Origin of the sequence: Streptomyces sp. NPDC002328 (genome assembly GCF_042890065.1) — a bacterium.
Classification (GTDB): domain Bacteria; phylum Actinomycetota; class Actinomycetes; order Streptomycetales; family Streptomycetaceae; genus Streptomyces.
Window position 1 is genome coordinate 1 of sequence record NZ_JBIARQ010000018.1, and the last position, 57,671, is coordinate 57,671.

27 protein-coding genes and 1 pseudogene (1 of these 28 running past the window's edge) are annotated in these 57,671 nt (G+C 73.1%); 10 read left to right on the forward strand and 18 right to left on the reverse strand.

What is annotated here, in order from left to right:
- Positions 1-119: 119 nt before the first annotated feature.
- From ACFYX4_RS32670 to ACFYX4_RS32680, 3 genes are all read right to left on the reverse strand, one after another.
- The gene (locus ACFYX4_RS32670) at positions 120-1,130 is read right to left on the reverse strand and encodes an ABC transporter ATP-binding protein (RefSeq protein WP_389340921.1); all 1,011 of its coding nucleotides are present in this window, start codon (positions 1,128-1,130) and stop codon (positions 120-122) included.
- A 74-nt stretch (positions 1,131-1,204) separates the two neighbouring features.
- Entirely contained in the window at positions 1,205-4,027 is a 2,823-nt protein-coding gene (locus ACFYX4_RS32675; RefSeq protein ID WP_389340924.1) for an ABC transporter permease, read from the reverse strand.
- A 50-nt stretch (positions 4,028-4,077) separates the two neighbouring features.
- Positions 4,078-7,311, reverse strand: a complete 3,234-nt coding sequence (locus ACFYX4_RS32680) for an ABC transporter permease (RefSeq protein ID WP_389340927.1) — start codon at positions 7,309-7,311, stop codon at positions 4,078-4,080.
- Between the two features lie 363 nt (positions 7,312-7,674).
- Here ACFYX4_RS32680 and ACFYX4_RS32685 point away from each other — a divergent pair, with 363 nt between their 5' ends.
- A complete protein-coding gene (locus tag ACFYX4_RS32685) occupies positions 7,675-8,106 on the forward strand; it encodes a DUF4240 domain-containing protein (protein WP_389340930.1) in 432 nt (143 codons plus the stop codon).
- A gap of 132 nt (positions 8,107-8,238) precedes the next feature.
- Here ACFYX4_RS32685 and ACFYX4_RS32690 read toward each other — a convergent pair.
- Both ACFYX4_RS32690 and ACFYX4_RS32695 read right to left on the reverse strand, forming a co-directional pair.
- Positions 8,239-8,418 (reverse strand): annotated as a pseudogene (locus ACFYX4_RS32690) (IS5/IS1182 family transposase); the annotation flags it as partial.
- Between the two features lie 175 nt (positions 8,419-8,593).
- Positions 8,594-9,109, reverse strand: a complete 516-nt coding sequence (locus tag ACFYX4_RS32695; protein WP_389340933.1) for a hypothetical protein — start codon at positions 9,107-9,109, stop codon at positions 8,594-8,596.
- An 855-nt stretch (positions 9,110-9,964) separates the two neighbouring features.
- Here ACFYX4_RS32695 and ACFYX4_RS32700 point away from each other — a divergent pair.
- Positions 9,965-10,879 carry a MerR family transcriptional regulator gene (locus ACFYX4_RS32700; protein WP_389340936.1) on the forward strand — a complete coding sequence of 305 codons (915 nt, stop codon included), beginning with the start codon at positions 9,965-9,967 and terminating at the stop codon, positions 10,877-10,879.
- Here the strand turns inward: ACFYX4_RS32700 and ACFYX4_RS32705 are convergent.
- The 5 genes from ACFYX4_RS32705 to ACFYX4_RS32725 form a co-directional block, all read right to left on the reverse strand.
- Positions 10,876-11,838, reverse strand: coding sequence for a hypothetical protein (locus tag ACFYX4_RS32705; protein WP_389340939.1), 963 nt, complete (start codon positions 11,836-11,838; stop codon positions 10,876-10,878). The two genes, ACFYX4_RS32700 and ACFYX4_RS32705, sit on opposite strands and share 4 nt — an antisense overlap.
- A gap of 433 nt (positions 11,839-12,271) precedes the next feature.
- The gene (locus tag ACFYX4_RS32710; protein WP_389340942.1) at positions 12,272-13,438 is read right to left on the reverse strand and encodes an alpha/beta fold hydrolase; all 1,167 of its coding nucleotides are present in this window, start codon (positions 13,436-13,438) and stop codon (positions 12,272-12,274) included.
- 145 nt (positions 13,439-13,583) lie between these two features.
- Positions 13,584-14,351, reverse strand: coding sequence for a thioesterase II family protein (locus ACFYX4_RS32715; protein WP_389340946.1), 768 nt, complete (start codon positions 14,349-14,351; stop codon positions 13,584-13,586).
- 130 nt (positions 14,352-14,481) lie between these two features.
- On the reverse strand, positions 14,482-14,859 hold the full coding sequence (locus tag ACFYX4_RS32720) for a DUF5132 domain-containing protein (protein WP_389340949.1): 378 nt from the start codon (positions 14,857-14,859) through the stop codon (positions 14,482-14,484).
- A 133-nt stretch (positions 14,860-14,992) separates the two neighbouring features.
- Entirely contained in the window at positions 14,993-16,750 is a 1,758-nt protein-coding gene (locus tag ACFYX4_RS32725) for a DUF885 domain-containing protein (RefSeq protein WP_389340952.1), read from the reverse strand.
- A gap of 186 nt (positions 16,751-16,936) precedes the next feature.
- On the opposite strand from ACFYX4_RS32725, the gene ACFYX4_RS32730 reads away from it, so the two are divergent.
- From ACFYX4_RS32730 to ACFYX4_RS32750, 5 genes are all read left to right on the forward strand, one after another.
- Complete coding sequence (locus tag ACFYX4_RS32730; RefSeq protein WP_389340955.1) at positions 16,937-18,538, forward strand: ABC transporter substrate-binding protein; 1,602 nt, start codon at positions 16,937-16,939, stop codon at positions 18,536-18,538.
- A gap of 86 nt (positions 18,539-18,624) precedes the next feature.
- Complete coding sequence (locus ACFYX4_RS32735) at positions 18,625-19,611, forward strand: ABC transporter permease (RefSeq protein WP_389340958.1); 987 nt, start codon at positions 18,625-18,627, stop codon at positions 19,609-19,611.
- Positions 19,612-20,258: 647 nt separating this feature from the next.
- Complete coding sequence (locus ACFYX4_RS32740) at positions 20,259-20,459, forward strand: oligopeptide/dipeptide ABC transporter ATP-binding protein (RefSeq protein ID WP_389341303.1); 201 nt, start codon at positions 20,259-20,261, stop codon at positions 20,457-20,459.
- A gap of 80 nt (positions 20,460-20,539) precedes the next feature.
- Positions 20,540-21,436 carry an oligopeptide/dipeptide ABC transporter ATP-binding protein gene (locus ACFYX4_RS32745; RefSeq protein ID WP_389341306.1) on the forward strand — a complete coding sequence of 299 codons (897 nt, stop codon included), beginning with the start codon at positions 20,540-20,542 and terminating at the stop codon, positions 21,434-21,436.
- Between the two features lie 17 nt (positions 21,437-21,453).
- The gene (locus ACFYX4_RS32750; protein WP_389340961.1) at positions 21,454-22,845 is read left to right on the forward strand and encodes an NAD(P)/FAD-dependent oxidoreductase; all 1,392 of its coding nucleotides are present in this window, start codon (positions 21,454-21,456) and stop codon (positions 22,843-22,845) included.
- A gap of 6 nt (positions 22,846-22,851) precedes the next feature.
- Here the strand turns inward: ACFYX4_RS32750 and ACFYX4_RS32755 are convergent, their stop codons facing one another.
- The 7 genes from ACFYX4_RS32755 to ACFYX4_RS32785 form a co-directional block, all read right to left on the reverse strand.
- A complete protein-coding gene (locus ACFYX4_RS32755) occupies positions 22,852-23,040 on the reverse strand; it encodes a hypothetical protein (RefSeq protein ID WP_389340964.1) in 189 nt (62 codons plus the stop codon).
- 31 nt (positions 23,041-23,071) lie between these two features.
- Entirely contained in the window at positions 23,072-23,815 is a 744-nt protein-coding gene (locus tag ACFYX4_RS32760; RefSeq protein ID WP_389340967.1) for an SRPBCC family protein, read from the reverse strand.
- 30 nt (positions 23,816-23,845) lie between these two features.
- Entirely contained in the window at positions 23,846-25,093 is a 1,248-nt protein-coding gene (locus ACFYX4_RS32765; RefSeq protein ID WP_389340970.1) for a cytochrome P450, read from the reverse strand.
- An 11-nt stretch (positions 25,094-25,104) separates the two neighbouring features.
- Positions 25,105-25,320, reverse strand: a complete 216-nt coding sequence (locus ACFYX4_RS32770) for an MbtH family protein (protein WP_389340973.1) — start codon at positions 25,318-25,320, stop codon at positions 25,105-25,107.
- A gap of 3 nt (positions 25,321-25,323) precedes the next feature.
- The gene (locus tag ACFYX4_RS32775) at positions 25,324-49,344 is read right to left on the reverse strand and encodes a non-ribosomal peptide synthase/polyketide synthase (protein WP_389340976.1); all 24,021 of its coding nucleotides are present in this window, start codon (positions 49,342-49,344) and stop codon (positions 25,324-25,326) included.
- A 101-nt stretch (positions 49,345-49,445) separates the two neighbouring features.
- The gene (locus tag ACFYX4_RS32780) at positions 49,446-51,785 is read right to left on the reverse strand and encodes an ATP-binding cassette domain-containing protein (RefSeq protein WP_389340979.1); all 2,340 of its coding nucleotides are present in this window, start codon (positions 51,783-51,785) and stop codon (positions 49,446-49,448) included.
- Positions 51,786-52,155: 370 nt separating this feature from the next.
- Positions 52,156-52,467: a DUF5132 domain-containing protein gene (locus tag ACFYX4_RS32785; RefSeq protein ID WP_389340982.1), complete on the reverse strand. Its 312-nt coding sequence runs from the start codon at positions 52,465-52,467 to the stop codon at positions 52,156-52,158.
- Between the two features lie 620 nt (positions 52,468-53,087).
- Here ACFYX4_RS32785 and ACFYX4_RS32790 point away from each other — a divergent pair.
- Both ACFYX4_RS32790 and ACFYX4_RS32795 read left to right on the forward strand, forming a co-directional pair.
- Positions 53,088-54,257 carry an acyl-CoA dehydrogenase family protein gene (locus ACFYX4_RS32790; RefSeq protein WP_389340985.1) on the forward strand — a complete coding sequence of 390 codons (1,170 nt, stop codon included), beginning with the start codon at positions 53,088-53,090 and terminating at the stop codon, positions 54,255-54,257.
- Between the two features lie 79 nt (positions 54,258-54,336).
- The gene (locus ACFYX4_RS32795; RefSeq protein ID WP_389340988.1) at positions 54,337-55,557 is read left to right on the forward strand and encodes a metallophosphoesterase; all 1,221 of its coding nucleotides are present in this window, start codon (positions 54,337-54,339) and stop codon (positions 55,555-55,557) included.
- 386 nt (positions 55,558-55,943) lie between these two features.
- Here the strand turns inward: ACFYX4_RS32795 and ACFYX4_RS32800 are convergent, their stop codons facing one another.
- Entirely contained in the window at positions 55,944-56,711 is a 768-nt protein-coding gene (locus ACFYX4_RS32800) for a glucose 1-dehydrogenase (RefSeq protein WP_389341309.1), read from the reverse strand.
- Between the two features lie 602 nt (positions 56,712-57,313).
- Here ACFYX4_RS32800 and ACFYX4_RS32805 point away from each other — a divergent pair.
- On the forward strand, positions 57,314-57,671 hold the start of the coding sequence (locus ACFYX4_RS32805) for a helix-turn-helix transcriptional regulator (RefSeq protein ID WP_389340991.1). Its footprint extends 545 nt past the window's final position; the window shows 358 of its 903 coding nt (coding positions 1-358); the start codon lies at positions 57,314-57,316; its stop codon lies beyond the right edge, outside the window.

Sequence of the window (57,671 nt, forward strand, 5' to 3'; positions counted from 1 at the left end):
CCGAGGCCATCTCCTCAGGTGTCACACCAACTCAACGACACCGACGACAAAGCAGACACGCCACTCACGAGTGAAGATGACCAAGCCCTACTAGGCTCCGGATCTCGCCTCGGTCCGTCTCAGCGCCCCGGCTGTTCCTCCGTCGGGCCCTGGCCGGGACGGTCGTCGCGGGCGTCGTCCGGGCGGACGGCGATGTGGTCGGGTTCCAGTTCCAGGGCGACGCGGTCCCGCATCCCGAGGGCCCGGGTGTACTCGGCGGGGAGTTGGAGGCGGCCGGCCCGGTCGAGCATGGCGTATTCGCGGGCGACCAGGTTCTCCTGGCCGGTGGCGGAGTCGACTTCGCTGTGCCGCAGGACTTCCGTCGCCGTGCGGCCGTCCCGGATGGCGACCGTACGCCGGACCTCACCGGCGACGGACTGATCGTGGGTGACGATCACGATGGTGGTCCCCAACTCCTCGTTGGCGGTGCGGAACGCGGCGAAGACCTGTTCCGCGGTGTGGGAGTCGAGTTCGCCGGTGGGCTCGTCGGCGAGCAGGACCGCGGGATCGTTGACGAGGGCGACGGCGAGGGCGACGCGCTGCTGCTGGCCGCCGGACATCTGGTGCGGCCGACGGTCACGGCATTCGGCGACGCCCAGGAGGTCGAGGAGTTCCATGGCGCGGTCGGCCCGGGTCCGGCGCCGCCCTCGGACACGAGCCAATTGCAGAGGCAGGGCGACATTCTGAGCAGCCGTCAGATAAGGCAGGAGATTGTGGGAGGTCTGCTGCCGGACGAAGCCCACGGTCTTGCGGCGGTAGGCGAGCCGTTCCTTGGAGGACATCGTCACCAGGTCGTGGTCGGCGACGCGGGCCGCGCCGGCGGTGGGCTTGTCCAGCCCGGCCATGATGTTCATGAGGGTGGACTTGCCGCTGCCGGAGGCCCCGACGAGGGCCATCAACTCCCCCTTGCGAACGAGGAGATCGAGGCCTTGCAGCGCCTGGACCTCCACACCGTCGGCGGAGAAGATCCGTACCAGCCGGTCGCAGGTGATCAGGGCGTCGTGACCGTAGACGGCGGCGTCGCGCGCGGTGAGGGCACGGTCCGCGAGTTCGTGGAAGGTCGGCTCGTGGAAGGTCGGCCTGCTGGTCATCGGCTGCTCCTGGGCGGTGGGAGGGGCACGGGCCGGTGCCGGCCGGGACTCGGTCTCGAGGTTCTGCTCACTGTCTAGTCGTCACCCAGCCTCAGTTCGCGCACCGAGCCGCGTCGGCTGGTCCACCAGGCCTGGCCCGCGGGCACGCCGACGGCCAGGAGCAGCACGGCGAGCGCCGGAACCGTCAGCGAGAGCGGATCGGTGCGCAGCACGGCCTCTTCGAGAGCGGACGGGGAGGCCAGGGCGACGGTCGCGAGGTCGACGCCGGGCGACAGCAGGTGAATGGCGGCCCAGCCGGTCAGCATGCCGCCGGTCGCGGCGAGGATCGCCTGCGGGAGGGCGGTGAGGATCAGCAGTCGGCGGCCCTGGGACCGGGTCATGCCCATGGTGCGCAACCGGGCGAGCAGGGCGCCGCGTTCGGGCGCGGTGCGCAGCACGGTCAGCACGAGCGCAAGAAGCGCGTACCCGGCGCCCGCGGCGACCGCGACGCCGTACAGGCGTTCCGTGCCGGACTGCATCGGTGAGTCGACGTGCCGCGTGTGTTCCTCGGTGCGCAGCCGGACGGTCACCGCCGTGCCGTCCGCCGACGTGCCTTCCGCCGCCGAGCGCAGCGCCCGGCCGTCGAGGGCGTCACCGGTCAGCAGCAGGGTCGTCGTACGCGCCGCGCCGGGAGGAAGTCCGGCGCGGTCCACGATGAGGAAGTCGTCGCCGAACACGGCCGGGGTGCGGTCCCGGACCGCGACGATCCGGACGGTCACGGCGGTGCCGTCCGGGAGCAGGACCGCGTAGGGGCCGGTGCCGTACTCGTCGGCCACGCGGGGTGAGGCCAGCGCGGGCAGGGGCCTGTCGACGCCGCCCGTCGTAACGGCGTCCGGCCCCGCGTCCGCCTCCGCCCCCGCGCCCGCCCCTGCCTTCGCGTCCGCCCCTGCCTCCGCGCCCGACCCCGCCCCCGTCTGCCGGAGGCTCGCCGCGTCGAACGCCCCCAGTCCCACGTCGTGCGACAGCCGCGCGTAGGCGTCGGGATCCACACCCGCCAACGGCACCGGCCGACCGCCCTGTTGGGGCGTCGCGTCGTTGGTGACGCTCGCTTCCGCCATGCCCTGGACACCGGGCAGCCGGCGTACGCGGTCGGACAGGGTACGAGGGAGTTCACCGGTGATGGTCTCGACGCGGCCGTCGGCGCCGACGTAACGGAGCGCGGCCTGGTCGCGGGCCGCCGTGACCCCGGCCAGGACCGAGCCGCCGAACGCGGCCGTGGTCAGGGCGCTGAGCAGGGCGAGCAGGGGCAGCACGGCGAAGCCGGGGGCGCGGGCCGCATGGGCCAGCGACAGGGGGATCACCAGGCCGCGCATGCGCGTGGTCGCCTTGCTCAGCGCACGCAGCGGCAGGGGGTGGAGGCGGGCCAGCAGCAGAGCCGCGACCACGCCCGTCAGCAGCGGGGCGGCGGCCACCAGACCGGTGCTGCCGGATCCCTGTCGGCGCAGTGCGACGACGGCCCCCGACGCGATCACCAGGACGGTCAGTTCCGCCACCGTTCGGCGTCGCGACGGCCGGGCGGCGGTGAGGTCCTCCCGCCCGTCGTGCGTCCGTACCGCGCGGTGGGCCGCCACGGCGCGCAGGGGAAGCGCGCCGCACGCGATCAGGGTGACGGCGAGGGCGGCGGCGACCGCGGGCGCGGTGCGCGCGCCCGGCAGGACGAGCAGTGCGGCGGTCAGTCCGAGGGCGCCGGCCGGCACGGCCACCGCCGCCGTCTCCGCGAGCAGCCGAACGGCCAGGCCGGTCAGTGACGCGCCGCGGGCCCGCAGCAGGGCCAGCTCCGCACGTCGGCGATCGGCCGCAACACCGCCGGCCATGGCCAGGACGATCACGGCGAGGCTGCCGGTCCCGACGGCGGCGAGGAGCAGCAGCGGGTCGACCCCCGACCGCAGCCGGGCATGGTCCGCGAGGACCTCGTCGAGATTCGTCTGTGCTTCCAGGCTCTCGTCCACCGCCTCCCGCATGCGCTGCACTCCCGGCCCCGACTCGAAGGCGGCGACGGCGGACGCCAGGCGGTCGAGGTCGTGGCCGTGCAGGGCGGCGACGTCGGGGGCCACGTTCCAGTACCGGTGCGGGCGGCCGGGGGTGCCCAGGAGGGCCGGGCCGGCGTCGGGGGCGAGCAGCAGGCCGCCGAGCCAGTGGACGTCCGTCGGCAGGAGTCCGGGCCGGCGGCTCAGCGCGGGGGTGCGCAGCACCGGCAGCGCCGACCAGTAGGCGTCCTCGGGGGCGCGCGGGACGACGATTCCCGTGACACGGACGGCGAGCGGGCCGCGTGCGAAACCCGGCACGTGGATCACCGAGCCCACCGTGATGCCGAGCGTGCGGGCGGTGTCCACGGTGACGGCGGCCTCGACCTGCGCGGTCGCCGCGGTCACCGGAGCGCCCGTGGTGCGCGGCAGCCGGCCCGCGCTGAGCCGGGAGTGGGAGGCCAGGTCCTGCTGGGCGGCGAGCACGAATTGGGCGAGCAGCCCGGCGGGCCGGGGAAGCCAGAGGTCGAACGCGTCGAGGGCTTCGGACGTGCGCACCCCGTACGACGACTGCGCGAGGTCGGGGACGAGCGGCTCCTCCGCGGTGGCGAGCACCTCGGTCCGCGCCGCGGTCAGCGGACCGACGCGCAGCGCGGCCTCCATCTCCGCGACCGTGTACATCATGGAGAGCGGGACCTGCACCTGCACGGTCGTCTGGTCGGGCAGTGCCTGCTCGACCGCCCGGCGCACCCCCGCGTCCCCGTACCGGTCGACGGCACGCGGGTAGGCGGCTGCCAGCGCCGCGGTCACGGCCACCAGGAGCGCGAGCGCGACGGACGTGCCGGCGAAGGCCCGCAGCCGGGTCCGCAGCCCGGCCCGTACGTGCGGTGGCACCGCCTTCCGCCCTCCGCTCCCCCCGTCCTGAGGTGGCACCGGCTGCTCGGTCACTGCGTCACCTCGTCCCGGAGAGCGGTCACGGGTCTCGCCCGTCGAAGGGCGAGGGCCGCGGTCACGAGGGCGGGGCCCGCCGCGAGGGCCGCGAGCAGGGCGGCCAGGCGTGGGAGCGGGAGTTCGACCAGGACCGGTGGGAGCGGCCGGGTGGCCTGCCCGGTCAGGACGACGAGGGGAACCAGCGTGTGCGTCAGCACCGTGCCCAGGGCCGTGCCGACCAGCAGCGCCAGGACCACCAGCACGCCGTGCTCGACGGCGACCAGCCGGGCCAGCCGTCGGCGCGGTGTCCCCAGGGCGCGCAGTACGGCGAACTCGGCGTCGCGGGTCCGCATCGCCCCGGCCGCGCTCACGGCGAAGCCGAGCGAGGCGAAGAGCACCGTCACCGCCGCCGCCGCGATCAACGCCGCTTCGGGGGCCGCCCCGAACGGGTCGTCGCGCAGTTGCGCCGCTGTCGCGTCGCGCACCGTCACCTGCTCCGGTTCGACGTCGGGCAGGGCGCGCACGGCCGCCGCGGTGGCATCGGGCGCGGCCGTGCCCAGCCACCACTCGGTGGGCGCCAGGCTGGTTCCGTAGCGGGCCTGGAGCACCCGGTTGACGGCCCGTAGATCGATGAGCAGGGCTCCGCCGTCCTGCGCGGTGGCTTCCGTCGTGGGCAGGGCGGTCGCGGTGCGGACGATGCGCACGGGCAGGGAGCGGCCGTCGAGCGTCACCTCCACGCGCTGACCCCGGCGCGCGCCGGACGCGGTGAGGAAGCGGTCGGTGGCGACCGCGACGATCTCGGGCGCCGCGGGCTGGGCGACCTTGAGCCGGACTTCCATCGGCAGGGCGAGCAGCGAGTCCTCGGGCAGCTGGTATCCGGTGCCGTACGTCATGGTGACGGGCGCGGTCGACGTGAGCCGGGGGCGGGTCGGCCGGGCGTCGTCGTCGGGCGGGGCGGCCGTGTCGGCCTCGACGTCGGTCGTCCATCTCGTCGGCAAGGCCAACTGCCGGACGGTGCCGTCGCCCGCCGTCGCGGTGAGCGCGCCGAGGACCAGGCGGTGCCGATGGGGGCGGCTGGTCGGCTGCGGCATGCTCAGTTCGAGCCCGGTAAGCGCCAGCGGGCCCCGGGCGCCGTTCAGATCCGGGGTCAGCGGGTGCGGGCGGCCGTCGGCGGCGAGGCGGCCGGAGGGCAGCTCGTAGGACGTTCCGTGGCGGTCCCGCACGGTGAGCGTGACGTCCGCCTCGGGCCCCGGCCCGCTGCTGTGCAGGGCGGCGGTCAGCGTGAGCCGGGTGGTGCCCTGCGGCACCTCGATGCCCGCCGGTGCTCCGCGCGGCGCGAGCCCGGCGAGCAGCGGGCCGTCCGTCAGGTCGCGGCGCGTCAGCATCGTCGCGGCGGCCTCCTGCGTGTTGAGGGCCAGGACGGTCGCGGTGCGGCTGCCGGAGAGCGACACGGTGCCGCGGACGGCGGGGGCGATGGCGTCGACGTGCGGGAGGTCCGCGTAGACGTCCGTACGGCCCACGCCGCCGCCCCCGGAGGCCTGGACGCGCACCTGGGCGCCCGCGCGGAAGTCGGCCTGGTCGGACTGGGAGCGGTGCCAGGACGCGTCCTGCCCGATCGCCACCACGCCCAGCGCCACGGAGATGACCAGGAGCAGCACCGGGCCCGCCCCCCGCATCGGTCGGCGGGCGAACTGCCAGCCGACCATGGCCGCGGTCAGTCCCGGCCCGCGGGCCAGGAGGCGTTCGCCGACGCGGGCCAGCAGGGGCAGCAGCCGCAGCACCAGAACCGTTCCGGCGAGCAGCACCAGAGCGGGCGCGACCACCAGCAGCGGGTCGACGCCGAGGACCCCGTCGCGGTCGGCGGTGACGGCACCGGAGTGCTGGCTGTGGAGCAGCCAGAGGGCGACTCCGGCCACGGCGAGCAACCCGACGTCCGCCCCGGCGCGCAGCGGGGCGGACAGCGACCCCGTCCGCCCCGCGACGGTGTCCGCGAAGGACGCCCGCCACGCGGGGACGGCCACCGCGAGCGCGCACAGGGCGGCGACGCCCGCGGCGACCGCCCACACCTCGGGCCGGCCCCCGGCCGGCACGTCGACGCGCACCCCGGTGCGGCCGAGCGCGCCCTGCGCGGCCAGCAGCCTCGTCAACGGCCCCGACAGCAGCGGCGCGACCACCACCGCCGGCGCGGAGATCAGCAGGGCCTCCAGCGCGGCCAGGCCCGCCAGTCGTGTCCGGGTCGCGCCGCGCGCCCGCAACAGCCGGGTCTCGGCCGTGCGTTCGGAGGTGAGTGAGCGTGCGACGAGCAACAGGGCGCAGGCCGCGAGGAGTCCGAGCTGACCGGCGACGATCAGCATGCTGGAACGCGTGACGATCAGGGAGCGTTCGATGCGGTCGAGCACCTCGGGTAACGCGGTGTTCGCCGCGGTGGCGCTGCTGAGTTCGGGGCGCTTGCGCAGTTCGGCGCTGCCCGCGCGGGCGGCCTCGCGCAGCGCGCCGATGCGCTCGGTGGTCAGCGAGGAGTAGTCGGCCGAGACCAGCCAGCCCGACGCGCCGACGCTGACCCGGCCCGACGCCGGCACGCCCGCGGCGGTGAGCAGGGGACCGTACGTCGTGAAGCTCGACGCCTGCACGCCTCGGCCGCCCAGGTCGTCCAACTGCCAGTAGGGCGCCCGGAAGTCCACCGCCCGGTAGACGCCGGTGATCAGCACGCGCACCGGCGGGCCGCCCAGTTGGTCGGTGACGGTCAGCCGGGCGCCGGGCGCCACCCGGAGCCGCTGGGCGGCGCTCTGCGGCAGTGCGGCCTCGATGACCCCGGCGGTCACCGCCTCACCGGGGAGCCGCCCGGCGACGGTGCGCACCTGGGTGCGATCCAGGGCCGCGAAGTAGGTGAGATCCGGGTTCTCTCCCCGCTCGGAGGCCGGCCGCAGCGCGAGCGGCAGGGCGTAGGGCCCGGACCGCAGCAGGGTGCGCACCCGCACGGGCAGCCCGGCGAAGATCGTGCGGGCCCCCGCCCGCACGGCGTCGTCGGCCGCCTGCCGCTCGTCGGCCGACACGTCGGCCTTGAGCACCAACGCGGCCTGGGCGGCGGTGCGTTGCTCCGCGAGCGACCGCCGCAGCGCCGCGTCACCTATCGCACCCGAGTAGGCGGTGAGCGCGGCCAGCACGGCGGTGGTCAGCAGCACGGTCAGCAACACGGCGCCGAGAAGCGCGCGGTACACCCACGCGCGCAGCACGATGAAGCGCAACACGCCCGCAGGCACGACTCGTTGCCCCACCAGACCCCCCGTTTCCAACCACACGAACCGAACCGCGATGCGGCTTCGACAGCGTGCGACTGCAAGAGTGCATTGTAGGACCGACCTTGGTCGCCTTGTGTTCGAAAATCAGGCTTCCGCTACCGGTCCCGACCCCCAAGCGGATCACTGAACCGTCCGCACGCTTCCCCTGGCCATGGACCATCGCGACATGGGTTCCCGGCGAACCAACCGACCGCGCCCCCAGCAGCAACGTAAGCGCGAGCGACACCTTGGCGGGCTTCCCCGCGGCACTCCATGCGAAGGCACCCGCAGATGCAGGCGTCCACTGTCACAGCGGTCCGGCATGCTCTGCGCATGAACGAGAACGCCTTCTGGCAGCTCATCGACGAGTGCACACCGTCCACACCCGACCCGGACGCCGAGCATCTCTCCGCAGGGCTGACAGAACATCTCTCCGCTGGGCCGTTGGCGACGGTCATCGGGTTCGCTGAACAACTGGCATGGGCGCTCTACCAGCTTGACCGCAAGGAGTACGGGTACGGCCTGTCGAGCGACAGCTTCCTCTACACCCGCGCAGCCGTCGTGGCCGCCGGCCGGGAAGCCCATGAAGCAACGCTCCGCGATCCGCGGTTGTTTGCTCGCTACGCCCGAGACCTCACCTGGGCCGAGGGCCTGCTCTACGTGCCGGACGAGGCTTACCGACGCATCACAGGTGAGGAGTGGGATCGCAGCACCCAGTACTCCTACGAGTCCTACTCGAACACCGCAGGGTGGGCCAACGCCTAAGGGCTGTCCCGTGAATGATCTCCAGTGCGGTTTCGACTGTGGTCCTCCGCCGTGCGGGCTACTCTCCTACCCGGCGAGGGCGAGGTGGTACGTCCGCGCGCCGCCGAGCATGGCGTGGTGGACCCCGTCTCCGTTCGTGCGCCAGTACGCCGCGACCAGCAGCGCCCGGCCCTCCAGGGGAAGGCTCCACGGCCGGCCCTTGCGCACCGCATCCGCGCCTTCCCGCCGCAGGACGGTCAACAGCTTGCCGAAGTTGCGCGGGCTCAGCCCGGTGAACGGGGCTATCCAGGACGGCTCCGACGCTGTGATCACACCAGCGACACCGAGATCATCTCATGTGACTGAGCGTCCGAGTTGGCATCGCGCGCAAACTGAGCTGCTCAGTTGCCCTTTGCACGCACGCGTGCCGCATGCCGTCGTCCGACGCCGCGGCTGTACGCCGCAGGGCTGGCCCCGTGGCCAGATCGCGGCCGTTGTCGCTCGGTTCTCAGGGCTCCACGCCACAGCGTCGCGCAACTGCCTTGAGGCGTTCGAGTTCTCGTCGCGCTGCTGTCAGGTGGGCGAGATCAAGGGCCATCCCGGCGCGGGCCGATATGTAGAGGATGTCCTGGCGGGTGGCGGCGTCGAGGTTGCGGGCGGTTTGGAGGCGGCGGCCCGTGACGCTCAGGTAGATCGCGATGCTATCGAGATCCTCGCGCAGGTGCACAGGAAGCACCTGCCGCAGTTCGTCCTTGGCATAGTCGCGCGCCTGCCGGTCCGCCGCGCAGGGGCCAGGCGGCACGGGAGCCCAGGGAAGGCCAGCTTCTCGGGCGTCGTCGTACATCTCCGCCACCAAGGCGCGCGCAGACACGGGATCGCCCTTGGCGGCTGCCGCGCGGGCCGACTGCAACATGGAGCGCAGTCGTCCACGGACCTGAGGATCCTCGCCAGTCCGGGCGTTCAGATAGCTAGACCACACGTCGAACGCCTTACTCAACTCGGCATCCAACATGATCTTGTACACGTCCGGCACTCCGACGCCCCTCCGCCACGCCCGTCCCGGCATGGACGGGCGCGGACAGGATAGGGCGGGCGCTGATCGAGACGCCTGCGAATTACCTGGGCAGCGCGCAGGAGCACCCGCAACAGCTGAGATGCGTACTGCTGCCGACCCAAGGGCGCAGGTGCCAACTGAGCTGCTCAGTCTCATCTCACCCGTGACCAACAGTTACGGGACAGCCCGTATACCGTGTTTTAGGTTCGCCGTTCGAGTGCGGCCGTGGCAGACGGTGTACGGACTGTTCGGGAGGTCAATGTCGACTCCACCGTCCGCCGGGCACACCAGCATGCTGCCGGTGCCCGCCGGCGCAGTGCTGTGCAGAAGTAACCGCCAGGCGGAGTCAGCACCGGACCTGAAGACCATGGACTGGGCAGGTCGCGAGGCGGGATCACCACGAGGATTCATCTGCCATGTGAGCAGGGACAGAAGCCGTTGTCGCTGCTGATCACCGCCGGGCAGCGCGGCGGCAGTCCGCAGCTCGCGAGCTGGCCCTGAACGCGATCGGGGTACCCCGGCCTGGAGTCGGTCGGCCGCGAAGCCGCCCGCTGCGGGTGCGGGGCGCCGAGGCGTACTCTTCACGGGTGAATCGCGCCTACCTGCGCAGACGTGGCATCAGGTGCGCGATTCCTGAGCCGGCCCATCAGGTCCGCAACCCCAGGCGCCGCGGACGTGGCGGTGGCCGTCCGCCCTTCTTCGACCACGAGGGCTACAAGGCCCGGCACGCGGTCGAATGCGGGATCAGTATGGGGTTGCATCTTCCGTAGCGGCATGTGGTCCGGTGGGCTTACGTCCCGATGCCTCCAGGAAGGGTCCCTGCTCATGCCTTCGTCTTTCGTGCCACCCCGTCAGGTCAAGATCGGTGACGCGGCGGCCTTCGTCGGCAGCACGCCGCGGGCGATTCGCCATTACCACGAGATCGGCCTGCTCCCCGAGCCTGAGCGGGGCGGCGACGACCGCCGCCGCTACGGGTACGAGGACATGATCCGCCTGCTGTGGATTCGCAAGATGGCCGACGCCGGGATCGCCCTGGACGACATCCGTGACGCCTTCACCACCGGCACGGCTTCCGCCGGTGCGGACAGCGGAGAAGGTATCGCGGGCATCCTGGAGCGGTTGGAGGAAACCCTCGCCGAGCAGGAGGCGGAATTGCGGCGGCAACGGACCGCCGTGCAGCGGATGCGCACCGAGGGCAGCCGGATGGGCCTGCTCTCCGACTTCGTCACCCAACGTCTCAAGCGCCTGCCCGAGGGCTCCCTGCGTCAGGCGGATCTGGACAGTCTGCTGGTCACCGAGCGGATCTTCGGCCCGCTCGGCGCGGCCGTCCAGGCCACCCGCTTCGTCGTCCTGGCCACGCATCCCACTCTGCGGGAGGATGCCGACCGCATCGATGCCGCCGAGGAGGCACTCGATGACAGTGTCGCCGTCGATGATCCACGAGTGGCTCAAGTGGCCGTCGAGCGACACGTCTTCGAGAGCGCACTGCAAGCCGTCATCGAGGAGTCCGGCCTGGGTAAGGAGGACGATGCCCTCTTCGACGCCTGGGACACTTTGCACCCCGCCACCGCCGATGACGGCGAGGGCGAGGCCGACGACCCTGGCTCCGGCAGGCGGGAGGCTGACTCCATGAGCGTGTTCGAAGCCACCGGCAAGATGCCCTACGACTTCTCCCCCGCCCGCCTGCGCTGCATGGAACTGGCGGAAGAACTGTCCGCCCAAGACTCACCCGCTACCTAAAATGTTCTGGGGATGTTCGCCGTGAGCATTTCGTCGATGCAGCTGCGCAGCCCAGCCCCCGTGGGGTCGACCCAGGTGAGCCATGGCACCGGCTGGAGCAGGCCGTCGTAGTGACGAGTGCCGGGGTCGGTGAGGAGGGTGTGGAGTTCGTCGGGGGCGGGGTCGGTGACCAGGCACAGCCAGGCCAGGCCGGCACCGATGCGGACTTCGGGCGGTCGCCCGGGATCCGACCAGAGGTCCCGGGCCCACCTGGGAGCGTCGTCATCCTGGTGTTCGCGGGCGAGTTGGGCGACCGCCAGGATCAGGCTCACCCGGACCACCGCATCGTCTTCCTTCGCCAGCCTGAACTGTAGAGCCGAGGAGACGTGCGAAAGCTCGCCGACAGCGGCCGCCAGGACGTAGGCGGTCACGGAGCGGACCTCGGGATCGGGTCCGGAGAGAAGCGGGAGCAGAAGGTGCAGGTCGTCCGTGATGGCCAGACGGGCGGCCTGGATCGTCCAGTCCACCGGGCACCCCGTGCTGCCCTCGATCATCAACGGCTCCTCGGCGACATGGAGCAGGCCTTCCCGCGACCCGTCCCCCATGTGCTGACACCGGCCGATCTCGGCGACCAGGCGAAGGGTTCGGGCACGGAGTCCGGGGTGCCCGGTCGTTGCGATCCGCAGCAGGAACGGCACCGCCAGTGCTCCCACCGCGATCGTGCCGCCTTGGTGGTGAAGATTCGTCCAGAGCTGCCGCAGGGCCCTGTCGGCGGCATCGGCGTCTCCGGACCCGAGCGTCGTGAGGAGTCCGGGGATCTCCTCGCCCGGGCCGTAGAAGTGCGGGAACCGCTGCCAAGGGACCTCGTCGTACCTGAACCCGTCCTTGACCTCCCGTGGGATCGCGCCCACGGCCGTCCGCACGTCGCTGTCCGTGCCGACCCACCGGCCCGGCCAGCCGACCCAATGGTCATCGTCCATGGCATGGCCTTCCAGTCCACCGACAGCCTTCGAACCCGGGGAGTCTAATGACTGCTGATCAAACGCCGCTGCACTCACGTGAACGAAGCGAACTCAGCTCCTCGCGGTCCCGGACGTCCATCGCCGCCCCGTCCTCGCGGCCTGGGCTACGGCCGCCACCAGGCCGGTGTTGTGCAGGGCGCGGGTGAAGTCGGGTGCGGAACGGTTGGACGTCCTCAGGTCGTGGAGCAGGCGTGCGTACAGTTCGGCGACGTTCAGGGCGGGGCTCGCGGCGGTATCGGGTGCCGCGGGCCGGTCAGGACGTCGAAGGGGGCGCTGGAGGCCAGGCTGAGGTCACCTCCCCCTGCTCCACAGCTACGCACCGCGAGCCGCCCACACGTGAGGCACTCCCGACTGTGACGACCTGCCTGCTGGAAGGTGAAGCCGACCGCGGTCAGACCGGCTTCGGCGCTCCTGGCCCGCACCGCTCCAGCAGTGAGTCCACCACCTGCACGACGAACTCGGGTACGCGGTCCGGGAAATCGTGGCCGGTGCCCTCCGGGGTGTACACCCTCTCCCCCCTGCTGGAGGCCGCGAGGAACCGTTCTCTGACGGTGAGGAAGAAGTGCCGTACCCGGGCGCTCTCCTCCGGATCGTCGACCGCGTCGAAGATGTCCCCACCGCCCGTCAGATCGCGCGGTGCCACGAGGAGGAGGGGCAGCGATCCCAGCTCGCCGTCGTGTACGGCCGTCTGCCAGCCGTCTTTGGTGATGCCGTCCGGTGACAGCTCTCGCAGGATCGACGCCGCGGCGCAGCTCGCCTTGGTCCTGAGTTCGATCATGGCGAGAACCTGCGCCGGGTCGTCGGCGGTGCCGTCGGCGGTGCCGTCCGCGGTATGTGCCTTCTTCTTGGCCGCGAGCGGGTGGAGGCCGAAGAGGTGGCGCAGCGCGAGGACGGTCAAGTCCCTCGGGGCGCGTCGCAGGGCCGGTAGCGCCGGGCCGAAGGCGACAGCGTCGGGCGGGGTGGGATCGAGCAGCACCAGACCGGCCACCAGGTCAGGGCGACGCCTGGCGGCGTTGGCCATGAGCAGCCCCCCGAACGAGTGCCCCACGAAGACGTAGGGCCCCTTTTCACCGGCCCGGTCCAGCGCCGTGAGCAGTTCGACGGCTTCCGCCGCCGTCGTGCGCGGGAACGGGCCCGGGTCGCTCCAGCCGGACCCCGGACGGTCCACCAGGACCGAACGCATCTGATTCCGCGCCAGCGCGTGCAGCGGGTACATGGCGTATCCGCCGGCATGGCCGCCCGGCATCCAGACGACCGTGGGCCTCGGTCCGGCGTGTCCCTCGGCCAGGACGTGCATGCGGTAGCCGCCCACGTCGACCATTCGTCCGGGTGGCGGGTACCTCACGCGTATCCGGCCCACATGCGTCAGATGGCGGGACGACCCGAGACCGAGCGCGAGGGCCACGGCCCACAGCCCCGCGCCGAGGATGCGCCGGCCGGTCCCCCCGGTGACGCACCGCGCACCCGCGGCCGCCGGGAGCAGAGCGACGGCAAGCCCGGCCCAGTCACGGCCGAGCAGCCGGTGCATCGCGTCAGCGGCACGTGTTCCCGATCGCATGGTTGCCTCTCCCTCCCGGCCTTCACGGCCGCTGCCGGGAACACCGCACATCCGCGACCGGTACGACCATCGTCCCCTGAGAACCCCGCAGGCGCCACGCGCGGTACCGGGCCCCTACCTGTCACGGCCTGACGGGCAGCCACCGTCAGGCCTGACCGGCGCCTCCCGCGCGCGCAAGACGTGCTGCCACGTCCGTGACGACTTCGGCCTCTCGGTCCACGAGGTAGAAGTGATCCCCGGGGAACGGACACAGCTCGAAGGAGCCCGGAGCGGCGAGGCCGGACCAGGCGAGGACCCCTTCGAGCGCGCAACTCGGATCGTCCTGGCCGACGTACGCGGTGATCGGCGCCTTGACCGGAGCCGGATTCGGCGGGTGGTAGCCCTCGATCAGCCGGTAGTCCGAACGCAGGGCGGGCAGCAGCAGGTCACGCAACTCCGGGATGTCGTAGGCCTCCGAGTGCAGGTCTCCGAGGTGCCGGACGTGGGTGATCAGGGTGTCGTCGTCGGCGTCGTGCAGCGCGACGCGTTCGGCCCATCGGGGGGCTTCGTGTGCGGAGACCAGCAGGTGGTCGGGGACGATGCCGCGGGCCTCCAGCCGCCGGGCCACCTCGTAGGCGACGCAGGCGCCCATGCTGTGCCCGAAGAGTGCCAGCGGCCGGTCGAGCCAGGGCCGCAGTGCGTCCTCGATGGTGTCGGCCAGGGTGGCCATGTCCTCGATGCAGGGTTCCGCGAGCCGGTCCTGACGACCGGGGTACCGCACGGCGAGCACCTCGATGTCCGCCGGCAACAGCGCGGGCCAGCCGTGGAAGAGCTGTGCCGTGCCGCCGGCGTGCGGGAAGCACACCAGTCGGAGCCTGGGGTCCGTCGCACGCCGGTGGACGCGGAACCACTTCTTCGCGTCGGTCGCTGTCATCGCCGACGGATCCCGCGCGGGTGCAGGGACCCGGACTCGGCGAGCAGCGCGGGAAGCTGCTCCACCGGCCTCGGGGACATGTATGCGGGCCGCACGGTGTGGCGCCGGCGATCGGTCACGGCGGTCAGACTCAGCGCGCCTTGGCGGCGACCGAAGCGGCGCTCCGGGCCTTGCCGACGGGCTTGTCCTGACCGCCGGTGCGTCCGCCGTGGGCCGCCGCCTCTGCGGGCGTCGGCTTGGCGGCCGCTCCGGCCCGGCCCGCGGTGCCGTCCGCCGGTGCGCCGACGCGGTGTCCGGCTCCCGCCGCCGTCTGGGCTGCGCGCACCCCGGCAGTCGCCTCGGCAGCGAGCTCATGGACTCCCTCGCCGGCCTCATGGACGGCCCGCTTGACCTCGATTCCCAGGCCCACCGTCGCTTTGACGACCCCTCGCACCAAGGGCTTGCCCAGCCGCTTCACCAGGGGTGCGGCGATCAGACCGATCAGGAAAGGAGGTACTACAGGCGGCATGGCACAACATCCTTCTCTTCTGTCGAGGAGATGATGATCGGATGGACGCACTCCGCTTCAGCGGACCCGCACCCTCCATCACAGAGAGTATCCGAGGCCTGGCAATCGGTGACGAGTTCCCCGTGGCCTTCACTCATTCGAGTCGAGCGGCCTTCCCCTGGAAGTCCGGTCGGCGGTGGGCCCCGCGCAGTTCTCTCTCCACCCGCCGACGCAGGGCGGGAAACGGCAGTGTGCCGCCTGCCAGCACGGTCTCGTGGAAGGCACGCACGTCGAACGCGGCACCGGCACCGCGCTCGCACGCCGCCCGCAAGGCCGTGAACTCCATAAGACCCGCCCGGTACGTCAGCGCCTGCCCCGGCAGATCGGTCGCGTAGCGCAACAACTCGGTGGTGATCTGTCGTTCGGATTCGGCTGCCGCATGGGCGCGCATGAAGGTGCGCGCCTCCTCCAGTGTCATCGTCCCGAGGTTGAGGCCGGTGTCGACGACGAGGCGCTGCGCGGTGAACCGTTCATGGGCCAGTCGTCCGTACGCGTCCCACGGGTCGTCGTACAGCCCCATCTCCCAGGCGAGTCCTGCCGCGTACTCGGCCCAGCCTTCCTCGAACCCACTGAAGGCCGTCAGCTCGCGTCGCAGGTCGGGCAGCGCGGTGTTCTCGGCCTGGCGGGCGAGGTGGAAGTGGTGTCCGGGCGACAGCTCGTGGTAGATGAGCGCGGCCGCGCCGAGCAGTGACCGGTGCGCCAGGTCCGAGGCGTTGTAGCGGTAGCGTCCCACCGGTTGTGCGGCGGTCGGCGCTTCGTAGTAGCCGAACGTCATCGACCCCTCCAGCGCCGGGTCGAGGCGGGCCACGTCGTAGGGGGCGCGGGGCAGGACCGCGAACCAGCGCGGCAGCAGCGGCGTGAGGCGGTCGAGGTGTCCGCGGTAGCGGGCTTCGACCTCCTCCGGGCTGGCGGCGTACAGGCGCGGCTCGGTCGCGAGCCGTTCGTGGAACTCCGCCTCGGTCCCCGCGAAACCGAGCGTGTCGCGCATCTCCCGCATCCGCTCGCCGAGTTCGCGGCAGTGCTCCCGGCCGAGTTCGTGGAGGCGTTCGGGTGGGGTGTCGCCGGATGTGTACGTCCTGACGAAGGCGCGGTACGCCGCCTCGCCTTCCGGGTAGCGGGACCAGCCGACGGCCTGCGGCGCCCGGCGGAGGTAGGACGGGTCGCTCACGAGGGCGACGAGGCGGTCGAACGCGGGCTCCAGTTCGGTGGCAACGAGCCGCTCGACCGTGTCGCGCAGGTGACCCCGGCCCGCCGCGTCGAGCGGGGCGGGCCGCCCGTCGTCGGCCCGGACGTACCGTGCCGCCGACTCCCGCAGACGGGTGAGCGTGGTGCGGACGCCGGGCAGGGCCGGAGCATGGACATGGATGCCGCGCGCCGCCTGCCCGGCGGCCTTGTCGCCGATCGTCGCGACACAGCGGGCCAGGTCCCGTACGAGGGTCAGGTAGCGGTCCGCGTCGGCTCGGTGCTCGAAGCGGAACGGGCGGAAGACGGTGTCACCGTACTGCTGGAGGCGGAAGAGCTGGTACGGCGTGGCGGTGGGGGTGAGCCAATAGAAGCGTCCCGCCTCCGCTTCCTGTTCGGCAAGTGCACGGAGGAAGCCCGCCGTGTCGGCGGCGGGGCCGGACAGCCCCGTCGGTCGCAGCGCGCCCAGCCGGCTCAGCACCCCTGCCGCGAACGCGGCGCGCTCGTCGGCCTCGGCGGCGGACGCCCCCGGCAGCGATTCGACCGGCAGCCCGCGGCGCGTGCGCAGCGACGGCTCGCGTGCGAGCAGGAAGTCCCAGTACGAGGTCGCGAGTCGGTCGATCTCTCGCGCCGCCGAGTCGTCCGGGGAGCCCCCTGGGTTGATGACCATGGCGCCAGTGTGCGCCGTGAGGTGACGCAGCGTCAGCAACGGGGCCGTGGACCGCGCGTCGGGCGGCCTCACTCGGACGCCTCACTCGGACGGCCTCACTCGGACGGGGGAAATAGTCAGGCATGTTCGCGTACGGCCCGGGAAAGCCCGGCCGGCGCCATCCATCGCGATGGCACGATGTGCGCCATGCACCGCCGGTCCGTGTCGTCTCCCAGGGCTCGGTCGGTCGTGGCGGCGGCCGTCGCCGTCGTGTCAGCCGTGCTGGCCGGTTGCGGCGGCGACATGTCGTCGTCGACGCGCACTCCCGTGGTGGTGGGCGGCACCGTCACGATCGCCACCGCCGCCGAGACCCCGAGCTTCAACCCGTACTCGCAGTTCGGCCTTTCACTGGCTCCCTACGCCTACGACTCCTTGGTCGCCGTGTCGCGGGACGGGCGTGTGGTGTCCGGTCTGGCCGAGAGCTGGCGGGAGGGGGCCACTGCGGCGGGTTTCACCCTGCGCAAGGGGGTGACCTGCTCCGACGGCACGGCCCTGACGGCGTCCGGGGTGGCCCGGTCGCTGCGGTATGCCGGCGACCCCCGCAACCGGCTCATCGGCGCCCGGACCGCCCTGCCGGGTGTGCCGTTCACGGTGTCGGCCGACGACGCGACGCGGACGGTGTCGGTGCGGACCGCGTCGCCGTACAGCTTCATCGTGCGGACGATCGGTCTGCTGCCCGTGGTCTGCCCGGCCGGACTGGCGGATCCCGGCGCGCTGGACAGGAGGTCGGAGGGCACCGGCCCGTATGTGCTGAGCGGCTACGCCTCGGGTGGTCCGTACCTCTTCACACGGCGCAAGGGTTACGCGTGGGGGCCGCGCGGAGCGGGCAACTCGGCTCCGGGGCAGCCGGAACGGATTGTGGTGACGGTGGTTCCGCAGGAGTCCACCGCGGCGAACCTGCTGCTCACGGGCGGAGTGAACATCGCCATGGTGACCGGCCCGGACCGTGCGCGGCTGACCGGCCGCGGGCTGGCGACCGCCCAGGTGCCGACCGTGGTGGGGCTGACCTTCTTCAACGAGCGTTCCGACCGGCCCTTGAGCGATCCGGCGCTGCGCCGGGCGCTGGTCGGGGCCCTGGACCGCAAGGGCCTCGCCAATGTGGCGATCGGTGGGGACGGTACGCCCGCGCGCGCTCTCACCGCCCCGGGCTCCGTCTGCCACTCCGACGTGGCCACGGGGAACCTGCCCTCGCACAGCAGCGCCGTGCGGGCCCTGCGCGCCGCGGGCTGGACGAAGGACGTGCGGGGCAGGCTGGTCAAGCAGGGTCGGCCGCTGCGGCTGCGGCTGCTCAGCAGCGCGGACTTCGGCTCCACCCTTCCGTCGGTCGCCGAACTGATGGCCGTGACGTGGCAGGCGCTGGGCGTGGACGTCGACCTCGTCGGCGAGAGCCGCAACGCGGTGATCCAGGCCATATACGGAAGCGGCGACTTCGACGTCGTGGTCGGCAGCTCACCGGGGCCGCCGCTGCCCGCGCAGCTCGTCCCGTACTTCTCCGGCCCGCCGTCGTCGGGAGGACTGAACTTCGCGCACGTCACCAACCCCGCGTACGACCGCTTCGTCGCCCGCGCCCTGCGTTCGGCGGGCTCGGCCAGCTGCGCGGACTGGAACAGGGCCGCCGCGGCGCTTCTGCGCGCGGCCGACGCGCTGCCCATCGCCGACGGCACGAGCACGGTGTACGGCTACCGGACGACCTTCTCCGTCGCACCCGGCGGGCGGATCGTGCCGACCAGCATCCGCCTGCACAGATAGCCGTGGCGGACGCGCCGCGCTGCCGCCCGCCGGTCCCCGCCAGTCCCGCCAGTCCCGCCAGTCCCCGCCAGTCGAGGAGGTTTCCCATGACGGCCGTGTCCGCGCGGCTCGGTGCCCCGGCCCGCCACCACCCGTGGGCGGTGTTCTGCTGTCGGCGCGCGGCATGGCTGGTCGTCTCGCTCTTCCTCGTCGTCACCGCTTCCTTCGCGATGGTCCGGCTGATCCCCGGGGACCCGGTCCGGGCCGCTCTGGGCGTGGACGCCCCGCCGGACCTGGTGGCGGCGAAGCGGCACGAACTCGGTCTGGACCGGAGCCTGTTGGAACAATACTGGCAGCACCTCCCGCGGCTGGCCCACGGCGACCTCGGGGTCTCGCTGGTGACCGGCGAGCCGGTGGCCGACCTGGTCAGGGCACGCCTGCCGACCACCCTGCTGCTCGCCGTCCTGGCCTTCGCGTGCGTACTCGTCGTCGCGCTGCCAGGGGGGCTGCTCGCCGCGGCGTGGACCCGCGGCGGGCGACGCCCGCGGGCGGAGCTGGCGTTCACCGCCACCACCTCGGTCCTCGCGGGCGTACCGGACTTCGTCCTCGCGACGGGTCTCACCGCGGGGCTCGCGGTCGCCCTCCCCGTTCTTCCCGCCGCCGGCGACCTCGGCCCGCGGTCCTATGTGCTGCCCGTGCTCGCGCTGGCGCTCGCTCCGACCGCGGTCCTGCTGCGGATCGTGCGGGTGGAGACGCTCAAGGTCCTCGCCACGGACTATCTGCGTGCCGCCCGCGCGAAACGGCTGTCCGCCGTCCCGCTCTACCTGCGCCACGTGGCCCCGAACACGCTGACCGCGTCGCTGACGGTCGCCGGGAACCTGCTGCCGGCCCTGATCGCGGGAACGGTACTGGTGGAGAAGGTGTTCGCCTGGCCGGGCATCGGGTCGGCGATGGCACAGTCCGTGGCCGCGCAGGACCACGCGGTCGTCGAGGCGTCGGTCCTGGTGCTGGGCTCGGCCGTCCTCGTGGTGAACTTCCTCGTCGATCTGGCCCTCGCGCTGCTCGACCCGCGATCCGTCATCCGGGAGACGTGATCCCATGGCGCTGTCCTCCCCCTCCTCCCCCTCCTCCCCCTCTTCCCCTCCCTCGCTCACGCCGCGTGCCACCGCCGGCAGGTCCCGTGCGGCCCGCTCGGGCTGGTCCACGCCGATGGGCGTGATCACCCTGGTGATGCTCGGATCACTCGTCGTACTGGCCGTCGCGGGGGCGGTGCTGTGGGGGCAGGCCGCCGAACGACCGGACCCGTCGGCGGTGTTGCGGCCGCCCACCGCGAGCCATGTGCTCGGCACGGACCACCTCGGGCGCGACCTGCTCGCCCGGCTGCTCTCGGCGACCTGGATCTCCCTCCTGCTGGCCGTCGCGGCCACGCTCCTCGGGGCGACGGCCGGCATCACGCTCGGGGCGCTCACCGCCGTCGTCGGCGGACGCGCCCGCCGCCTGCTGGGAGCCCTGATCAAGGTGCGGCGCGACGACGGCACCGCGATCCTCTTCATCAGCCACGACATCGCCCTGGTGGCCGGCGCCTGCGACCGGGTTCTGGTCATGTACGGCGGAACGATCGTGGAGAACCTTCCCGCCCGGGAGCTGGCGACCGGCGCACGGCATCCGTACACGCGGATGCTCGTCGCCGTTCGCCTCGGTCCCGGACCTGCCCTCGGAACGCGACCACCCCCTGCACACCATCGAGGGAGCACCGCCCGATCCGTGCGGTACGGCCCCGGGCTGCCCGTTCCACGACCGCTGTCCGCATCGGGTGGACCGCTGTGCCGTGGAGAGCCCCGTGCTGTCTCCGCTCTCCCCGGAGCACGAGGTCGCCTGCTGGCAGCCGCTGCCCCCGGTACGGTTCCGCGGGCGGCGCGAGACCGAGGAGGCCCAGCAGTGAGGGAACAGGCAGGGCTGGCGCTGTACGACGTCACCGTCCGGCACCACGGACCGTTCGGACCGGTCACGGCGGTGGACGGGGTGTCGCTGGAGGTTCCCCGGGGCACGACGGTCGGCCTGGTCGGCGAGTCCGGTTCGGGAAAGTCCACGCTGGCACGCGCGGTCGTCGGGCTGGACAGCCCGTGCGCCGGGCGGATCACGGTCGGCGACCGGGAGTACCGAGGCCGCCGGGCGGCGGACCGGCGTCGGCGGGGCCGACAGGTGCAACTGGTGTTCCAGGACCCGGACACGGCACTGGACCCACGCATGACGGTCCGTCAGTCGCTCGCCGAAGCGGCCGGGGCCTTCGTCCGGCTGGACCGCCGCAGCCGCGAACAGCGCGTCGGCGAACTGCTGGAGCTGGTCGGTCTCGACGCCGGCTGCGCCGACCGGCTGCCTCGGCAGCTCTCGGGCGGCCAACGCCAACGTGTCGCTGTCGCCCGCGCGCTCGCCGTCGATCCGGCGGTGCTCGTCGCCGACGAGGTGACCTCGGCTCTCGACGTGTCGGTCCGGGCGGCGCTGCTCACCATGCTCCGGGAACTGCAACGGCGCATGGGCTTCGCCATGCTGTTCATCAGCCATGACCTCGCCGCCGTCCGCCATGTGTCGGACGTCGTGGCCGTGATGTACCTCGGCCGGATCGTGGAGATCGCCTCCACCGAGAGTCTGCTGCGCGGCCCGCGGCATCCCTACACCCGAACGCTGCTGTCCGCCGTGCCGAGTCTGCACGCCGGGAGACGCCCGGACGGGGAACCCCTGCTCGCCGGTGAGGCGCCCGACCCCGCGTCGCCGCCGGCCGGCTGCCGTTTCCATCCCCGCTGCCCCGTCGGACCGGACCGGCATCCCGGACGGGACGTCTGCGCCGCACGGGACCCGCAGCAGGACGCGGCCGGTCAGCCGCATCGCGCCGCCTGCCACTTCCCGTACCGGACGTCATGACGGCCGGGGAAGCGGACATGCCTCCGTCCGGCGCGGACGCGGTCGTCGTGGGGGCCGGTGTGATCGGTGCCGCGGTGGCGCTGGAACTGGCGCGCACCGGTCGGCGCGTCGTGGTCGTCGACAAGTCGGGCGGCGTCGGGCACGGATCCACCAGCGCCTCCAGCGCGATCATCCGTTTCGACTACTCGACCTGGGACAGTGTCGCCACGGCGTGGGAATCCCGGCACTGCTGGGCACGCTGGGCGGAGCACCTGGGCGCCGTGCGCGGCCCCGGTCTGGCGGCGTTCCGGCGGACCGGAGCGGTGCTCCTGGACGCACCGGGCTCCGGGACGTCGGAGGTCGTCGCGCTGTTCGAGCGTGCCGGTGTGCCGTACGAGCGCTGGGACGCCGCGACGCTGCGCGGCCGGCTCCCCGGTATCGACGCGGGACGATACGGGCCTCCGAGGTCACTGCTCGACGATGCCTTCTTCTCCGGTCCGGATGGGGAGCTCGGCGCGTTGTTCACCCCCGACGCGGGCTTCGTCGACGACGCCCGGCTCGCGGCACAGAATCTCGCGGACGCGGCGGCTCGCCTCGGGGTGCGTTTCCTCTTCCGGCGCGCGGTCGTCGGTGTGCTGCGCGGTGAGGGCCGGGTGGCGGGCGTCCGGCTCGCCGACGGCACCGTGATCACGGCGCCGGTGGTGGTCAACGCCGCGGGGCCCTGGTCGGGCGGGTTCAACCGGACGGCCGGGGTCGGGGCCGAGTTCACCGTGGGGGTGCGCCCGTTGCGCCAGGAGGTCCATCAGGTGGCCGCGCCGGTCCGCCAGGGCGACGGGAGCGCCTCAGGCCCGGGCGGCACCAGGACCGAGTCCGGCCCGGGCGGCACCGGAACCGAGTTCGGCCCGAGGGCCACGGGGACCGGGTCCGGTCCGATCGTGGCCGATGTCGACCTCGGGACCTATCTGCGCCCCGCCGGCGGACACCTCCTCATCGGCAGCACGCTGCCCGCCTGCGACCCCAGGGAGTGGCTCGGCGATCCCGACGAGTGCGACCCGCGCCCGACGCCCGCCCGGTTCGAGACCCAGGTGACCAGGGCAGCACGCCGGTTCCCGCTCCTCGGCGTGCCGAACCGGCCGACCGGCATCGCCGGTGTCTACGACGCCGCCGACGACTGGTCCCCCGTCTACGACCGCACCGATCTGGCCGGCTTCTACGTCGCCATGGGCACGAGCGGCAACCAGTTCAAGAACGCTCCCCTCGCGGGCCGGTTCCTCGCCACCCTGGTCGACCGCGTCGAGGCCGGCCACGACCACGACCGCGATCCCCTGCGGTACGCGGGGGAACACACCGGCCTCGTCGTCGACCTGGGCGCGTTCTCCCGCAGGCGGCCGCTTTCCGAGGGGGCCGCCTCTCGGACCGTCATGGGCTGAAGCGGTCTACCGGCGGCCGGGCGCAGACGCCGAGCCGAGCTTGGAGCTCAGCACCGACAGGAAGGCCGGCAGCCTGGCCACCGCGGATTCGGGAACCGGGGTGACCTGGATGGTGTCCCGCACCACGTCCTGCACGATGAGCTTGTAGGCGCCGTCCTCCTCGACGAGTTCGGCGGCGTAGAGCAGTGTTTCCACCAGAGGCCCTTCGGTTGTGTCGTACGACGGCTCAGGCGCCGTTGAGCCAAGCGTTCCACGCCTTGGTCGCCTGCTGTTCGTCCGTGCCTTCGGCGAACAGGTGGTGGCCCAGCCAGATCGGCCAGTTCCAGGAACTGCCGTTGAAGAACCGGTACAGCGCGTCCGGGCCTCGCAGGCCGACGAAGTCGGGGCTCAGCCAGTCCACGACCACCTGCGTCGAGCCGCCGTCCGTGCCCGGGAGGTCGACCGACAGCTCGTCGCCGACGGCCGCGTCCTCGTCGAGGCCGAGCCGCCGGCGCAGGGCGGCGAAGTCTGCGGGGTCCTCGGTGCACTCCTCACGAGCCGCCCTGACGTAGACGGCGGGGCGGCCGGCGAAGTGCCTCAGGTACTCGGGAAGGGAGTGCTGGTAGAAGTCGACGTGCTTCTCGGCCGCGTCCGCCTTGGTGTCCCAGTTCCAGGTGTCGTCGACGACGCCCGTGTGCACCCAGTGGATGCCCATCCGCAGGTGGCTCGTGCCGCCGTCGGCCGGCTCGATGCGGTAGGTGAGCGTGTTGGAGAACCCGCCGTCCTGGGTCGCCCGGACCGCGAAGTGGTGCGGCGGCTCCCACGCCACGACGGTGCTGTCGCCGCGCGTGGCCTTTCCGCCGACGCGCGGCTCGACCTCCATCGGGTACAGCCAGCCGAGGTTGCCGGCGCCGGTGGCGACCGCGTCCCAGACCTGTTCGGGCGTGGCGGGCAGGTCCTGTTCCCGGCGGACCTCGAGCTCTCGGGCCATGGTCACTTCTCCTTCGTCGTGGTTCTTGGGTCAGTAGGTGAGCGGAAGCGCGGTGAGCCGCCGTTGCAGCGGGTTGGGCCGCCAGTCGAGGACCGCGCCGTCGGCCGGCCGCAGGTGCGGGAGCCGGCGGACCAGCGTGCCGACGGCCACCTCCGCCTGGAGCTTGGCCAGCGGGCCGCCGAGGCAGAAGTGCGGGCCGTTGCCGAAGCTGAGGTGCCGGTTGCCGGGGCGGGTCAGGTCGAGCCGGTCGGGGTCCTGGAAGCGCTCGGGATCCCGGTTGGTGGCGGCGAGGAACAGGTAGACCAGCTCGCCCGCGCGCAGTGTCCGGCCGCCGATCTCCATGTCCTCGGCGACGACCCGGACGATGGCCTGGGTCGGCGTGTCGTAGCGGGCGAGTTCCTCGACGGCCGGGCGGATCAGCGCCGGGTCCTCGCGCAGCCGGGCCAGTTGGCCGGGGTGGCGCAGCAGGGCGAGCATGCCGTTTCCGACCAGGTGGGTGGTGGTCTCGTCGCCGGCGGTGATCAGGACGAAGCAGGTGGCCAGCAGTTCGGAGTCGGTGAGACGGTCGTCCTGTGCCTGGGTGGCGACCAGGGCGCTGATGAGGTCGTCGCCGGGGTCCGCCCGGCGGCGTCGGACGAGTCGGGCGAGGTACTCCTCGTACTGCTCGATCGCCGCCTCGGACTCGTCGATGTCCTCGCTGAGCCGGCCGAAGCGGTGGAACCAGGTCTTGACCCGCGGGATGTCCTCGGGCGGGATGCCGAAGAGCTCGCAGACGACGGACATCGGCAGCGGGGAGGCGACGGCCTCGAGCAGGTCCATGGCCGGCCCGGCCGCGACCGCTTCGTCGACGAGCCGGTCGACGATCCGCTGGATGCCGTCGCGCAGGGCTTCGACGCGCCGGGCGGTGAAAGCCCGGTTGGTCAGTTTGCGCAGCCGGGCGTGGTCCGGCGGGTCGGTGTTGCTCATCACCCGGCCGAGCCGGTCGGTGAGGCGGCTGAAGGCCTTGAGGTCGCCGCCGAGCGCGGTGTAGGCGCGGGTCATCCGGTCCCGGTCGTTGGACAGCCGCAGGTCGCTGAGGGCCGCCTCGACGTCGGCGTACCGGGTGAGGTACCAGATGCCCTGGGCGCTGCGGTGGACCGGGTCCTCGCGGCGCATGCGGGCGTAGAACGGGTACGGGTCCCGGCGGGCCTCGGGCGTGAGCAGGGCCGCGGCGAGGTCGTCGGACCGGGCGAGGCCCGCGCTGTCGCGGGCCTCGTCGGTGGTCTCGGTCAGGTTCACTGCGGACCGCGCTACCGATGGGCGTTCATGGCGTCGGCGAGGCTCTTGGGCCGCATGTCGGTCCAGGTCCGCTCGACGTACTCCAGGCAGGCGGCGTGGGTGTCGGGTCCGTGGGCGACGCTCCAGCCGTCGGGGACGTCCGCGAACTGCGGCCACAGCGAGTGCTGGTTCTCGTCGTTGGTGAGCACGAGGAAGGTGCCGTCCTGGTCCTCGAACGGGTTGGTCATGGGTCAGTCCTCCTGGTGGGAAAGGGTGGTGTCACCGGTGGCCTCGGTGAGGCGGGCGGCCAGGATCGGTCCGATCTGGGCCAGCGAGCCGGCTTCGGTCATCTTGTTGTGCCGGGTGGTGATCTGGTGTGATTCGATCCGGCCCGCGATGTACGGGCGCCAGGTCGCGGGCCCGGCGTCGTCCCCGTCGCGGTCGATCGTCGAGTTGAACAGCAGCAGGTCGCCGTCGAACCCGGCGGGGACGAAGTCGACCGCCAGCTTCGCGTTGTTGATCATGATGTGGACGATGACCTCGATCTGCTGCTCCGACAGGCCTTGCAGGGCGCTGCCCCGCCGGTTCAGGACCTCGGCGACCTCGCCGTAGGTCAGCTCCCGGTCGCCCAGTTCGTCCGGGTCGACGTCGAGCACACCGACGAGCACGTCCCGCTCGGTGGGCACGGGCGTCTCCTCGAACTGAACGTCCTTCACCGGGTAGGCGTCGAGGACGGCAAGGAGCGCGGTCCGCTCGCCGCGCGCCTGTAGCTCGCAGGCGAGCGCGTGGGCGATCAGCCCGCCGGCGGACCAGCCGAGCAGCAGGTACGGGCCCTCGGGCTGGATCTTGCGGATCTGGTCGGCGTAGTCGGCCGCCATCTCCTCGAAGGACGTCGGCAGGGGCTCGGGGCGGCCGAGGCCGCGCGCCTGGATCGCGTAGACGGGGTGCTCGGGACCGATGTGGTTCAGGAGCCCGCTGTACGACCAGCTGATGCCGCCGCCGGGGTGGACGCAGAACAGCGGTGTGCCGGCCCCGGTCGAACGCAGCGGCAGCACCACGTCCAGGGCGTCGTCGGGGTCGTTCATGACCAGGCGCTCGGTGAGGCCGGCCACGGTCGGCGCCTCGAACAGCATGCGCAGGCCCAGCTCCAGGCCGAGGGTCTCGCGGACGCGGGAGGCCAGACGGGCGGCCAGCAGCGAGTGCCCGCCCAGGTCGAAGAAGTTGTCGTCGACGGCCACCTGCTCCCGGCCGAGGACCTCGGCGAAGAGGCCGCACAGCAGTTGCTCCTGCGGCGTCCGGGGGCCGCGCCCGGCGCCCGGCGCGCCGTACTCGGGGGCGGGCAGGGCGGCCCGGTCCAGCTTGCCGTTGGCGGTCAACGGCAGCGTGTCCAGGGTGACGAACGCCGACGGCACCATGTAGTCGGGCAGTTCACGGCGCAGTCGCCCGGAGAGCTCGCCGGCGTCGGGCGCGCCCTCGGGGGCGGGCACCAGGTAGGCGACCAGCCGCTTGTCGCCGGGCCGGTCCTCGCGGGCCACGACGGCCGCCTGGGCGACGCCCGGGCAGCTCGCGAGGATCGCCTCGATCTCACCGGGCTCGATCCGCAGGCCGCGGAGTTTGACCTGGTGGTCGGTCCGTCCGGCGAACTCCAACGTGCCGTCCGTCCGCCACCACGCCAGGTCGCCGGTGCGGTACATCCGGCTTCCGGGCGGCCCGTACGGGTCGGCGGTGAAGCGCTCCGCCGTCAGGCCGGGCCGGCCGAGGTATCCGCGGGCCACGCCCGTCCCCGCGAGGTACAACTCGCCGACCAGGCCCGTGGGCACCGGCCGCAGACGGTCGTCGAGGACGTAGGCGCGCATGTTCGCCATCGGCGCGCCGATCGGCACGGTCGCGGCGTGCTCGGGGAGGGTGTGCACCGGGTGGCGGGTGGCCAGGGTGGTGGCCTCGGTGGGCCCGTAGCCGTTGACCACCTCGATGCCGGGGCAGGCGGCCAGCACCCGGGCGACGGCGGTCGGGGAGACCACGTCACCGCCGGTCCAGACCTCGCGCACCCCCGCGAGCAGGGCCGGCCGCTCCTCGGCGACCAGGCGGAACAGGCCGGCCGTCAGCCACAGACCGGTCACCCCGTGCGTGCTGATCGTGTGTTGCAGCAGGTCGAGGTCGAGCCGCTCGGGCGGTGCGACGACGACCCGGCCGCCGTTCAGCAGCGGCACCCACAGCTCGTAGGTCGACAGGTCGAAGGCGGTCGGGGAGTGCATCAGCACCCGTTCGTGTCCGCCGCCGCGGTATTCGGGGGTGAGCGCGAGGCCCGCCACGTCGCGGTGGGTGACGGCCACGCCCTTCGGCCGGCCGGTCGAGCCGGAGGTGTACATGATGTAGGCCAACTGCCGCTGATCGCAGCGCACTTCGACGGCGGACGAGTCGGGTTCCCCCGAGATCAACGCGGTGAGCGCCTCCTCGGTGAGCACGAGCGCGACCCCGGCCTCCTGGAGGATCAGGTCGATCCGGGACTGCGGGAAGCGCGAGTCGAGGGGCGTGTAGGCGCCGCCCGCCTTGATGATCGCCAGGAGCGCCACAACGAGGTCCGCCGAGCGGTCCAGCAGCACCGCGACCGGTGTCTCCGGTCGTACGCCCTGGCGGATCAGTGCCCGCGCGAGGCGGTTGGACCGCTGGTCGAGTTCCCGGTAGGTCAGCTCGGTGGCGCCCGCCACGACGGCCACCGCGTCCGGGGTGGCGCGCACCTGGCGGGCAAACAGCTCCGGCAGCGCGGCCTCGGGCAGCTCGAACGCGGCACCGGTCGCCCCGGACAGGAGCCGGCCGCGTTCCTCGTCGGACATGATGTCGATCCGGCTGATCGGCCGGCCGGGGTCGGCGACCGCCGCGCGCAGCAGGCGTGCCCAGCGCTCGAACAGCAGCTCCACGGTGGCCGGTTCGAACAGGTCGGTGGCGTACTCCACCGCGCCGGCCAGGCCGTCGGGGCCGCCGTCCGGGCGGAACTGCTCGGCCAGGCTGAACGTCAGGTCGACCCGCGAGGTCCCGGTCGACGCCTCCAGGTGGCAGGTCTGGAGACCCGGCAGCGTGAACTCGCCCACCGGCGCGTTCTGAAGGGCCAGCATGATCTGGAACAGCGGGTGGTGCGACAGCGAGCGGGCCGGGTTGACCACCTCGACCAGGTACTCGAACGGCACGTCCTGGTGGTCGTAGGCGGCGAGCGCCTTCTGCCGCACCCGGTCGAGCAGTTCGGCGAAGCCGGGGTCGCCGCTCGTGTCGGTGCGCAGCACCAGCGTGTTGACGAAGAAGCCGACGAGCTCGTCCAGCGCCTGGTCGGTGCGGCCGGCGATCGGGCTGCCCACGGGGATGTCCGTGCCGGCGCCGAGCCGGGTGAGCAGCGCGGCGAGGCCGGCCTGGAGCACCATGAACACGCTGGCGCCGCGCGCGGCGGCCAACTCCCGCAGCGCCTGGTGCAGTTCGGGGTCCAGCAGGACCGCGACCCGGCTGCCCAGCTGGGAGGCCACCGGCGGCCGGGGCCGGTCGGCGGGTAGCTGCACCTGCTGCGGAATGCCCGCCAACTCTTCTTTCCAGTAGGCCAGTTGCCGGGCGAACAGGCTGTCCGGGTCGGCGGCGACGCCGAGCAGGTCGCGTTGCCAGCAGGTGTAGTCGGCGTACTGCACCGGCAGCGGGGACCACCGCGGCTCCTCGCCACGGCAGCGCGCCGCGTAGGCGGCCGCGAGGTCGCCGGAGAGCGGCCCCATCGACCAGCCGTCGGCGGCGATGTGGTGCACCACGACCAGCAGCGCGTGCCGGTCGGGCGCGAGTGCGTACAGCTCCGCACGGACCGGCGGTTCCGCCGCCAGGTCGAAGCCCCGCCGGGCCGTCTGCGCCAGCCGCTCGGCGAGCCGGCTCTCGTCGAGCTCGACCACCGGCAGCTCCGGGTGCGCCTGTGCAGCGCTCAGCACGACCTGGTACGGCACGCCGTCCGTCTCGCGGAAGACCGTCCGCAGGCTCTCGTGCCGGGCGATGACGTCCGCGAGCGCGGCGTGCAGGGCCGGGCGGTCGAGTTCGCCGGTCAGGCTCAGCGCGAGCGGCATGTTGTAGGTGGCGCTGGGCCCGTCCATCCGGTGCAGGAACCACAGGCGGCGTTGGGCGAAGGACAGCTCCACGCGGTCGGGTCGCGGTCGGGCGGTCAGCGCGGGCCGCGCCGTGCCGGAGCCGTCGAGGCGGGCCGCGAGGCCGGCCACGGTCGGCGTCTCGAACAGTGTCCGGACTTCCAGCTCCGCGCCGAGGGCCGCCCGGACGCGGGAGGCCAGGCGGGTCGCCAGCAGTGAGTGTCCGCCCAGGTCGAAGAAGCTGTCCTCGACGCCGACCTGGGTCAGGCCGAGCACCTCGGCGAACAGCCCGGCGAGGAGCTGTTCCTGCGGGGTGCGCGGCGCCCGCCCGGCTCCGGCCGGGCCGAGGTCGGGTGCGGGCAGCGCGCGACGGTCGAGCTTGCCGCTGGCCGTCAGCGGCAGCATCTCCAGCGCGACGAACGCCGACGGGATCAGGTAGTCGGGCAGTCGCCCGCGCAGCCATGCGCGGAGTTCGCCGATGAGGGCGCCGGCGCCCCGGCCGCCGGTCGGGCGGTTGGTCAGCGACGACAGCGGCCTGCCGGTGGTCCGGGCCGACCGGTACGGCTCGACCGGGGAGCCGTGACACGCCCGCGGATCGGCGAAGACGACGTCCAGGGCGTCGGCCTCGGTGGCCGACCAGGTGACGCCCACCCAGCGGCCGAACTCCAGCCCGATGGCCCGGAAGTCCTCCGGGTCGGGGAGTTCGCTCTCCTCCGGATCGTGCAGCCGCTCCAGCAGCTCGGCGAGCGGGGTGTCGCCGTTGTGCACCGCCAGGGAAAGGGCGGCCTCGCGCAGCACCCGGCGGTTCGGCACGCCGGTGATCCGCAGCACGTCGGCGGGCGGCTGCGCGAGGAGTTCGCGCAGCTCGGCCGGTCCCGAGAGCCGGCGGCCCCACTCCAGCTCGACCGTCCGGCCCGGGGCCGCCGGAGCGACCGGGGCCTTGTGCAGCGTCACGTCGTAGCGGTAGCGGGTCAGTTCGTTGTGGTGGCGGCCGCGCTTGACCTCCACGGCCACCGCGCCGATGTCCGTGCCGTGCTCCCGCAGTTCGGTGAAGAAGTCCGGGTCGACCAGGAGTTCCTTCTCCACCCTGACGGCCTGCTCCACCGCGCGGCGCACCGCTGCGAGGTCGCCGCCGGCACCGGCGCGGTGCAGCTGGACCGCGGTGGCCAGCGGGCGCAGCAGCCGCAGGTTGCGGACGTCGCCGACGAAGAGCGTGCCGCCGGGGGCGAGCAGCCGCATCAGCTTCCCGATCACGTCCGCGAGGTAGTCGGCGGACGGGAAGTACTGCACCACCGAGTTGATCACGACGGTGTCGAACCGCCCGGCCGGCAGGCCGTCGGTGTCGTGCGCCGGGCGGGTCTGGAGTACCACGCGCTCGGCGAGGTCGTCCTGCCGGGCGACCTGCGCGGTGAGCGCGTCGACCGCCGTGGCGGAGAAGTCCGTCGCCCAGTAGGTCTCGCAGTGCGGTGCGATCCGCGAGAGCAGCAGTCCGGTGCCGACGCCGACCTCCAGCACCCGGCGGGGGCGCAGGGCCAGGATGCGGGCCACCGTGGCGTCCCGCCACTCCCGCATCTGCTCGACCGGGATCGGGCTCGCGTCGTAACTGCTGTTCCAGCCGACGAAGTTCTGGCCGAAGCCGGCTTCGCCGGGGGTGATGGGCAGGGCGTCGTAGATGTCCTGCCACTCGCCGACGTGGTCCGCTTCCAGGCCGCTGTCCCGGACCTCGTCCTCGCGCGGGACGACGTAGCCGACGAGCCGGTCGTCCAGGGCTAGGACGGCGGCGCGGGCGACGGCGGGATGCTCGGCCAGGGCCGTCTCGACCTCGCCGGGCTCGACGCGGAAGCCGCGCACCTTCACCTGGTCGTCGGCACGGCCGACGTACTCCAGCTCGCCGTCGCCGCGCCAGCGCACCAGGTCTCCGGTGCGGTACATGCGCTCACCAGCCCCGAACGGGCAGGCGACGAACCGTCCGGCCGTCAGGCCCGGCCGGTTCAGGTAGCCGCGCGCCAGTCCCGCGCCCGCGACGTACAGCTCCCCCGCCACGCCCGTCGGCACCGGCCGCAGCCGCTCGTCGAGCACGTACACCCGGGCGCCCGCGATCGGACGGCCGATCGGCGGCACGCCCGCCCCTGGGGACAGCGGGTCGCTCATGGTCGCGCACACTGTGGTCTCGGTCGGGCCGTACGCGTTGATCATCCGACGGCCCGGCGCCCAGCGGTCCACCAGTTCCGGCGGACACGCCTCGCCCGCCACCACCAGCGTCGACACCCGCAGCGAGCCGTCCGGCACGGCGGCGAGGACGGACGGGGGCACGGTCGCGTGGGTGACCGCGAGGTCCGGGTCGGTCAGCGCGGCCACCGGGTCCGCCGTCGGGGGCAGCACGAGGGCCGCGCCGCGCAGCAGGGCGGTGTAGATCTCCGACACCGAGGCGTCGAAGCTGGGCGAGGCGAACTGGAGCACCCGGCTGTCGGGTTCGATCGCGAAGCGCTCGATCTGTCCGGCGACCAGGCTCGCGACGCCGCCGTGGCCGACCACGACGCCCTTGGGGCGGCCGGTCGAGCCCGAGGTGTAGATCACGTAGGCCGGATGGCGGACGTCGAGCGCGACCACGGGGTCGGTCTCCGGCCAGTCGCCGTCGGCGACCGTCGCCGGGTCGTCGATCATCGCGGCCGGGCGGGCGTCGTCCAGCATGTAGGCGATCCGCGCCCGCGGGTACGCCGGGTCCACCGGCAGGTACGCGGCCCCGGCCTTCAGCACGCCCAGGACGGCCACCACGGACTCCACCGAGCGCGGCAGGGCCACGGCCACGGTCTGCTCCGGGCCGATGCCCCGCGCGATCAGCGCATGCGCGAACCGGTTCGCCCGGGCGTTCAGCTGCCGGTACGTCAACTCGGCCGCGCCGCACACCAGCGCGACCGCGTCCGGTGTCGCCGCCACCTGCGCCGTGAACGCCCGCGGCACCGGGACGGCCTCCGCCTCCCGGGCGGTCGCGTCGCCCCGCTCCAGCAGACGGTGCCGCTCGTCGGCGTCGAGGAGCTCGATCCGTCCGATCGGCCGGCCCGGGTCGGCGGTGACCGCCTCCAGCAGGCGCGTCCAGCGCCTGGCGAGCGCCGCGACCGTCGAGCGGTCGAACAGGTCGGTGGCGTACTCCACCGCGCCGACGATCCCCGCCGGGCTCCCGTCCGGACCGAATTGTTCGACGAGGCTCACACCGAGGTCGAACTTGGCGGTTTCGGTGGCCACCGCGTAGGTCGCGACGTCCAGGCCCGGCAGGGAGAACCGGCCCATCGGAGCGTTCTGCACCGCCAGGATCGTCTGGAACAGCGGGTGGTGGGACAGCGAGCGGGACGGGTTCAGCGCCTCCACCAGGTGCTCGAACGGCACGTCCTGATGCGCGTACGCCGACAGCGCCGTCTCCCGCACCCGCCCCAGCAGCTCGGCGAACGTCGGATCCCCGCTCGTGTCGGTGCGCAGCACCAGCGTGTTCACGAAGAACCCGACCAGGTCGTCCAGCGCCTCGTCGGTACGCCCCGCGATCGGACTCCCGATCGGGATGTCCGTGCCCGCGCCCAGCCTCGTGTACAGCGCCGCCAACGCGGCTTGGAGCACCATGAACAGGCTCGCGCCCGATGTGCGAGCCAACTCCACCAGCGCCGCGTGCAGTTCGGGGCTCAATTCGAGGCCGACGTGGTCCCCGTGCCGGCCGGCGACGGCCGGCCTCGGCCGGTCGGTGGGCAGTTGGAGCAGCTCCGGCAGGTCGGACAGCTGACGCTTCCAGTAGTCGAGCTGCTCGGCGAACCGGCTCTGCGGGTCGGCGGCGTCGCCGAGCAGGTCGCGCTGCCACAGCGTGTAGTCGGCGTACTGCACCGGCAGGGCCGGCCGGTGCGGCGCGCGGCCTTCGCACCGGGCGGCGTACGCCTCGGCCAGGTCGCGTGCCAGCGGGCCGGTGGACCAGCCGTCACCGGCGATGTGGTGCATCACCAGCAGCAGCACATGCTCGTCCGGCGCGAGCGCGAACAGCTCCGCCCGCAGCGGCGCTTCGGCCTCCAGGTCGAAGGGCCGCCGGGCGAACTCGGCGAGCTGCTCGGTCAGTTCGGCCTCCGGCACCTCGGTCAGCCGCGCCCGGGGCCGTGCCTCGGCCGGGGGGAGGACGTGCTGGCGGGGTACGCCGTCGACCTCCGGGAACACCGTCCGCAGGCTCTCGTGCCGGGCCACCACATCGGCCAGCGCCTCGTCCAGCGCCGCCCGGTCGAGCGTCCCGGTCAGCCGGAGCGCCAGCGGGATGTGGTAGGTCGCGGCGGCGGCGTCCATGCGGTGCAGGAACCAGAGTCGGCGCTGGGCGAAGGACAGCGGCACCGCCTCCGGCCGCTCGCGCGTGGCCAGCGCCGGGCGGGCGGGGCCGGTCCCGGTCAGCGCCTCGGCCAGGCCGGCCACGGTGGGCGCCTGGAACAGCGCGCGCAGCCCCAGTTCCGCTCCGAGCACCGAGCGCACCCGCGCGGCCAGCCGGGTGGCGAGCAGGGAGTGCCCGCCCAGGTCGAAGAAGTCGTCGTCGAGCCCGACCCGCGGCACGCCGAGCACCTCGGCGAACAGCTCGCACAGGATCTGCTCCTGCGGCGTGCGCGGCGCCCGCCCGGCCTCGGCCGAGCCGGGTTCGGGAGAGGGAGAGGGAGCGGGCAATGCCGCCCGGTCCAGCTTCCCGTTCGGCGTCAGCGGCAGCGTGTCCAGCACCACGAAGACGGCCGGTACCAGGTAGTCGGGCAGCCGGTCCCGCAGGTACGCCGCCAGCTCCGCAGGGCTCGGGGGTCCCGCCGGCCGGAGGCTGGTGGAGGCCGTGTCGGGACGGGCCGCGACATAGCCGATGAGCCGGTCGTCCCGGGCGAGCACGGCGGCCTGGGCGACGGCGGGGTGCTCGGCCAGCGCCGCCTCGACCTCGCCGAGTTCGACGCGGAAGCCGCGCACCTTCACCTGGTCGTCGGCACGGCCGACGTACTCCAGCTCTCCCCCAGCCTCCGGCCGGGGGGACCCCCAGGTCCGGCGGCGCACCACGTCCCCGGTGCGGTACATGCGCTCACCCGCCGGGCCGAACGGGCAGGCGACGAACCGCCCGGCCGTGAGCCCCGGCCGGTTCAGGTACCCGCGCGCCAGGCCGGGGCCGGCGACGTACAGCTCCCCCGCCGTCCCCGGCGGCACGATACGCAGCCGCTCGTCGAGGACGTACACCCGGAAGCCCGCGACCGGCCGGCCGATCGGCGGTACGCCGGACCCCGGGGACAGCGGGTCGCTCATGGTCGCGCACACCGTCGTCTCCGTCGGACCGTACGCGTTGATCATCCGCCGGCCCGGCGCCCACCGGGCCACCAGCTCGGGCGCGCAGGCCTCGCCCGCCACCACCAGGGTGGCGGCCGTGAGGCCGGTGCTCTCCACCGCGGCCAGGGCCGAGGGCGGAAGGGTCACATGGGTGACGTCGAGCCGGCGGTCCGTCAGGGCCTCCAGCGGGGCCTCGGCCGGGGCCAGGACGAGGGCGGCGCCGGTGAGCACGGCACCGCACAGGTCCCAGAAGGACGCGTCGAAGCTGGGCGAGGCGAACTGGAGCACCCGGCTGCCCGGCGCCACGCCGAGCCGGTCGGCCTGCGCCGCCACCAGGCCCGACACGCCGGCGTGGCTCACCACGACGCCCTTGGGTCGACCCGTCGAGCCCGAGGTGTAGATCACGTAGGCCGGATGCCGGACGTCGAGCGCGGTCCGGGGGTCGGTGTCCGGCCAGTTCCCGTCGGTCACCGTCGCCGGATCGTCGACCACCTCGGCCGGCCGCGCGTCGTCCAGCATGAACGCGATCCGCGCCGCCGGGTACGCCGGATCCACCGGGAGGTACGCGGCCCCGGCCTTCAGCACACCCAGGACCGCCACCACGGACTCCACCGACCGCGGCAGGGCCACGGCCACGACCTGCTCCGGACCGACCCCTTGAGCCATCAGGGCGTGCGCGAACCGGTTGGCCCGAGCATCGAGTTGACGATACGTCAGCTTCGCGTCACCGCAGACGAGAGCGACCGCGTCCGGTGTCGCCATCGCCTGCGCCGCGAACAGCTCCGGCAGACTCACCCCCGCCGCGCCGCCCTCGACGGCGGGCAGCAGTGCGCGGCGCTCCTCGGCCGACAGCAGGTCGATCCCGCCGATCGGCCGGTCGGGCGCGCCGGCGACCGCGGCCAGCATCCTGGTCCACCGGGCGACCAGGGCCTCGACCGTCGGGCGGTCGAACAGGTCGGTGCTGTACTCGACCGCGCCGCCGAGCCCGGCCGGCGCGCCGTCGGGCCCGTACTCCTCCGTGAACCCGAAGGTCAGGTCGAGCCGCGCGGTCCCGGTGAGCACGGTCACCCCGGAGACCTTGAGACCCGGCAGCTCGAAGTCACCGCCCGGCGCGTTCTGGACGACCAACCCAGTCTGGAACAGCGGGTGGTGGGACAGCGAGCGGAACGGGTTCAGCGCCTCCACCAGGTGCTCGAACGGCACGTCCTGATGCGCGTACGCCGACAGCGCCGTCTCCCGCACCCGCCCCAGCAGCTCGGCGAACGTCGGATCCCCGCTCGTGTCGGTGCGCAGCACCAGGGTGTTGATGAAGAACCCGACCAGGTCGTCCAGCGCCTCGTCGGTACGCCCCGCGATCGGACTGCCGATCGCGATGTCCGTGCCCGCCCCCAGCCTCGTGTACAGCGCCGCCAAAGCGGCCTGGAGCACCATGAACAGGGTCGCACCCGAGCGTCGCGCCAACTCCACCAGGGACGCGTGGAGTTCGGCGTCGATCCGGAGTTCCAGCAGGTCGCCGCCGTACGACATGGCGGCCGGCCGCGGCCGGTCGGCAGGCAGCCGCAACTGCTCGGGCAGTCCGGCCAACTCATCTGTCCAGTAAGCGACTTGCCGGGCGAACATGCTGTCCGTGTCGTGCTCGTCGCCGAGGATCTCGTGCTGCCACAGGGTGTAGTCGCCGTACGTCACCGGCAGCGGCGGCCAGGCCGGCGCCCCGCCCCGCTGCCGTGCGGTGTAGGCGGTGGCCAGGTCACGGGCCAGCGGGCCCATGGACCAGCCGTCCCCGACGATGTGGTGCAGCACCAGCAGCAGCACGTGCTCGTCCGGCGCGAGCGCGAACAGCTCGGCCCGCAGCGGCACTTCCGAGGTGAGGTCGAATGCCCGCACCGCCGCCTCGCGCAGCAGGGCGGGCATCTCCGCGTCGCCGGCCGCGCGTACGGTCAGCGGGACCGTGGCCTCGGTGGTGTCCAGCACCCGCTGGTACGGGACTCCGGCGGTGTGCGGGAAGACCGTGCGCAGGGTCTCGTGCCGGGCCGCCACGTCGGCGAGCGCGGCGCTCAGCGCGGCCCGGTCGAGGTCGCCGGACAGCCGCAGGGCGAGCGGCAGGTGGTAGGTGGCGCTCGGCGCCCCGAACTGCTGGAGGAACCAGAGCCGGCGCTGCGCGAACGACAGCGGCATCGGTTCGCGGCGCGGCTGGGGCACCAGGGCCTGCCGCGCGGCGCCGGCGTCGTGCAGCCCGGCCGCGAGCCCGGCGGGCGTCGGCGTCCGGAACAGGCCGCGCAGTTCCAGCTCGACCCCGAGGGTCGCCCGAACCCGCGAGACCAGCCGGGTGGCGAGCAGGGAGTGCCCGCCCAGGTCGAAGAAGCCGTCGTCGACCCCGACCCGTGGCACGCCCAGCACCTCGGCGAACAACGCGCACAGGATCTGCTCCTGCGGTGTGCGCGGCGCACGGCCGCCGGCGGTCGTGCCCGGCTCCGGCGCGGGCAGCGCCGCCCGGTCCAGCTTGCCGTTCGGCGTCAGCGGCAGCGCGTCGAGCAGCACGAACGCGGACGGCACCAGGTAGTCGGGCACCCGGTCGCGCAGGTACGCCGCCAGCGCCGCCGCGGTCGCCCCGGCCTGGGCCAGGGGGACGACGTACGCGACGATCCGGTCCTCCCGGGCGAGCACCGCGACCTGGGCGACGCCCGGGTGCGCGGCCAGCTCGGCCTCGATCTCACCCGGTTCGACCCGGAACCCGCGGACCTTCACCTGGTGGTCCACCCGGCCCGCGAACTCCAGCTCGCCGTCGGCGCGCCAGCGGACCAGGTCACCGGTGCGGTACATCAGCGTGCCGGCCGGGCCGTACGGGTCGGCGACGAACCGTGTGGCGGTGAGGCCGGGCCGGTTCAGATAGCCGCGGGCGAGGCCCGACCCGGCGAGGTACAGCTCACCGAGCACGCCGGGGGCGACCGGCCGCAGAGCCGAATCGAGCACGTAGACACGGCAGTTGGCGATCGGCCGTCCGATCGGCACCGGCAGCGGGCAGTCGGCGGGATCGGCCGGCAGCGAGTAGGCGGTGATCACATGGGTCTCGGCGGGCCCGTAGTGGTTGTGCAGCGTCCGGCCCGGTCGGCGGGCCTGGAAGCGGCGCAGGGCGCCGCCGAGGCGCATCGCCTCACCGGCCTGCGCGATCAGCCTCAGCTTCGGCAGCTCAAGACCGGCCTCCTCGGCGGCCTCGGCCAGCGCCTCGACCACCAGGTTGGGCGCGAACAGCTCATCGACCCCGTGCCGGTCCAGCCAGCGGGCGAACAGCTCGGCGCTGCGGCGCTGCTCCTCGGTCGGCACCACGAGGGTCTTGCCGTACAGCAGCGCGGACAGCGTCTCCTGCACGGAGACGTCGAAGCTGATCGCGGTGAACTGCGCGGTGCGCGTGCCGGGTTCGCCGCCGACGGAGCCATGGTGCCACGCCAGCAGGTTCAGCAGCCCGGCGGCGGGCATCACCACGGCCTTGGGCCTGCCGGTGGAGCCCGAGGTGTAGATGACATAGGCCGGGTGGCGCGCGTCCACGGCGACGGCCGGATCGTGCTCCGGCAGGTCCCCGTCCGGTGTGACGGCCGCGAGGTCGTCGAGCACCACGGCCGGCCGTGCGTCCTGGAGCATGTACGCGATACGGGCCGCCGGGTAGTCCGGGTCGACCGGCAGATAGGCCGCGCCGGTCTTGAGCACCGCGAGGACGGCGACCACCAGCTCGGCCGACCTCGGCAGCCGCAGGGCGACGACCTGCTCCGGCCCCACCCCGCGCGCGATCAGCGCGTGCGCCAGGCGGTTGGCCCGGCGGTTCAGCTCCCCGTAGGTCAGCACGGTGTCCTCGAACACCACCGCCGGGGCCTCGGGGGTGGCCCGGACCTGCGCCTCGAACAGAGCGGGCAGGCCGGCCTCGGGAGCCGGGCAGGCGGTGTCGTTGCGTACGACCAGCAGCTCGTGCCGCTCCTCCGGGGTGAGGACGTCGATCCGGCTCAGCGGCAGGTCCGGCGCGGCGACCACCGACGCCAGCAGCCGCAGCCACCGGTCGACCAGTGCCTGCACCGTGGCGGGGTCGAACAGATCGGTGCTGTACTCGACCCGCCCGACGATGCCCTCGGCCGGCCCGCCGGTGCCGCCGCGCTCCAGCAGGTGGAATCCGAGGTCGAACATCGCCGTCGGCGTCCGCACCAGGACGATCTCGGCGGCCAGACCGCTCAGCGCGAACTCGGTGCGGGGCACATTTTGCAGCGCGAGCAGCACCTGGAACAACGGCTGACGGGCGAGCGACCGGGACGGGTTGAGGGCCTCGACGACGTGCTCGAACGGCAGGTCCTGGTGCGCGTACGCGGCCAGCGCGCCCTCGCGGACCCGGCCCAGCAGCTCGGCGAAGGTCGGGTCGCCGCTGGTGTCCGTGCGGAGCACCAGGGTGTTGACGAAGAATCCGACGAGGTCGTCCAGGGCCTGGTCGGTCCGGCCGGCGATCAGGCTGCCGACCGGGATGTCCTCTCCCGCGCCGAGCTTGTCCAGCAGCGCCGCCAGCGCGGCCTGCAACACCATGTAGGCACTGGCGCCGTGCTCCCGGCCCAGCCGGACCAGCCCGGCGTGCAGTTCGGCGTCCAGTTCGATCGCGAGGTGGCCGCCGGAATGGGAGGGGGTCGCGGGGCGAGGGCGGTCGGCGGGGAGCCGGATCTGCTCCGGCAGGTTCGCCAACTGCTCGCTCCAGTAAGCCTGCTGGCGGGCGAACAGGCTGTCCTGGTCGGCCGGGTCGCCGAGCAGCTGGTGCTGCCACAGGGTGTAGTCGGCGTACTGCACGGGCGGTGGCGCCCATCGCGGTTCCTCGCCCTGGCGGCGCGCCGCGTAGGCGGTGGCCAGGTCGGCGGCCAGTGGGCCCAGCGACCAGCCGTCACCGGCGATGTGGTGCGTCACCAGGAGCAGCACGTGCTCGTCCGCCGAGACGGCGAACACCTCGGCGCGCAGCGGCGGTTCGGCCGCGAGGTCGAAGCCGCGCGCTGCGACCGCCGTCAGCAGTTCCGGCAGGTCCGTCTCGTCGGCCGGGGTGACCGACAGCGTCGGGCGCGCCGCTCCGGTGGCCAGCACCTGCTGGTAGGGCACGCCGTCCGTGGCCGGGAAGACCGTGCGCAGGGTTTCGTGCCGGTCGACGACGTCGCCCAGCGCCGCTTCCAGGGCCGCCAGGTCCAGCGGGCCCGTGAGCCGCCATGCGAGCGGCATGTTGTAGACCGAGTCCGCGCCCTCGAGTTGGCGCAGGAACCACAGCCTCCGCTGAGCGGACGACAGCGGCACCAGCGCGGGCCGATCCGCCCGTCCCAGGGCGAGCCGGGCCCGGTCCGCGCCGCCCAGTACGGCGGCCAGTCCGGCCACCGTCGGGGTCTGGAACAGGGTGCGCAGCGCCAGTTCCACGCCCAGGGCCGCGCGGACCCGGGCCACCAGCCGGGTGGCCAGCAGGGAGTGCCCGCCCAGGTCGAAGAAGTCGTCGTCGACACCGACCTGCGGCAGGCCCAGCACCTCGGCGAACAACCCGGCCAGCACCTGTTCCTGGGGAGTGTGCGGGGCCCGGCCGACCCGGGACGCCGCGTACTCGGGCTCGGGCAGGGCGCGCCGGTCCAGCTTGCCGCTGGCGTTCAGCGGCAGGGCGTCGAGGACGACGAACGCGGTCGGCACCATGAAGTCCGGCAGCCGCTCGCGCAGATGCGCCCGCAGGTCCTCCGGCCGGAGCTCCGCCCCGGTGGCGGGCACCGGGTAGGCGACCAGCCGGGTGTCCCCCTCCCGGTCCTGGCGGACGATCACGGCGGCCCGCGCGACCTGCGGGTGTTCCGCCAACGCCGCCTCGATCTCGCCGAGTTCGATCCGGAATCCCCGCAGCTTGACCTGGTCGTCGATGCGGCCGAGGAACTCCAGGTTCCCGTCCGGTCCCCACCGCACCAGGTCACCGGTGCGATACATACGCCCTCCTCGCCCGCCCTCGGGCAGGAGGGGCCCACCGCTCGGGCCGAACGGGTCCGCCACGAACCGGCCCGCGGTCAGGCCCGGCCGGTTCAGGTAGCCGCGCGCCAGCCCCGCACCGGCGATGTACAGCTCACCCGGCACACCCGCGGGCACCGGCTGCAACGCGGTGTCGAGCACGTGCAGCCGGACGCCTGCGAGCGGCCGGCCGATCACCGGGCGCGGGCTCGACTCAAGCGGCGCGACGACCGCGTCCACCGTGCACTCCGACGGCCCGTAGTAGTTCAGGCAGGACACCCCGTCGGCTGCCCTCAGCTGCTCCCACAGCTGGTCCGGTACGGCCTCTCCACCCATCGAGACCACCGCCGGACGCCCCCGCGGGTCGTCCAAAAGCCCGCGTTCGACGAGGACTTGCAGGTAGGACGGGGTGGCGTTGACATAGTCCAGCCCGGCACGCGCGGCGTAATCGACGAAGGCATCCGGGTCGGACCGGGTCGCCTCGTCCAGGACGTGCAGTTCGTGGCCCGCGTACAGGCAGGACATCTGGTCGCAGGAGGCGTCGAACGACACCGACGTGGTCAGCCCCACCCGCATCCGCTCCCCCGTCCGGAACATCAGCGCACACTGGTCGGCGAACAGGTTGCGCAGGCCGCCGTGCGTCGCCACCACGCCCTTGGGCTTGCCGGTGGAACCGGAGGTGTAGATGACGTAGGCCGGATGACGCGGGTCGACGGCCACCGCGGGATCCGTCGACGGGCACCCCGCCACCAGCGCGGTCGTCTCCGGGTCGTCGGCCACCAGCCATCCGGCGGGACCGGTGTCCGGCAGTCGGCCGCGGGTGCGGGCGTCGGTCACCGCCAGGACCGGCCGGGTGTCGTCGAGCATGTACGCGATCCGCGCCGCCGGGTACTCCGGATCGACGGGAACGTACGCGGCGCCGGTCTTCAGCACCGCGAGGATCGTCACCATCAGCTGGGCCGAGCGCGGCAGCGCCACCGCCACCAGCCGCTCCGGTCCGGCGCCCCGCGCGATCAGCGCATGTGCCAGCCTGTTCGCCCGCGCGTCCAACTCCGCGTAGGTCAGCGACACTTCCGGTCCCACCAGTGCGACGGCGTCCGGAGTGGCACGCACCTGAGCCCGGAACAGCTCCGGCAGACTCTCGGTGAAGGCCTGGGCCGCCGGCCCCGTGCCCAGCGCCGTCAGTTCACCGCGCTCCTCGGCGGTGAGCAGCCCGAATCGGCTGAGCGGCCGCTGAGGGTCGGCGATCGCGGCGCGGAGCAGCCGGACCCACCGCCCGAACACCGTCTCGACGGTGGCCGGGTCGTACAGGTCGCTGGTGTACTCGACGAACCCGTCGATCCCCTCCGGGGAGCCGTCCTGCGCGTACCGCTCGGACATCGTGAAGATCAGGTCGAGCTTGGCGGTGGCCGACGTCGACGGCATGTCGGCGACGCGCAGCCCGGGCGGCGTGAAGTCGGCGTGGGGCGCGTTCTGGAGTACCAGCATGACCTGGAAGAGCGGGTGGTGCGCCAGCGACCGTACCGGGTTGAGGGCTTCGACCAGGTACTCGAACGGGAGGTCCTGGTGCGCGTACCCGGCCAGCGCGGTCTCCCGGACCCGGCCCAGCAGTTCGGCGAACGTCGGATCGCCCGAGGTGTCGGTGCGGAACACCAGGGTGTTGACGAAGTAGCCGACCAGCTCGTCCTGCGCCTGGTCGGTCCGGCCCGCGACCGGGCTGCCGATCGGGATGTCGTCGCCCGCGCCGAGCTTGCTCAGCAACACCGCAAGTCCCGCCTGGAGCACCATGAACAGACTGGTGCCGTGGGCGCGGGCGAGCTCGCGCAGCCCGCGGTGCAACTCGGCGTCCAGCCCGGCCCGTACGGTGCCGCCCCGGTGCGAGGCGACCGCCGGGCGGGGTCGGTCTCCGGGCAGCTGGAGCTGCTCGGGGAGGTCGGCCAACTGGCGGGTCCAGTAGGCGGCTTGGCGCGCGAACAGGCTGTCCCCGTCGGCCGCGTCGCCGAGCAGCTCGTGCTGCCACAGGGTGTAGTCGGCGTACTGGACCGGCAGTTCCTCCCACCGCGGCTCCTCGCCGCGGCGGCGCGCCGCGTAGGCGGTGGTCAGGCCCCGTGCGAGCGGGCCCAGCGACCAGCCGTCGCCCGCGATGTGGTGGAGCACCACCTGGAACACGTGCTCGTCCGCCGCCAGCTCGAACAGCCCGGCGCGCAGGGGCACATCGGCCGCCAGGTCGAACGGGCGGGCTTTCGCCTCCGCCACGGCGGCCGGCAGCCCGGCCTCGGTGGTCCGGCTCACGAGCAGCCGCGGGCGGGCCGCCTCGACGTCCAGCACCCGCTGGTGCGGCACGCCGTCGACCGTCGGGAAGACGGTGCGCAGGCTCTCGTGCCGGGCCACCACGTCCGCCACGGCGGCCTCCAGGGCCCGCCGGTCCAGCTCCCCGGAGAGCCGCCAGGCCAGGGAGATGTGGTAGTTCGCGCCGGCCTCCTCCAACTGGTGCAGGAACCACAGCCGCCGCTGCGCGTACGACAGCGGGATCGCCTCGGGGCGCTCGCGCCGGGCCAGGGCGGCCTGCGCCGGTCCGGCCGCCGCCGCCAGGGCGGCGGCCAGGCCGGCCGGGGTCGGCGCCTCGAACAGGGTGCGCAGCGGCATTTCCACGCCGAGCGTCGCGCGGATCCGGGCGGCCAGGCGGGTGGCGAGCAGCGAGTGCCCGCCCAGGTCGAAGAAGCCGTCCTCGACGCCGGCCGACGCCACACCCAGGACCTCGGCGAACAGCTCGCACAGGACCTGCTCCTGCGGGGTGCGCGGGGTGCGGGCGGTGGCCGCCGGGGCGAGGTCGGGGGCGGGCAGGGCCCGGTGGTCCAGCTTGCCGTTGGCGGTCAGCGGCAGCGCGTCCAGCACGGTGAACGCCGACGGCACCATGTACTCCGGCAGCCGCTCCCGCAGGTGCGCGCGCAGTGCGGCCGGACTCGGTGCGTCACCCGCGGCCGGCACCAGGTAGGCGACCAGCCGGGTGTCGTCGGCCCGGTCCTGGCGGGCCAGGACGGCGACCTGGGCGACGCCGGGGTGCGTGGCCAGCGCCGCCTCGATCTCGCCGAGCTCGATCCGGAAGCCGCGCACCTTCACCTGCTGGTCGGCGCGGCCGACGTAGCGCAGGCCGCCGTCCGCCGTACGGCGCACCACGTCGCCGCTGCGGTACATCCGCGATCCCGGTGATCCGAACGGGTCGGCCACGAAGCGCCCGGCGGTCAGGCCGGGCCGGTTCAGGTATCCGCGCGCCAAACCTGGGCCCGCCACGTACAGCTCGCCGGGCACGCCCGGGGCCACCGGCCGAAGGTGGGCGTCCAGCACGTACGTCCGCAGGTCCGCGACGGCCGCGCCGATCTCGCCGGCGGCGGTTCCGGCCGGGTCGAGCGCCGCGTGCGTGACGTGCACGGTGGTCTCGGTGATGCCGTACATGTTGACCAGCCGCGGCGCGTCGTCCGGGTGCCGCTCGTACCAGCTCGCCAGCCGGGCGTGCTCCAGCGCCTCACCGCCGAACACGACGGTCCGCAGGGCGAGTTCACGCGGCTGCTCGGCGTCCGCCCGCATCAGCTGGTAGAACGCGGACGGCGTCTGGTTGAGCACGGTGACGCGTTCGCGGGCGAGGAGTTCCAGGAAGCGGCCGGGCGAGCGGCTGGTCTCGTGGTCCACGACCACCAGACGGCCGCCGTGCAGCAGCGGACCCCACAGCTCCCACACCGAGAAGTCGAAGGCGTAGGAGTGGAAGAGCGTCCAGACGTCGTCGGCGGAGAAGCCGAACAGCTTCTCCGTGGCGTCGAACAGCCGCACCACGTTCCGGTGCGGGACGACCACGCCCTTGGGGTCGCCGGTGGAGCCGGAGGTGTAGATGACGTAGGCGGCGTGGCCCGGGTCGAGGGGGACCTCCGGGTCCGTGTCCGGCAGCCCGTCCAGGTCGGCGGCGTCCAGCAGCAGCCGGTCCACCGGGTCCGCGCCCGGCAGGTCGCCGGTCCGGCTCGTGGTCACGAGGAGCGCGGGCCGGGCGTCCTTCAGCAGGTAGGCGATCCTGGCGGCCGGGTACCGCGGGTCCACCGGCACGTAGGCGCCGCCCGCCTTCAGCACGGCGAGCACCGCGACGACCTGCTCCGCCGAGCGCGGCAGGGCCAGCGCCACGCGCTGCTCCGGGCCCACCCCCCGGTCGATCAGGGCGTGCGCGAGCCGGTTCGCGCGGGCGTTCAACTCGCCGTAGGTCAGGGTGACTTCGCCGTCCGTGAGGGCGACCGCGGCCGGGTTCGCCCGTACCCGCCGCTCGAACAGCGCGGTCAGGCTGCTCCGCGACGACTTCTCGCTCCGGTCGGTACGCGCCGGGAGCAGCGCGCGGAGCTCGTCGGCCGACAGCACGTCCACCTGGCCGATCCGCCGGCCGGGGTCGGCGACGACGGCGCGCAGCAGCCGCAGCCATCGCTCGACGATCCCGGTCACGGTGGTCTCGTCGAACAGGTCGGTGCTGTACTCCACGACGCCCGACAGGCCGTCCTCACCGGGCTGTTCGGCCAGGATGAAGGTCAGGTCGCACTTGGCGGTCCCGGTGTGGACCAGGCCGGTCGCCACCCGCAGCCGGGGCAGGTCGAACGTGCCGAGGGGCGCGTTCTGCAACGCGAGCATGGTCTGGAACAGCGGGTGGTGCGCCAGCGACCGGGCCGGGTTCAGCGCCTCCACCAGGTGCTCGAAGGGCACGTCCTGGTGCGCGTACGCGGCGAGCGCGCCGGTGCGTACCCTGCCCAGCAGTTCGGTGAACGACGGGTCGCCGGAGAGGTCGGTGCGCAGCACCAGGGTGTTGACGAAGAAGCCGACCAGGTCGTCCGCGGCCTCGTCGGTGCGTCCGGCGATCGGTGTGCCCACGGGGACGTCGGTGCCCGCGCCGAGTTTGCCCAGCAGGGCGGCCAGCCCGGCCTGGAGGACCATGAAGAGGCTGGCCCCGCCGCCGCGGGCGAGCGTGCGCAGCCCCTGGTGCAGCTCGGCGTCGATGCGCACCGGCAGATGGGCGCCCCGGTAGGACATCGCGGTCGGCCGGGGCCGGTCGAAGGGCAGCTCCACCTGTTCGGGCAGGTCCGCCAACTGGTCTCGCCAGTAGGCGAGTTGGTTGTGCAGCAGGCTGTCCTGGTCCGAGCCGTCTCCGAGCAGCTCCCGCTGCCAGAGGGCGTAGTCGGCGTACTGGACCGGCAGCGGCGACCACTCCGGCTTCGCGCCCTCGGCGCGGGCCGCGTAGGCGGCCGTGAGGTCGCGTGAGAGCGGCCCCGTCGACCAGCCGTCGCCGGCGATGTGGTGCACCACCAGCAGCAGCACGTGCTCCTCGGCCGCCAGCCGGAAGAGTTCGGCGTGCAGCGGCGGCTCCTCGGCGAGGTCGAAGGCGTACCGGGCCGCCCGCGCCAGCCGCTCGGGCAGCTCGCGCTCGCCGAGTTCGGTCATCCGCAGCCGCGGCCGGGACTCCTCCGGGGCCAGCACCCGCTGGCACGGCTCGTCGTCGACCGTCGGGAAGACGGTGCGCAGGCTCTCGTGCCGCTCGACCACGTCCGCCAGGGCGGCTTCCAGGGCCCGCCGGTCCAGGCTCCCGGACAGCCGCAGGGTCAGCGGGATGTTGTAGGTGGCGCTCGGGCCCTCCATGCGGTGCAGGAACCACAGCCGGCGCTGCGCGAAGGACAGCGGGACGGTCTCCGGGCGCTCGCGCCGCCCCAGCGCCGGACGCGCCCGGCCCGCGACGTCCACGGCCGCCGCCAGTTCCGCCACCGTCGGCGCGTCGAACAGGTCGCCGAGCCGCAGCTCCACGCCGAGGAGCGAACGGGCCCGCGCGACCAGCCTGGTGGCCAGCAGGGAGTGCCCGCCGAGGTCGAAGAAGCTGTCGTCGAGGCCGGGCTCGGCCACCCCGAGCACCTCGGCGAACAGCCCGGCGAGCAGGTGCTCGGTCGCGGTGCGCGGTGCGCGGCCCGGCACGGCGGGCTGTCGCTCGGGCGCCGGGAGGGCCCGCCGGTCGAGCTTGCCGTTCGGGGTCAGCGGCAGCACGTCCAGCAGCACGTACGCGGCCGGCACCAGCTGCCGGGGCAACCGGTCCCGCAGATGGTCGCGCAGGGCGGCGCCGGTCACGGCGGCGCCGGGCTCGGGCACCGCGTAGGCGACCAGCCGGGGTTCCTCCTCGGTGCGCACCGTCACGGCGGCGCGGGCGACCTGCGGGTGCTCGGCGAGAACGGCCTCGATCTCACCGAGCTCGACGCGGAAGCCGCGGATCTTGACCTGGTCGTCGGTGCGGCCGAGGAACTCCAGGTTCCCGGCCGCGTCCCAGCGCACCAGGTCACCGGTGCGGTACATCCGGGACCCGCTCGGACCGAACGGATCCGCGACGAACCGCCCGGCGGTCAGCCCCGGCCGGCCGAGGTAGCCGCGTGCCAGTCCCGCGCCCGCGATGTACAGCTCACCCGCCGCACCGGTCGGCAGCGGCCGCAGAGCGCCGTCGAGCACGTACAGCCGGGCGTTGGCGACCGGTCGGCCGATCACCGGGCGCGGGCTCGACTCCACCGGCGCGACAACCGAGTTGACGGTGCATTCGGACGGTCCGTAGAGGTTGAGGCAGGACACGCCCTCCGCCGACCGCAGTTGCTCCCACAGCCGCTCCGGGACGGCCTCGCCGCCCGCCGCGACCAGCGCCGGACGCCACCGCGGGTCGCTCAACAGCCCGTGGGATACGAGCACTTGGAGGTAGGACGGGGTGGCTTCGAGGTAGTCCAGACCGCAGCGCGCCGCGTAGTCGACGAAGGCGTCGGGGTCGGTCCAGGTCGCGTGCTCCAGGACGTGCAGCTCGTGGCCCCCGAACAGGGCGAGCAGCTGGTTCCAGGAGGCGTCGAAGGACACCGAGGTGGTCAGCGCCACCCGCAGCCGCTGCCGCGCCTTCAGCACCGGCGCGAAGTGCACCTGCCGGAGGTCGGTGAGCAGATCGAGCAGGCCGCCGTGGGTCGCCGGCACGCCCTTGGGCCGTCCGGTGGAGCCGGAGGTGTAGATGACGTACGCCGGGAGACCCGGGGCGACGGCCACCATCGGATCGGCCGCCGGGCAGCCGGTCACCAGGGCCGCCGTATCCGGGTCGTCGAGCACCAGCCGGTCGACGGGCGCGGCCTCGGGCAGCCGCCCCTCGCCGCGGGAGTCGGTGACCAGCAGGGCCGGCCGGGCGTCGTCGAGCAGGTACGCGATCCGGGCGGCCGGGTACTCGGGGTCGACCGGCAGGTACGCCGCGCCGGTCTTCAGCACCGCGAGGATCGCCACCACCAGCTCCGCCGAGCGCGGCAGGGCCACCGCCACCCGCCGCTCCGGGCCCGCTCCCCGGGCGATCAGGGCGTGCGCCAGCCGGTTGGCCCGCGCGTCCAGTTCCGCGTACGTCAGCGAGACGTCGCCGCACACCAGCGCGACCAGGTCCGGAGTCGCCCGGACGTGCTCCCGGAACAGCTCCGGCAGGCTCGCGGCCGGGGCCTGCGCCACCGGCCCGGAGCCGAGCTCCGCCAGTTCGCGGCGTTCCTCGGCGGTGAGCAGTTCGATCCGGCCCACCGGCTCGTCCGGGTCGCAGTCCGCGACGGCGTCGAACAGGGCGAGCAGCCGCCGCTGGTGCGCGACGAGGTCGTCGTCGCCGTACGCCTCCGGCGAGCCGTGCAGCCGGAGCAGCGGAGGGTTGCCGTCGCGGTAGTCGAAGACCCAGACGGCGAGGTCGGTGGTCGACCCGGACACGAAGTGGTGCACGGAGGCCGGGTGCCCGGCGAAGCTGGGCCGGGAGTTGAAGGCCATGATGTTGACGATCAGCGGGAACGCCGTCCCGATGCCGCCGGGGGCGCCGAGGTCGCGCAGCAGGTCCTCGCTGCGGTAGCGCTCGTGCGCGACGGCCTTGTCGACCTCCCGCGCCGCCTGGGCGACGAGTTCGCGCCACGGCATGCCGGGCCGCACCGTCAGCCGCAGCGGCACCACGTTGGACATCGTGCCCGGCACCGCCGTCAGGTCGCGGTCGGCGCCCCGACGGGCGGTGACGGGCAGGGCGAGCACCACGTCGTGGTCGCCGGTCAGCCGGTGGGCGTAGAGCGCCGTCGCCGCGACCAGCAGCCGGGACCACCGGACGCCGCAGCGTCCCGCCGCCGCGCGCAGGGCGTCCGGGCGGCGCAGTTCCCGCTCCTCGGCCAGTCCGAGGGCGCGGTGCGGGTCGGTCACGGAGATGTGAGTGAGCCGGGTCGGGGCGGGCAGGTCGGCGAAGCGCTCGGTCCAGTAGGCGCGGTCGGCGGCGAAGTCGGTGGAGGCGCGGTAGGCGGCGTCGCTGTCGACCAGGTCCCGCAGCGAGCCGAACGGGCAGGGCGGCACGGCGCCGCCCTCGGCCAGTGCCGAGTACACCTCGCCGACCCGCTGCCGGAGCATGGAGCTGCTGATGGCGTCCAGCACCACGTGGTGGTAGTTCAGGTACCAGAGGTACGCCGTCGGCGAGGCCTTGATCAGCGCGTGGCCGAACAGCGGATCACGGGCGAGGTCAAGCGGGCGCAGCAGGTCCCGCTCCATCCATGCCACGGCCGCCGCCCGGGGGTCGGGCTCTCCGCTGAGGTCGAGGTGGGCCGGCGCCCAGTCCCAGCTCTCCCGGAGGACCTGGCGCGGGCCCTCGCCGTCGTCGACGAAGGTCACGTGCAGGGCGTCGACCTCGTCGACCACCCGGCGCAGCGCGGTCTCGAACAGCTCTCGGTCCACCGGCCCGTGGATCTCCAGGCACTCGCCGACGCGGTAGCCCGGGATCGGCGTCCGGGAGCGCTGCTCGGCGAGCCAGATCTCGCGCTGGGCCGCTGTCAGGGGAAGGGCGTCACCATCGCGACGGGACATGGGGGTACCTCCGAGGGGGTGGGCAGGCGTGGTGGCGGGGCACGCAGGACCGCGCCGACCGTGGTGTCGTCACACGGTCGGCCGGGGGGCGGCGGCTGCGGTCAGGCGGCGGGTTCGCCGGCCTGGAGTTGCCAGAGGGACGCGTAGAGTCCGTGCTGGGCGAGGAGTTCGTCGTGGGTGCCCTGCTCGGCGACGACACCGCCCTTGTCCATGACGTAGATCCGGTCGGCGTGGCGGACCGTGGAGAGCCGGTGGGCGATGATCAGCATCGTCCGGTCGGCCGCGAAGACGCGGAGCGTGCGCTGGATGGCGGCCTCGGTCTCGTTGTCCACCGCGGAGGTGGCCTCGTCGAGGATCACGACCGGCGCGTCCTTGAGGATGGCGCGCGCCAGCGCGATCCGCTGCCGCTGGCCGCCGGAGAGCGCGGCGCCGCGTTCGCCGATCACCGTCTCGTAGCCGTCCGGCAGAGCTGCGACGAAGGTGTGCGCCTCGGCCTTCGTGGCCGCCTCGACCACGGCCTCGTCCGAGGCTCCGAAGCTGCCGTAGCGGATGTTGTCGGCGACGGTGCCGTCGAAGAGGAACGGGTCCTGGGCGACGAACCCGATCGCGTGCCGCAGGTCGTGCCGCGACAGTTCGCGCACGTCCCGCCCGTCGAGGAGCACGCTGCCGCCGTCCGCGTTCTGGAAGCGCATCAGCAGCTTGGCGATGGTGGTCTTGCCGGAGCCGGTGGCGCCGACGAGGGCGGTGACCTGTCCGGCGGGGATGGTCAGCGAGAGGTCCTCCAGCGCCGGTGGCCGGTCGGGGTAGGCGAAGGTGATGTTGTCGAGGACGATCTCGCCGCGCACCTTGTCGGCGTCGAGCGGTCCGCCGGTGCCGCCGGTGCCGTCGGTGCCGTCGGTCTCGACGGGGAGGGCGCGCAGCCGCTGGACCCGGTCGTAGGCGGTGATCGTGCGCTGGTACTGGTCGACGATGCCGCCGAGCCGGTTCATCCGCAGCAGTACCATCTGGGGCAGCCCGATCAGCGGGCTGAACACCTCGAACGGCAGGCTGCCGTCGAGCACCGCCCGCCCGCCGATCAGCAGGGTTCCGGCCATCGAGCTGGTCGTGCAGACCCGGACGATCTCGGCGTGGCGGATCGTGCTCCGGTCGGTCCGCCGGCTGCTGTCCTGGACCTCCCCGCTCAGCCGGTCGATGCGCTCGGCCTCGTAGTCCTCGGTGCAGAAGCTCTTGACCGTGGCACCGGCGTCCAGGGTGTTCACCAACTGGCTGTGCAGCTTGGCCCGGTGCTCGCCGGAGACTGCGTAGTCGGCCACGACCTTGTCCTGGTAGTGGAACGACAGCCAGGCGATGACCGGGATGGGCAGGAACGCGATCCAGGCGATCTGTGGTGCCAGCAGCAGGAACAGCGGCAGCAGGAGGGCCAGGCTGGTGCCGAGGTGCAGCAGGTCGCCCGCCGAGCCGGCGAAGAAGGCGCCCAGCTGACGGACGTCGTCGGTGAGCGCGCCGGCGATCCGGGTGGTGCGCTCGCCTTCCAGGTGCCGTAGTTCGAGGTGCTGGACGTGGGCGTACGTCCGGTTGCGCCAGTCGTGCTCGATGTCCTGGCCGAGCCGGCGCCACTGGAGGTTCGAGGTGTACGACAGGCCCGCGACGGCGGCACAGGCGGCGGCCATCAGCCCTGCCAGGCCGAAGAGTTGGGCGGACGCGGTGGTCAGGCCGAGGCGGACCAGCGGCGCTGCCTCACCCTTGATGAGGACCAGTCCGGTCCAGCCGAGGAAGGTGCCGAGCGCCATCTCCGAGACCTGGCAGGCGACGGAGAGGGCGACGGCCCCGTAAAGACGGCGCCGGTGCGGTCCGACGATCTCCAGCAGGGGGTGGCGTTCAGCACCGGGCTCGGCCGCTTCCGGGGACGTGTCAGCCGTTCTGCGCCAGGCCTTCCGGAGGACGGCCTCGGTCACCGCGGCCACTCCGGCCACTGCCACCAGTTGCCTGCTCAGCGCCGACCCCTTGATCAGCGCGATGCCGGCCGCGACTCCGCCGCCGACGGCGAGCACCGGTCGCACCATCAGGCCGCGGTCCGCCCGCGGGACCGGTACGGCGACCGGTGCGGCGATCGGTGCGGCAACCGGTCGGGCCGACGCCGGGCGTCCCCCTTCGGTCGGGTTCTTCGCGACCAGGGTGACGGCTCTGCGGACGATCCGGCCGACGTCCGCGGCGGCCACCCGCGCATCGTGCCGGACGAGCACCCCGCCGGTGACCGGGTTGGCCCGGACCTCGGTGATCCCGGGAATGCGGCGCAGCGCGGCGGCGAGGATCTCAGCCGTTCGCGGCCGTCCGAGCACCGGCTTGACGTCCCAGCGCTGGCGGCCCGGAACGACGGAGCGCGGGCGCGCGTCCCCGTCCGCGGAGCGGAATCCGGCTGCGGCACCCAGTAGCGATGACATGCGTACGATCACCTGAATTTACGGAGGTCACGGGTATTCGGTCAACGGGCGCAGCGGAATTCGGCGCACGGCGGATTACGGCGGATTACCGCGGCGGAGCGGAAAGTCCGGCAAGGGACGGAGGTGTAACCGAAAGGCCGACGACTGACGGCTGACGGCTGGCGGCCGATGACTAGCGGCTGACGGCCGACAACTGGCGGCCGACGGCTGACGGCCGACGGCTGACGGCTGGCGGCCGACAACTGACGGCCGACCGCCGATGGCCGACCGCCCGACCGCCGCGGGGGCCCGTCTTTCGCATTCGGCCGTCCGAAGTCGGCAGAAAGACGCGCCCGCGCCAAGGCGGCGGGGCAGGCCGGCTGTCAGGGCGTCACTGCGCTTTCGCGGCGCCGGCGGTCGCACGGATCTTCGGAGTCCTGGCCTCGTCCTTCTCGCCGTTCGAGGCCGCCCCCTCTTCGGGCCGGTGTCCCTCACCGGCGGCGATCTGCGCCGCCACCATGTCGGCGGCCACCTCGACCGCGAGGTCGTGAATGTTCTCCCCGGCCTCTTGGGCCGCTTTCTTCACCTCCATGACAAGACCGACGGACGTCGTGATGGCACCCCGCACCAGCGGCTTGAGGACACGCTTGGCCAGCGGCGCGACGATGAGACCGATCAGAAACGGCGGAACGACGGGCGGCATGATGCTCCAACTTCTCTACGCAGAGGTATGACGGGGACCCAGGGCACTGCGCACCCCGGAGCAGGCTCAGCTCAGCGGGAAATGTGGAAGAGCCCTTTTCCGGAATTCTCGATATCCCGTGCCGGACCGGACTCCCCGCCGGGTTGAATTCCTTGTCGATGGGGTAAAGCGTCCGCTCATCGATCACGGTAGCCCAGTCATGACCGTCGAGGCCAAACGGTCTCGGCGGGTTTCACTCATGAGAGTGCTATCGACGTTCCGACCGCTACGGATTGCGGTAGGTGCACTCACCAAGTGAAGTGCTTTTCCAATTTACCTATTACCAGCGACCGGAGAGACTTCCAGACTTTCCCAGGCAGAATTCCCGCGCCCGCGCACGTGCCCGCGCCCGCATTCGCGACCCGGACGGCGACGCCGGACAGAGCGGGGTCGCCCGTGTCCGGGGTGATGCCCGCCTCGTTGCGGTAGCTGGTTGATCGGCTGGCGGGAGAGCGGTCGGACGAGCTGTGACGAGGTGCTGCTCCCCCAGCTTTGAACGTCTGCCCGTCAAGTGCGCCTTGCGGTGCCCGGGCCTGCGGATGTCTCTGAACGATGTTTCGCCCCGACAGCTGGAAGGTGCCATGAGCGCGCGTCGTCTGTTGCCGAACGAGGAGTCCCTTGACCTCATCAGGCTGGTCCGGAAGCTCGCGGCTGATGAACTCGCGCCACGGGTGGATGCCGACGAGGCGAACGAGGCGTTCCCTCGTGACGTCTTCAAGCTCCTCGGACGTGTCGGCCTGCTCGGTCTGCCGTACTCCGAGGCCTACGGCGGCAGCGGTCTGTCCTACGAGGTGTACCTCCAGGTCGTCGAAGAGATCGCGTCCGTGTGGGTGTCGGTCGGCGTGGGTGTCTCCGTGCACGTGCTGTCGTGCTTCGGCCTGGCGACGATGGGCACCGAAGGGCAGAAGCGTGAGTGGCTGCCCGCGATGCTCGGTGGCGAACTGCTGGGCGCCTACTGCCTCTCGGAGCCGCACGCCGGCTCGGACCCGGCCGCGATGCGGACCCGGGCGCGTCTGGACGGCGATCACTACGTCCTGAACGGCGCGAAGGCCTGGACGACCCATGGCGGCCACGCGGACTACTACAAGGTCATGGCCCGCACCTCGGAAGATCGCACAGGCATCTCGTGCTTCATGATCCCGGCTGACACCGAGGGCCTCACCGCTGATGTGCCTGAACGCAAGATGGGCCTGACCGGGTCCACGACGGCGACCATGGTGCTCCGGGACGTCCGTGTCCCCGTCGAGCGGCGTATCGGCGCCGAGGGCGACGGCCTGCGTATCGCTCTCGCGAGCCTGGATTCCGGCCGTCTCGGTATCGCGGCCGTCGCGGTCGGTCTCGCCCAAGGCGCTCTCGACCACGCGATCGCCTACGCGCGCGATCGGGAGACGTTCGGATCACGCATCTTCGACCACCAAGGAGTCGCGTTCATGCTCGCCGACATGGAGGCCGCCGTGTACTCGGCGCGCGCCGCGACCCTCCATGCCGCCCGGTTGAAGGACGCGGGCCTGCCGTTCAGCCGTGAGGCGTCGGTTGCGAAACTCGTCGCGACCGACAACGCGATGCGTGTCACCACCGATGCGGTGCAGGTGCTCGGCGGGGTCGGCTACACGCGCGCGTTCCCGGTCGAGCGGTACATGCGTGAGGCCAAGGTGACCCAGATCTTCGAAGGCACGAACCAGATTCAGCGCATGATCATCGGGCGGTCGCTCGCCAAGTCCAACGACGGTGACCTCACCCTGGCCCCCTGAACTCCCGCCGGTCCTGCCGGCCCGAGGGTGACCGGATACAGTGCGCGGGACGGCAGCCTGGTCCGGGAAGGAAGCGAGCGTGACCGACACCGACAACACCCGGCCCGCCGAGGGTGCGGCGCAAGCGCCGCGGCAGAGCCGACTGCACCGCCTGATGGGCTACCTCCCCCTGATCGCCCCCGTCCTGTTGTGGGCCGTGCCCTGCTGGGTGCTCCTGCACACCGGCCAGCACTGGCCGCTGCCCGTCACGCTGGCCGGCACCGCCCTGTTCGCCCTCGGCCTCGTCGGTATGCCGCTCGCGATGGTGCGCGGCCACGGCCGACGCCAGCAGGACCGGGCGGCGATCGTCGGTGACACCCTGCTGGGCACCAGCTGGATCCTGTTCACCTGGGCCGTTCTGCTCGGCGTCCTCCTGCGGCTCGCCCTGACCGTGGCCGACGTGGGCGAGAGCCAGGACCGGGCCCGCATCGTCACGTGGGCCGTCCTCGGCGTGACCGCGATACTGCTCGCCTGGGGGTACGCCGAGGCCCGCCGCGTACCCCGGGTGCGCCGACTCGACGTGCATCTCCCGCGACTGGGTGCCGGACTGGACGGCCTGCGCGTCGTCCTCATCACCGACACCCACTACGGCCCCCTCGACCGCGCCCGCTGGTCGGCACGGGTGTGCGAGACCGTGAACACCCTGAATGCCGATCTCGTCTGCCACACCGGCGACATCGCGGACGGCACCGCCGAACGCCGCCGCGCCCAGGCCGTCCCGCTCGGTACCGTGCGGGCCGCCCACGGCCGCGTCTACGTCACCGGCAACCACGAGTACTACAGCGAGGCCCAGGGCTGGGTCGACCTGATGGACGAGCTGGGCTGGGAGCCGCTGCGCAACCGCCATCTGCTGCTCGAACGCGGAGGCGACACCCTCGTGATCGCCGGCGTGGACGACGTCACCGCCGAATCCTCCGGCCTGGCAGGCCACGGCGCCCACCTCACCGGAGCCCTCGACGGCGCCGACCCGGACCTGCCCGTCCTGCTCCTGGCACACCAGCCCACATTCGTCGACCGAGCGGCAGCCGCCGGCATCGACCTCCAGCTCTCCGGCCACACCCACGGCGGCCAGATCTGGCCCTTCCACCACCTGGTCCGCCTCGACCAGCCCGCCCTCGCCGGCCTCAGCCACCACGCCCCCCGCACCCTCCTCTACACCAGCCGCGGCACCGGCTTCTGGGGACCACCCTTCCGCATCTTCGCCCCCAGCGAGATCACCCTCCTCACACTCCGCTCCCCGCACCTGCCCACCTCGCCGTAGCACGGGGCGGGCCGACCAGGTCGCTGCGGATCACCTGCCTGGTCTGCCGGAGCTCGGCTGACGGAGCGGCTGGCTCCCGGCCGGGCCGGAACCCGTGGAGCCTGGCAAAGGTCCGCTCCACCACCCACCGGTCCGCACCCAGGACGGAATTCCCCTCCGGCCGGCCGGTTCATGTCCGGGTCGCCCCCACAGCAGATGACCGGCAACACCTCACCGGTACCGCCGCCGACATGCTCGACGAGCTTCGCGCCGCCGAAGCGAGGACATCCACGGCTGTGGGCAGGCGGCGCGGTAGGCGATCACGAAACCGCGCGCAAGACGGCGCAGGGGTGCGGTGATGCACGCGTACCGCGCCCCCGGCCGGGTGCCCCGGTTCGGGACGGCGTTCAGTGGGTGGTGTATCCGCCGTCGACGGGCAGGGCGACGCCGATCACGAAGCTGGCGGCGGGGCTGCACAGCCACAGGGCGGCGGCGGCGACTTCCTCGGCCCGGCCGAGGCGCCCGATGGGCTGCTCGCTCATGATCGATGCCATGGCCTCGGCCTGCCCCTCGAGCATGTCGGCGACCATCGGGGTCTCGATCACGCCGGGGCAGACGGCGTTGATGCGGATGCCCTTGGGCGCGTACTCGACCGCGGCGCTCTTGGTCAGGCCGATCACACCGTGCTTGGAGGCGTGGTAGGCGGCGCGCTCGGGCAGGCCGACCAGCCCACCGAGGGAAGAGCAGTTGACGATCGCGCCGGAGCCCTGGGTGCGCATCTGGCGCAGCTCGTGCTTCTGGGCGGCCCACACGCCGCGCAGGTTGACGCCGTTGACGCGGTCGAAGTTCTCGGCTGTCTCGTCGGCGGCGTCCGAGGGCGGGACCTGGATACCGGCGTTGTTGAAGGCCATGTCCAGGCGGCCGTAGGTGTCCACGGCGCTCTGGACCATGGCGGCGGCCTGGTCCTCGTCGGTGACGTCGCACACCACACCGATGGCCTGGTGACCGGCGTCGGTCAGTTCCTTCGCCGCCGTCTGCACGTCGGCCTCGTTCACGTCGGCCAGCACGACGGCCGCACCGGCCTGGGCGAAGGCGCGGGCGGCGGCCAGCCCCATGCCGGAGGCGGCGCCGGTGACCAGGGCTACCTGGCCTTGGAAGTTGTACTGCGGGTTCATGTTCATAGGTCCAATCTCTTTGGCGGGCCCGGCGGTTGGGGCACCGCTTCGTACAGGGGCCCTCGGCGGCCTGGTCCAGGGGCAGTTCGAGGTCGAGGCGAAGAACAGCCCCTCGCCGTCGATCTGCACGCCGTGCGGGACGCCGTCGATCTGCACGCCGTGCAGGACGCCGACGAAGCCGACAGTGCCGCCGGGGCGGGTTGAGCGCAGGGCCGACGGCATGGAGCGCAGGGCCTGCTGCATGGACTCGGGTTGCCCACGCACTCCAGGACGGCGTCCGCGCCGCTGCCGCCGGTCAGGTCAGGCCCTTGACCCGGGCAGCACCCTCGTCGCCGCGCGCTGACGCGGTCCTTCGGGCTGCTTGTTCTCCGCGATCACCGACTCCTTTCCGTGCGGAAGCCCAGCGCCTTCCCCCACTCGCGGGGAAAGTCATCGCGTTCCCTTCCGCCCTCCCTCGGCGGTACGTGCCACCTGGCGGAGGGACGGCCGTCTGCTGGCCTGACATCGATGAAACGGCAGGTCACGCGCGTGCGGAAGGACCCGCTGTTACATGTACTGGCAGGGCACCCCTCGCACGCCGTGATCGTCGTAGCCTCGAAGACATGGACAACCGAAGCGAGGTCCGCGAGTTCCTCACCAGCCGCCGCGCGAACATCACCCCGCAGCAGGCGGGCCTGCCCGCCGCCGGACACCGGCGGGTCAAGGGTCTGCGCCGCGAAGAGGTCGCGATGCTCGCCGGGGTCAGCGCCGAGTACTACGCCCGCATGGAACGCGGAAACCTCTCCGGCACCTCCGAAGCCGTCCTGGACTCCCTTGCCCGTGCGCTGCGGCTCGACGAGTCCGAGCGTGCCCACCTCATGGACCTGGCCCGGACCGCCAGCACCACCCGCCGGCCAGCACGCCGCCGCACGGCACAGCCCATCCGGCCCGCCCTTCAACAGCTCCTCGACGCGATGACGG

Coding starts and splice junctions, on each gene's coding strand:
- ACFYX4_RS32710 (WP_389340942.1), bottom strand. CDS start 13,438: ATGCGATCGGGAACACGTGCCGCTGACGCGATGCACCGGCTGCTCGGC.
- ACFYX4_RS32760 (WP_389340967.1), bottom strand. CDS start 23,815: ATGGCCCGAGAGCTCGAGGTCCGCCGGGAACAGGACCTGCCCGCCACG.
- ACFYX4_RS32685 (WP_389340930.1), top strand. CDS start 7,675: ATGAACGAGAACGCCTTCTGGCAGCTCATCGACGAGTGCACACCGTCC.
- ACFYX4_RS32800 (WP_389341309.1), bottom strand. CDS start 56,711: ATGAACCCGCAGTACAACTTCCAAGGCCAGGTAGCCCTGGTCACCGGC.
- ACFYX4_RS32720 (WP_389340949.1), bottom strand. CDS start 14,859: ATGCCGCCTGTAGTACCTCCTTTCCTGATCGGTCTGATCGCCGCACCC.
- ACFYX4_RS32730 (WP_389340955.1), top strand. CDS start 16,937: ATGCACCGCCGGTCCGTGTCGTCTCCCAGGGCTCGGTCGGTCGTGGCG.
- ACFYX4_RS32750 (WP_389340961.1), top strand. CDS start 21,454: ATGCCTCCGTCCGGCGCGGACGCGGTCGTCGTGGGGGCCGGTGTGATC.
- ACFYX4_RS32770 (WP_389340973.1), bottom strand. CDS start 25,320: ATGACCAACCCGTTCGAGGACCAGGACGGCACCTTCCTCGTGCTCACC.
- ACFYX4_RS32670 (WP_389340921.1), bottom strand. CDS start 1,130: ATGACCAGCAGGCCGACCTTCCACGAGCCGACCTTCCACGAACTCGCG.
- ACFYX4_RS32735 (WP_389340958.1), top strand. CDS start 18,625: ATGACGGCCGTGTCCGCGCGGCTCGGTGCCCCGGCCCGCCACCACCCG.
- ACFYX4_RS32790 (WP_389340985.1), top strand. CDS start 53,088: ATGAGCGCGCGTCGTCTGTTGCCGAACGAGGAGTCCCTTGACCTCATC.
- ACFYX4_RS32785 (WP_389340982.1), bottom strand. CDS start 52,467: ATGCCGCCCGTCGTTCCGCCGTTTCTGATCGGTCTCATCGTCGCGCCG.
- ACFYX4_RS32780 (WP_389340979.1), bottom strand. CDS start 51,785: ATGTCATCGCTACTGGGTGCCGCAGCCGGATTCCGCTCCGCGGACGGG.
- ACFYX4_RS32775 (WP_389340976.1), bottom strand. CDS start 49,344: ATGTCCCGTCGCGATGGTGACGCCCTTCCCCTGACAGCGGCCCAGCGC.
- ACFYX4_RS32705 (WP_389340939.1), bottom strand. CDS start 11,838: ATGGACGATGACCATTGGGTCGGCTGGCCGGGCCGGTGGGTCGGCACG.
- ACFYX4_RS32700 (WP_389340936.1), top strand. CDS start 9,965: ATGCCTTCGTCTTTCGTGCCACCCCGTCAGGTCAAGATCGGTGACGCG.
- ACFYX4_RS32715 (WP_389340946.1), bottom strand. CDS start 14,351: ATGACAGCGACCGACGCGAAGAAGTGGTTCCGCGTCCACCGGCGTGCG.
- ACFYX4_RS32725 (WP_389340952.1), bottom strand. CDS start 16,750: ATGGTCATCAACCCAGGGGGCTCCCCGGACGACTCGGCGGCGCGAGAG.